This window comes from Sporocytophaga myxococcoides, assembly GCF_000775915.1.
GTDB classification, from domain to species: domain Bacteria; phylum Bacteroidota; class Bacteroidia; order Cytophagales; family Cytophagaceae; genus Sporocytophaga; species Sporocytophaga myxococcoides_A.
This window is the reverse complement of sequence record NZ_BBLT01000016.1, coordinates 1-57,671: the sequence shown is the minus strand read 5'-3', so window position 1 is coordinate 57,671 and position 57,671 is coordinate 1. Positions and strand designations below refer to the sequence as shown.

At 37.0% G+C, this 57,671-nt stretch carries 46 protein-coding genes and 1 pseudogene (1 of these 47 running past the window's edge); 18 read left to right on the top strand and 29 right to left on the bottom strand.

Going from position 1 to position 57,671, the window contains the following annotated elements:
• The 3 genes in view from MYP_RS24185 to MYP_RS24175 are tightly spaced (at most 41 nt apart) and all read right to left on the bottom strand, a layout consistent with a single transcriptional unit that may run on beyond the window.
• Positions 1–361 carry the start of a TIGR01777 family oxidoreductase gene (locus MYP_RS24185; RefSeq protein WP_045469804.1) on the bottom strand. It extends 548 nt beyond the left edge of the window, so 361 of the gene's 909 nt are visible here — the first part of the coding sequence; it begins with the start codon at positions 359–361; the stop codon falls past the left edge of the window.
• 10 nt (positions 362–371) lie between these two features.
• Positions 372–1,187: a DCC1-like thiol-disulfide oxidoreductase family protein gene (locus tag MYP_RS24180; protein WP_045469802.1), complete on the bottom strand. Its 816-nt coding sequence runs from the start codon at positions 1,185–1,187 to the stop codon at positions 372–374.
• A gap of 41 nt (positions 1,188–1,228) precedes the next feature.
• Positions 1,229–1,735, bottom strand: a complete 507-nt coding sequence (locus tag MYP_RS24175) for a GbsR/MarR family transcriptional regulator (RefSeq protein ID WP_045469799.1) — start codon at positions 1,733–1,735, stop codon at positions 1,229–1,231.
• A 237-nt stretch (positions 1,736–1,972) separates the two neighbouring features.
• On the opposite strand from MYP_RS24175, the gene MYP_RS24170 reads away from it, so the two are divergent.
• Together MYP_RS24170 and MYP_RS24165 are read left to right on the top strand one after the other, a co-directional pair.
• Complete coding sequence (locus tag MYP_RS24170) at positions 1,973–2,602, top strand: hypothetical protein (RefSeq protein WP_045469798.1); 630 nt, start codon at positions 1,973–1,975, stop codon at positions 2,600–2,602.
• Between the two features lie 69 nt (positions 2,603–2,671).
• On the top strand, positions 2,672–3,187 hold the full coding sequence (locus tag MYP_RS24165; RefSeq protein WP_045469795.1) for a GrpB family protein: 516 nt from the start codon (positions 2,672–2,674) through the stop codon (positions 3,185–3,187).
• A 255-nt stretch (positions 3,188–3,442) separates the two neighbouring features.
• On the opposite strand, the gene MYP_RS24160 is transcribed toward MYP_RS24165, so the two are convergent.
• Genes MYP_RS24160 through MYP_RS24145 form a run of 4 tightly spaced genes read right to left on the bottom strand, consistent with a single transcriptional unit; the run spans position 3,443 to position 9,709 of the window.
• Positions 3,443–6,598 carry an efflux RND transporter permease subunit gene (locus tag MYP_RS24160; RefSeq protein WP_045469792.1) on the bottom strand — a complete coding sequence of 1,052 codons (3,156 nt, stop codon included), beginning with the start codon at positions 6,596–6,598 and terminating at the stop codon, positions 3,443–3,445.
• A 22-nt stretch (positions 6,599–6,620) separates the two neighbouring features.
• The gene (locus tag MYP_RS24155) at positions 6,621–7,679 is read right to left on the bottom strand and encodes an efflux RND transporter periplasmic adaptor subunit (RefSeq protein WP_045469789.1); all 1,059 of its coding nucleotides are present in this window, start codon (positions 7,677–7,679) and stop codon (positions 6,621–6,623) included.
• A 20-nt stretch (positions 7,680–7,699) separates the two neighbouring features.
• On the bottom strand, positions 7,700–9,028 hold the full coding sequence (locus MYP_RS24150) for a TolC family protein (RefSeq protein ID WP_045469786.1): 1,329 nt from the start codon (positions 9,026–9,028) through the stop codon (positions 7,700–7,702).
• A 60-nt stretch (positions 9,029–9,088) separates the two neighbouring features.
• Entirely contained in the window at positions 9,089–9,709 is a 621-nt protein-coding gene (locus MYP_RS24145; protein ID WP_045469784.1) for a TetR/AcrR family transcriptional regulator, read from the bottom strand.
• Between the two features lie 212 nt (positions 9,710–9,921).
• Between MYP_RS24145 and MYP_RS24140 the strand changes: the two genes are divergently transcribed.
• Both MYP_RS24140 and MYP_RS24135 read left to right on the top strand, forming a co-directional pair.
• A complete protein-coding gene (locus MYP_RS24140) occupies positions 9,922–10,431 on the top strand; it encodes a GNAT family N-acetyltransferase (protein ID WP_045469781.1) in 510 nt (169 codons plus the stop codon).
• Positions 10,432–10,447: 16 nt separating this feature from the next.
• A complete protein-coding gene (locus tag MYP_RS24135) occupies positions 10,448–10,927 on the top strand; it encodes a CYTH domain-containing protein (protein WP_045469778.1) in 480 nt (159 codons plus the stop codon).
• Between the two features lie 28 nt (positions 10,928–10,955).
• Here the strand turns inward: MYP_RS24135 and MYP_RS24130 are convergent, their stop codons facing one another.
• Positions 10,956–12,257: a flavin monoamine oxidase family protein gene (locus tag MYP_RS24130; RefSeq protein WP_045469776.1), complete on the bottom strand. Its 1,302-nt coding sequence runs from the start codon at positions 12,255–12,257 to the stop codon at positions 10,956–10,958.
• Between the two features lie 306 nt (positions 12,258–12,563).
• Between MYP_RS24130 and MYP_RS24125 the strand changes: the two genes are divergently transcribed.
• Both MYP_RS24125 and MYP_RS24120 read left to right on the top strand, forming a co-directional pair.
• Positions 12,564–14,369, top strand: a complete 1,806-nt coding sequence (locus MYP_RS24125; protein ID WP_052430484.1) for a glycoside hydrolase family 9 protein — start codon at positions 12,564–12,566, stop codon at positions 14,367–14,369.
• Between the two features lie 270 nt (positions 14,370–14,639).
• A complete protein-coding gene (locus MYP_RS24120; protein ID WP_045469773.1) occupies positions 14,640–17,123 on the top strand; it encodes a glycoside hydrolase family 9 protein in 2,484 nt (827 codons plus the stop codon).
• A gap of 183 nt (positions 17,124–17,306) precedes the next feature.
• Here MYP_RS24120 and MYP_RS24115 read toward each other — a convergent pair whose 3' ends face one another.
• The gene (locus MYP_RS24115; protein ID WP_045469770.1) at positions 17,307–17,696 is read right to left on the bottom strand and encodes a VOC family protein; all 390 of its coding nucleotides are present in this window, start codon (positions 17,694–17,696) and stop codon (positions 17,307–17,309) included.
• A 239-nt stretch (positions 17,697–17,935) separates the two neighbouring features.
• On the opposite strand from MYP_RS24115, the gene MYP_RS24110 reads away from it, so the two are divergent.
• Entirely contained in the window at positions 17,936–18,634 is a 699-nt protein-coding gene (locus tag MYP_RS24110; protein WP_045469767.1) for a DUF5995 family protein, read from the top strand.
• 50 nt (positions 18,635–18,684) lie between these two features.
• On the opposite strand, the gene hxpB is transcribed toward MYP_RS24110, so the two are convergent.
• The gene (hxpB, locus tag MYP_RS24105; RefSeq protein WP_045469764.1) at positions 18,685–19,341 is read right to left on the bottom strand and encodes a hexitol phosphatase HxpB; all 657 of its coding nucleotides are present in this window, start codon (positions 19,339–19,341) and stop codon (positions 18,685–18,687) included.
• Between the two features lie 132 nt (positions 19,342–19,473).
• Between hxpB and MYP_RS24100 the strand changes: the two genes are divergently transcribed.
• The gene (locus tag MYP_RS24100) at positions 19,474–20,625 is read left to right on the top strand and encodes a glycoside hydrolase family 3 protein (protein ID WP_231570093.1); all 1,152 of its coding nucleotides are present in this window, start codon (positions 19,474–19,476) and stop codon (positions 20,623–20,625) included.
• A complete protein-coding gene (locus tag MYP_RS24095) occupies positions 20,626–21,402 on the top strand; it encodes an SDR family NAD(P)-dependent oxidoreductase (RefSeq protein WP_045469758.1) in 777 nt (258 codons plus the stop codon).
• Between the two features lie 29 nt (positions 21,403–21,431).
• Here MYP_RS24095 and MYP_RS24090 read toward each other — a convergent pair whose 3' ends face one another.
• The 4 genes from MYP_RS24090 to MYP_RS24075 all read right to left on the bottom strand — a co-directional run bounded on the left by MYP_RS24090 (position 21,432) and on the right by MYP_RS24075 (position 24,258).
• Positions 21,432–22,043, bottom strand: coding sequence for a hypothetical protein (locus MYP_RS24090; protein WP_156140820.1), 612 nt, complete (start codon positions 22,041–22,043; stop codon positions 21,432–21,434).
• 225 nt (positions 22,044–22,268) lie between these two features.
• Positions 22,269–22,940, bottom strand: coding sequence for a DUF4136 domain-containing protein (locus tag MYP_RS24085; RefSeq protein ID WP_045469753.1), 672 nt, complete (start codon positions 22,938–22,940; stop codon positions 22,269–22,271).
• Positions 22,941–22,997: 57 nt separating this feature from the next.
• Positions 22,998–23,798: a bestrophin-like domain gene (locus tag MYP_RS24080; protein WP_045469750.1), complete on the bottom strand. Its 801-nt coding sequence runs from the start codon at positions 23,796–23,798 to the stop codon at positions 22,998–23,000.
• A 55-nt stretch (positions 23,799–23,853) separates the two neighbouring features.
• Entirely contained in the window at positions 23,854–24,258 is a 405-nt protein-coding gene (locus MYP_RS24075) for a ubiquinol-cytochrome c reductase iron-sulfur subunit (RefSeq protein WP_045469747.1), read from the bottom strand.
• A gap of 552 nt (positions 24,259–24,810) precedes the next feature.
• Between MYP_RS24075 and MYP_RS24070 the strand changes: the two genes are divergently transcribed.
• Both MYP_RS24070 and MYP_RS26290 read left to right on the top strand, forming a co-directional pair.
• Entirely contained in the window at positions 24,811–26,217 is a 1,407-nt protein-coding gene (locus MYP_RS24070; protein WP_045469744.1) for an aspartate kinase, read from the top strand.
• A gap of 394 nt (positions 26,218–26,611) precedes the next feature.
• A complete protein-coding gene (locus MYP_RS26290; RefSeq protein ID WP_156140819.1) occupies positions 26,612–26,908 on the top strand; it encodes a hypothetical protein in 297 nt (98 codons plus the stop codon).
• 14 nt (positions 26,909–26,922) lie between these two features.
• On the opposite strand, the gene MYP_RS24060 is transcribed toward MYP_RS26290, so the two are convergent.
• The 6 genes from MYP_RS24060 to MYP_RS24035 all read right to left on the bottom strand — a co-directional run bounded on the left by MYP_RS24060 (position 26,923) and on the right by MYP_RS24035 (position 33,867).
• Positions 26,923–27,594 carry a trimeric intracellular cation channel family protein gene (locus tag MYP_RS24060; RefSeq protein ID WP_052430483.1) on the bottom strand — a complete coding sequence of 224 codons (672 nt, stop codon included), beginning with the start codon at positions 27,592–27,594 and terminating at the stop codon, positions 26,923–26,925.
• Between the two features lie 205 nt (positions 27,595–27,799).
• A complete protein-coding gene (locus MYP_RS24055; RefSeq protein WP_045469739.1) occupies positions 27,800–28,165 on the bottom strand; it encodes a hypothetical protein in 366 nt (121 codons plus the stop codon).
• A 103-nt stretch (positions 28,166–28,268) separates the two neighbouring features.
• Positions 28,269–30,521, bottom strand: coding sequence for a TonB-dependent receptor (locus MYP_RS24050; RefSeq protein ID WP_045469737.1), 2,253 nt, complete (start codon positions 30,519–30,521; stop codon positions 28,269–28,271).
• Between the two features lie 159 nt (positions 30,522–30,680).
• A complete protein-coding gene (locus MYP_RS24045) occupies positions 30,681–31,184 on the bottom strand; it encodes a hypothetical protein (protein WP_156140818.1) in 504 nt (167 codons plus the stop codon).
• A 237-nt stretch (positions 31,185–31,421) separates the two neighbouring features.
• Positions 31,422–32,474, bottom strand: coding sequence for a glutaminase A (gene glsA / locus MYP_RS24040; RefSeq protein WP_231570092.1), 1,053 nt, complete (start codon positions 32,472–32,474; stop codon positions 31,422–31,424).
• A gap of 103 nt (positions 32,475–32,577) precedes the next feature.
• Positions 32,578–33,867 (bottom strand): DcaP family trimeric outer membrane transporter, encoded by a 1,290-nt coding sequence (locus MYP_RS24035; protein WP_156140817.1) that lies wholly within the window; start codon positions 33,865–33,867, stop codon positions 32,578–32,580.
• A 297-nt stretch (positions 33,868–34,164) separates the two neighbouring features.
• Here MYP_RS24035 and MYP_RS24030 point away from each other — a divergent pair, with 297 nt between their 5' ends.
• Positions 34,165–34,656: a DUF2721 domain-containing protein gene (locus MYP_RS24030; RefSeq protein ID WP_045469727.1), complete on the top strand. Its 492-nt coding sequence runs from the start codon at positions 34,165–34,167 to the stop codon at positions 34,654–34,656.
• 59 nt (positions 34,657–34,715) lie between these two features.
• Here the strand turns inward: MYP_RS24030 and MYP_RS24025 are convergent, their stop codons facing one another.
• From MYP_RS24025 to MYP_RS24010, 4 genes are all read right to left on the bottom strand, one after another.
• Positions 34,716–36,224, bottom strand: coding sequence for an APC family permease (locus tag MYP_RS24025; protein ID WP_081990657.1), 1,509 nt, complete (start codon positions 36,222–36,224; stop codon positions 34,716–34,718).
• A 173-nt stretch (positions 36,225–36,397) separates the two neighbouring features.
• Positions 36,398–37,792, bottom strand: a complete 1,395-nt coding sequence (locus MYP_RS24020; RefSeq protein ID WP_045469856.1) for a glutamate decarboxylase — start codon at positions 37,790–37,792, stop codon at positions 36,398–36,400.
• A 134-nt stretch (positions 37,793–37,926) separates the two neighbouring features.
• Positions 37,927–38,490 carry a DUF4136 domain-containing protein gene (locus MYP_RS24015; protein ID WP_045469724.1) on the bottom strand — a complete coding sequence of 188 codons (564 nt, stop codon included), beginning with the start codon at positions 38,488–38,490 and terminating at the stop codon, positions 37,927–37,929.
• 142 nt (positions 38,491–38,632) lie between these two features.
• Entirely contained in the window at positions 38,633–39,529 is an 897-nt protein-coding gene (locus MYP_RS24010) for a hypothetical protein (RefSeq protein WP_045469721.1), read from the bottom strand.
• A 330-nt stretch (positions 39,530–39,859) separates the two neighbouring features.
• Here MYP_RS24010 and MYP_RS24000 point away from each other — a divergent pair.
• Positions 39,860–40,090, top strand: a pseudogene (locus tag MYP_RS24000) (OmpA family protein); the annotation flags it as partial.
• Positions 40,091–40,121: 31 nt separating this feature from the next.
• Here the strand turns inward: MYP_RS24000 and MYP_RS23995 are convergent.
• From MYP_RS23995 to MYP_RS23985, 3 genes are all read right to left on the bottom strand, one after another.
• Complete coding sequence (locus MYP_RS23995) at positions 40,122–42,362, bottom strand: helix-turn-helix domain-containing protein (RefSeq protein ID WP_045469713.1); 2,241 nt, start codon at positions 42,360–42,362, stop codon at positions 40,122–40,124.
• A 154-nt stretch (positions 42,363–42,516) separates the two neighbouring features.
• Positions 42,517–42,804: a hypothetical protein gene (locus tag MYP_RS23990; RefSeq protein WP_156140816.1), complete on the bottom strand. Its 288-nt coding sequence runs from the start codon at positions 42,802–42,804 to the stop codon at positions 42,517–42,519.
• Between the two features lie 4 nt (positions 42,805–42,808).
• Positions 42,809–50,779 (bottom strand): gliding motility-associated C-terminal domain-containing protein, encoded by a 7,971-nt coding sequence (locus MYP_RS23985; protein ID WP_197060181.1) that lies wholly within the window; start codon positions 50,777–50,779, stop codon positions 42,809–42,811.
• Between the two features lie 270 nt (positions 50,780–51,049).
• Between MYP_RS23985 and MYP_RS23980 the strand changes: the two genes are divergently transcribed.
• Both MYP_RS23980 and MYP_RS23975 read left to right on the top strand, forming a co-directional pair.
• On the top strand, positions 51,050–52,090 hold the full coding sequence (locus MYP_RS23980) for a PorP/SprF family type IX secretion system membrane protein (protein ID WP_156140815.1): 1,041 nt from the start codon (positions 51,050–51,052) through the stop codon (positions 52,088–52,090).
• A gap of 567 nt (positions 52,091–52,657) precedes the next feature.
• A complete protein-coding gene (locus MYP_RS23975; RefSeq protein ID WP_052430482.1) occupies positions 52,658–53,398 on the top strand; it encodes a hypothetical protein in 741 nt (246 codons plus the stop codon).
• 292 nt (positions 53,399–53,690) lie between these two features.
• Here MYP_RS23975 and MYP_RS26850 read toward each other — a convergent pair whose 3' ends face one another.
• Complete coding sequence (locus tag MYP_RS26850) at positions 53,691–53,816, bottom strand: hypothetical protein (protein WP_262506817.1); 126 nt, start codon at positions 53,814–53,816, stop codon at positions 53,691–53,693.
• 658 nt (positions 53,817–54,474) lie between these two features.
• Here MYP_RS26850 and MYP_RS23970 point away from each other — a divergent pair.
• Positions 54,475–54,732 (top strand): hypothetical protein, encoded by a 258-nt coding sequence (locus MYP_RS23970; protein WP_045469704.1) that lies wholly within the window; start codon positions 54,475–54,477, stop codon positions 54,730–54,732.
• Positions 54,733–55,069: 337 nt separating this feature from the next.
• Here MYP_RS23970 and MYP_RS23965 read toward each other — a convergent pair whose 3' ends face one another.
• Complete coding sequence (locus MYP_RS23965) at positions 55,070–55,585, bottom strand: mechanosensitive ion channel domain-containing protein (RefSeq protein WP_045469702.1); 516 nt, start codon at positions 55,583–55,585, stop codon at positions 55,070–55,072.
• Between the two features lie 416 nt (positions 55,586–56,001).
• On the opposite strand from MYP_RS23965, the gene cas1 reads away from it, so the two are divergent.
• Positions 56,002–56,952, top strand: coding sequence for a type II CRISPR-associated endonuclease Cas1 (cas1, locus tag MYP_RS23960; protein ID WP_045469700.1), 951 nt, complete (start codon positions 56,002–56,004; stop codon positions 56,950–56,952).
• Positions 56,949–57,278 (top strand): CRISPR-associated endonuclease Cas2, encoded by a 330-nt coding sequence (gene cas2 / locus MYP_RS23955; protein WP_045469697.1) that lies wholly within the window; start codon positions 56,949–56,951, stop codon positions 57,276–57,278. The genes cas1 and cas2 overlap by 4 nt, the downstream gene beginning before the upstream one ends.
• The last annotated feature ends 393 nt before the right edge of the window (positions 57,279–57,671 follow it).

Sequence of the window (57,671 nt, the reverse complement as noted above, 5' to 3'; positions counted from 1 at the left end):
CCCTGTAAATAGTGGATGAAACACATTGTATCCACACTTTTGGTGGATTTTCTAATTTCATCAAAGCCTCTCCCAGGACTTTGGTTGCATTGACCCTGGAGCTTATGATTTCATTTTTATTTTTATCTGTATAGCGACAATTAACATTTTTACCAGTAAGATTGATAAGTAAATCAGATCCTTCCAACCATTCAATCCAATCTGATATTTGTTGACCATCCCAGTGAACACATCTGATATTATCTTTCATTTCATTCTTTCCTCTTGTTAAAATGATGATCTCTTTTACTTTATTTTTATAAAAATCTGCAAGCACCATTCCGAGGTAGCCTGAACCACCTGCTAATATTATTCTATTCATAGCAATATGTTTATAGTATTATTAATAAAACGATGAGACGATAAATCAACCAACCTAAAGTCAATGCAGAAGGAAGATTCAGAAGCTTCACTCTCCTTTTATGCTCCAGTAATAAAAAGCCAACAACAAGGAGAAAATAGCCGAGATATCCGACATTGGAAAGCATAGCTCCTGAATAAGGAAAACACAGGGCAGGCAGCAACAGTAAAGATCCTATCAATGAAACAGCAATGACATTACCAAGGTAATCCCACAACTTTCTTTTGTTTAAGAAAAAAATCAAAACACCTTGAAATATTAACTGACCACCGCAAATCAACAATTCTCTCAATAGATTTGAAGCAGGAACCAGAGGAACCAGACGAGCAGAAAAAGCATTTACCGTCAATGCTGAAACAATCCATGCAAAAAGGATAAAAGCCAATCTATATTTTTTATTGATATCAGGAATGCAGGCATTGAAGCCTGATACTGATGATGGCACAATTACCTTTCGATTATAAGAGACAAAGAAATACAATTTCTTCATGATGAAATTAAATGGCCTTAATCTGAACAATGACCAAAAAAGCGGGATATTATGACCGATAACCTTATACAAACTTTCCAATCCGTAGGAAACAGAGCCACCTTCTGTATCAACTAAGGCTATCTCATTCCTTGCACGATCTTTATCAATTTTACACTTAATATCCTCTCCTATTTTATTGTATGCAACACGACCATTTTTATCCAGCATTCCCGATTTCAAAAAAGCAGATGTATAAAGATTGCACATAGGACATTCTTCATCATAAATGATCACATGACTTTTTAAAGTTTTCATACTTTCAGAATTTATTGAAAATTAAACTCAAATAAAAAAGCTTATTTGATAAGCTTTAATAACATTCCGAAGAACCAGCTCTGATCTGAACTAAGCATGATATCAACCGATTTATCCATTTTATCTACAAATCCGCCCAGCTGATTCATCATATCTGTAAATGCTTTAACTTCCTCTTTTGATCTGTCGCCTTCCACTTCCTGTAATTGATGCAGGACATTTTTTACTGGTTCTATCTCTCTCCTTTTTCTTTCTCTGGAAATTCTTTTGGCTATTTCCCAGATATCCTTTTCTGCGACAAAATATTCTTTACGATCGCCCGGAACCAGCTCTTTGTGAATAAGATTCCAGCCTAGCAAATCCCTTATGTTCATATTGGCATTTCCCCGGGAAATACTCAGCTCTTCCATGATTTCTTCTGTACTGAGCGGTTTTGGAGCGATAAGCAAAAGCGCATGGACCTGAGCCATAGTTCTATTAATCCCCCATTCCGACCCCAGTTTTCCCCAAGTTTGAATAAACTGCTTTTTACCTTCTTCAAATTTCATAGCACAAATATAGAAACATTTTCTAAACTTTCAATAATTACTGAAAATTCAGTAAAAAGTTTTAAAAATTACTAATAAACTAATCGTGTAAAGATGAGCCCGTGTATATGGATTCAAAGATGTTTTAAGTAATTTTAAACTGGGATAAAAATAAAGCAAAGCAAAAATCGAGTATCTACTTAAAAGAATTTTAATAATTCATTATTATTTTTTTTTATCAAAAAAAAACTGAATACCATGGGCTCCAAAAAAGATTCTGAAAAAATAACCCTCAATTCCTTTAGAAAAGAATACATCTGGGGATTTACTCAGGGGAACCCTAAGCGTATGTCGGATGACAAAAACGGTTTCTATAAATTAATTCAGCCTCTAACAGGTAATAATGGAACTATCACCATCGGTGCATCTTTTCATCCTTATCAAATTATTAATCAATCCGGAGATGACATATGGGAAACTTTATATAAAGTAATAGAGGCTAATAAGTTTTGCGATTACAACCATCTGATTGAAGAAAAGTATTTCTTTCATATGAATACCCCAGGCCCACAAGCCTTTCCAATTGGTAATTGGGAGGACCAAAGACTTTATACCGAAATAAACCCGGAGTTTTCAAGGTTTGTCCCTTTTCTTATCCCTTACCTGACGTACAATACATTGGAAGATCCTCTTTGGTTGGAAAAACTGCATATGGGTATTGCTACTGTTGGAAATGCTCAGGAATTTATAGAATCTGTCAATATTGCTTCCAGGTTTTTAATGCCTGAACCAACCTTTTTCATAGGTTTTGGTGTATTTGAAAAAAATAATCCGAGCGAATTAATCGATCATTATGTTGATTTTCTGGAGAGACATTTAAAGAAATAACTAGGTCAGAAAAATGGAAGGAGAAAGACTAGACTAATGACCTGGGCTGAAATTTTATATAGAAAAAAGATGAAAGTAGAATTACATCCTTTTAATAAAGACTGGAAGAACCTATTTGATATTGAAAAAGATCTTCTTTCATCTACAATACAAAATTCAGATATTCAGATTGAACATATAGGAAGTACTGCCATAGAAGGTCTAAGCGCTAAGCCAATCATAGATATTCTGATAGGAGTACCTGATTTTTCAAAAGCTAATGACTTTATAGCTCCTATCAAAACATGCAACTATACTTATATTTCTGTATATGAAGACACTATGCCATACCGGAGATTTTTCACCAAATCAACTGAGAATAAAAGAACTCACCAGATTCACATGGTAGAATTAAATTATCCTTTCTGGATAAGGCATCTGGCATTTAGGAATTACTTAAGAGAACATCAGGAAGAAAAAGAAGCCTACAATCTTATAAAATCTGAATTATCGGAAAAGGATTGGGATGATATCAACGATTATGCAGAGGCTAAAACAGAGTTTATAAGGGCTATAGAGTATAAGGCTGGAATTAGGGAATGGTAAGTAAATATTGTCTGAACTGGGATCCATGGCATTAAGGGATAGACAGGATTATCTACGATTTAGTTTCTTATTGAAAAAGAGAAACGGTGAGATAAAAAACGAAAAAGGCGATCAAAACTGATCACCTTTTTTTATAAAACTTAATTAGAATCGGGATTTATCGAATTCACAGATTAAGGGGATTCTTTTCGTTGCTTTAAACTAGCGAAGATAAACCTGTCTATCTTTTAATCCCACGAAGCCCAGTTCAGACTCCTAATTCTGCATTATCGGTATGTTGATAGCAATCTTCTCCTCTGTTCCTGTCTGGGCCTCTTCCTTTTTCTTTGGTTTGAATTTATTAATAATTGTCTCAACAATCATATAAACCGCCGGTACAACAACAAGTGTCAATAACAATGAACTTGTAAGACCACCAATAATCACCCATGCCATACCGTTCTTTACTTCTGCTCCTGATGCAGTGGATAATGCTATTGGCAACATTCCAACGATCATTGCAATCGTTGTCATCAGGATCGGACGAAGACGTTCTTTACCTGCTTCAATCAAGGCTTCTTTTACCGTATACCCTTCTTCTTTTAATTGATTTGTGAAATCAACGATAAGAATCGCATTCTTGGTAACAAGTCCAATCAACATGATCATACCAACGATGGAGAAGATGCTTAAACTTTCCATTGTCAAAGCAAGAGCAAGGAAGGCGCCGACAGTTGCCACCGGGATAGCAAATAATACCACAAACGGATAAACAACACTTTCGTAAAGAGCCACCATGATAAGATAAACAAGGACCAAGGCCAGAATCAGGGCTAAACCAAGACTTCCGAATGCATCTTTTTGTCTCTGCATATCTCCAAGGTACTCTATTGTGATGCCTTCCGGAAGATTTAACTTATTTACATTAGCCTGAATTTCCTGTCCGACAGTTCCAACCGGCCTTCCAACAACTGATGAGTTTACTTTTATTGTAGATAACCTGTCGATTCTTTCAAGGACACTTTCTCCCATAGTCTCCTTCACCTCAGAGAATTGATCGAGCTGGAAATTCTGACCTTTATTATTCACAAATGTTAGTTTTTTAACATCCTCAATATTAGATCTGTCAAACTTATCCAGGGAAATGAAGATATCATATTCATTACCACCCACTTTAAACTTAGATGTCTCGTCTCCCCTGAAAGCATTCTGAAGTGTCATCCCCACATCACTTGCGCTGAGTCCAAGCTGAGCCATCTTTTCTCTGTCAAGCGTCACCTCAATTTCAGGCTTAGGATCTTTAGCGCTATATTGAACATATTGGGTACCCGGTACACTTTTAATGGCTTCTTTAACCATCGCAGCTGCTTCACGGATGACTTTCATATCAGTACCTTTTACCGCAACCTGTATAGGAGACTCGCCACTGCTTCCCGTTATATTCACAGGATTCACCGTTACTTTTACACCCGGAATTTTAGAGATTTCACTTTTCAGTTTCACTCCAAAGTCCTCTGCAGAAATATTACGTTCCTCTTTATCAACCATCACTACTGTCATGTCTGCTATATTACTGTTCGAGCCACCTCCTGAGGAAGGACTGGAACTGCTATATCCGATAGTTGTTACGACCTTCACAACTTCTGGCTTTTCCATGATCATCTTTTCTACTTTCTGTGCCATCATGTTTGTCTGGTAAAGAGAGCTTTGTGATGCCAGCTCAAGTTTTACGCTCATTTCGCCACGATCTCCTGAGCTGATAAATGTAGCTCCGATAAATCCTAACGGAAGCAATGCAAAAGAGGCTATAAGCAAAATGATAGTTCCCAACAACACCCAACGCTTGCTACTCAATGACCATCTTAATACTTTTCCATATTCTTCTTTTAATGAGTCAAGGAAATTTTCAAATCCAATATTAATTTTTCCCCATAATGAATTAGGGTTCAACACCTCCAACCTGCCAAATCTTGAAGCCAGCAAAGGAGTGATAGTAAAAGATACCATTAAACTCATAAGAGTAGAGAACACCACAACAAGAGAGAACTCTCTGAGAATATTACCAATCAAACCCGATGTCATCGCTAAAGGCACGAATACCACCACGTCAACAAGTGTAATTGCAAGCGCTGTAAATCCTATCTCATTTCTACCATCCAGAGAAGCAGTTCTTTTATCTTTACCCATTTCCATGTGTCGGTAAATATTCTCCAACACAACGATACTGTCATCCACAAGAATACCCACTACAAGAGATAATGCCATCAGTGTCATCAGGTTCAATGAGAAGCCCAACAGGTACATTGCGATAAATGTTGGTATCATTGATGAAGGAAGAGCTACCAGAACGAACATTGAGCTTCTCACGCTGTGAAGGAACATGAGCATCACCACAGCAACAATAAACACGGCAAGATATAAATCGTGAATAACAGCATCTGCAGAAGCCAAAGTAAACTTAGACTGGTCAACAGAAATATCAAATTTCAGCCCATTTGAAGCATACTGTTTTTCAAGCACTTCAATCTTCTTCTTTACGAGATCACAAACCTCTACTGCATTGGCATCCGTTTGCTTAAGGATTATTATACCTAGGGAAGGAATACCATTAACATGGTTGATTGCAGTCGCATCAGATTGAGTGTCCACCACTTCTGCAATATCCTTCAGATAAATTTTACTGCCATCCGCATTTTGTTTTACAATAAGATTTCTAAGTATACCTACATCTCCAATCTTGGCATCAAACTTTATAGAAAACTGGTCTCTTGCTGTTTCAACTTTACCTGACGGGAAAGATTTATTAGCTGCATTAATAGCCTGAGATACCTGCGTAATAGAGAGCTTATAAGCCTGTATTTTGTTTTGATCAATATTTACCTTAATTTCTCTTGGATTACCACCCACTACAGTGACCTGACCAACACCGGAAACATTTGCCAGCTGTGGCTTTAACTTCTTATCCATCAGATCATATAGTAATGTTGGGCTTAGGTTTCCATTTACACCCAAACGCATTACAGGCATTTCATCGGTAGAAAATTTATTTACTACAGGTCTTGTTATTTCATCAGGCAATTGAGCCAGAACTCCATCCACCTTTCTCTGAACATCCTGCTGGGTTTTCGTAACATCTACCCCTGATTTAAGCTGAATCATTACAACTGATGCCCCTTCCATTGAGGAAGAGGTTAGCTTATCCAATCCTTCTACAGCAGAGACTGCTTCTTCAATTTTCTTTGTAACGGAGTTTTCTACTTCATCAGGAGAAGCACCACGATAGGTTGTCAGAATAGTGACAACGTTGGCCTCAAACTTTGGCAAGAGATTATAATTAAGCTCTTTATAGGAAATAACACCAAAGAGTATGAGAACGGTAAATATTACTGTAATCAGCAATGGCCTTTTGACAGCAACTTCGGTTATTGACATAATATTATTGGTTTATGTAACCTTATTTTACAATTTGAATTTTTGACTGATCATTAAGGTTGATCTGACCATTTGTAACTACCATGTCTCCCTCCTGAAGCCCTTCAAGCACTTCTATTGTTGAACCAAACTCTCTGCCCACCTTAATATTTCTTTTCTTCACAATATCACCTTCCACTACATATACGCATGGATTTTTGATGCTCTCTATAAGAGCATCTCTGGTAATTTGCAAAGCCGTCCCCGAAGACTTAGTGCCAAATTCAACTTTCACATAAGTTCCGGCTTTCAGGCTATTTGATGAAGCATTGTTTATAATAACTTCCACAGGATAGTTATGTGCCTCGTCTCCTGCAGGACTTATGTAAGAGATTTTTCCAGTGAAGACCTGATCAGGGAACACATCCGCTGTTACTTTTACTATTTGATTTTCTTTCAAAGTGTATACTTCTCTTTCACTAACCATTACCTTTACTTTAAGTCTGGTAATGTCTACAATACTTGCAATAGCAGCACCCGGATTTACAAACTCTCCTTCTTCATAGTTCTTCTTTGTTATTCTACCTGAGACAGGAGCTGCAATATGCGCATCAGCAATTTGTTTTTTGATCTGCTCTACTTTATTAGCAGAAGTCTGATATTTAAACTGAAGGTCAGTAACCTGCGTTTCTGTTGCTGCATTTCCCTGTAAAAGATCATTGTATTTTTCATAATCCTTTTTCATTTTATTCAGGTCAAGTTCAGAAGCCTCCAGAGAAAGCTGAAGAAGTCTGGTATCAAGTGCAGCAATGATCTGTCCTTTTTTTACATAAGACCCAAGATCAATATTAAGCTTGGATATTTTTCCTGAAGACAGAGCCATTACATCTGCTTCCTGATAAGCAGCTGCCGTACCAACCTTAATCATTTCTCCAGATACAGGACCAACTGATACAATCGCTGTACTTACAGGAATGGCAACATTGGTATTAATTGCAGGTTTATTTTTCTCATTCAGTTTCTTTTTGTTGGTTGCAAGTTTAAATCCGATAAAAAGAACAATAACCAATATTGAAGAGATTACTATAATTTTCTTTTTCATATATCTGATAATTAAAAATATTAAAGGTTTGAAGCAAAATTCTTAAGAGTACCGCTTGACTTTTCTATGTCCAACTGAGAAGTATAGTAGTTTAATAATGAATTGATATAATTGACCTGAGCATCCTTGTAGGAGTACTCTGCATTAAGCAAGTCTGATAAGCCAGCCACTCCTCTTTGATACTCCAATGTGGTAGTCTGATAAACTTCTTCTGCCAGCTTCAGATTGCTTTCGTTATTCTCCAGACTGCTTGCTGATTTGTTTAACTGCACCTTAGCATTGGAATATTCAACCTGATAAGATCTTTCATTTAACAACAGGTCTGCCTGAGCATTTTTCATATCAATGCGGGCTTGCTTGTATTGCGCATTTCTTTTCAGGCCATCAAAAAGAGGAACACTTAATTTTAAACCAATAGAGGAATAATCAAACTTTCTGTTAAATGACTCCTGAAAATCATTTCCCATTGCCTGCACTCCATAACGAGCATATGCAGTCAATCTAGGGAGCCCTGTACCTCTTATCCTTCTGGCATCTAGATCATGAAATATGATTTGAGTTTGCTGAAGTTTGAAATCAGTCCTGTTCCGTGCATCAAATTCGCTTTCTTTAGCAAGCCTTACATTCGACTTTAGTATTGCTGTATCTGCAAGTACAATCTCCTGATCGAGCGGAAGTCCCATCACATTCTTCAGGCGACTGTTGGCAAGCTCAAGATTTTGTTCCGCCAGACTTAATTGAGATAAAGTATTGTTAAGTGTTACAAGTATTTTATTGTAATCATTCTTCTTGATGACGCCCTTATCCAGTTGAAGCTTTGCAATTGCAAGCAACTGTTCTTGTTTCTTTTTGTTTTCGAGTTGAAGATTCAGATATTGCTTAAAAACAAATACCTGATAATAACTGTAAGATACATCATAAATAATGCTTTCTTCAGATTGCTGGTATTTCAGATCAGCCATTGCTTTGTTAGGTCTGGCAGCTTTTATTCCCAGCATTGCAGCCTGGTCAAAGATTGTCTGGTCAAGTTGAATTACTGCCCCGGTATTAAACTGGGTACCCATGCGCACCGTAGCACCTTCTGGCATAAGAGGATTTGCTGGAAATACCATGGCTTGCCTTTTAATGTTGTCATCCAGCGTCACTGTCCCGTTTACCTGAGGCAGATAACTAGAGAATGCTTCTTTTTCTCTTTGGTTTGCTCTATCCTTCTCATTAAAGGCTTTGCCCATTTTCAGATTATTCTGAAGCCCGTATTCTATTGCACTTTTTAATGTAAAAGATTCCTGAGCGAAACTCCCCGATGTGATCAAGAGTAAAAATCCGATTAAAAATCTATTCTTTTTCATAGCTATTATTAATTCAGTCTATCGATGTTATTTATTTTATTATATAATTGGAGAGAAAAATCAAAGCTTGATAGCAGTGATCACGAATTCGACTACCTCTTTTTTTCTTTTCTGCATTACCTTTAGATACTCGGTGTCAGTTTCAATACCCATAAGGTTCATAAAATAAGGCTTTGCAATAAAGGGATAAGTATCCATACACATAATATTCATCATCAACTGTTCCCCTTTAATATTTCTTATAGTACCCTTCTTTACCTCTGCACTTGTCTGTTTTACAAAGACCTCAAAGACTCTCTTAAATCCACTTTTCTCAATCATTTGATTCATCATCTCGGGTCTTTTGATGATCTCGTTCATGATGAAGTGCGGCAATTGAGGCGCATTGATCATGTTGTCAATTTGCTTCTCAACAATCTTTTCGATTTTCTCAAAAAAAGTATAATCCTGAGAAGTAATAATATCTTCCAGGTAGCGCATAAAATTTTGCTTCTCTTCATCCAGAATGATTTCGAAAAGCTTTTCCTTGGACCTGAAATAATAATGCAACAATGCTTTATTTATCCCAGCCTTATCAGCTATGTCCTGCATTCTGGCCCCATCAAGACCTTTCTCAAAAAAGACTTCTCGGGCGGTCTTTTTTATAATTTCCTGTGTATTAGAATCGTTAGAATTTGACATTTTGGTTTAACTAAAGGGTTTAACCATTTGGTTAAACCAAAAATAAAACAAATGATTTATCAGAACAAGCTTTCTTAAAATTTTATTTCCACAAGAAAATTTAGTCTTAAAAACTCTTAAAAATCAAATAAGTAATTACTGTGAGAAACAGAAACAGTGGGTTCAAATGAAAAACTAAAATGAATCCCTTACCTTTATTTTTTATATTAATAATGATAGTTCTGCAAACGGATAGATTAATAATTAAGGAATATAAACCTGAATATTTAAATCTTGCTTACAAAGTCTTCTCAGATCCTCAAACTATGGCATTCTGGCCTGCGCCGCTTTCAATTAATGAAACCCAAAGGTGGATTGATAGAAGCATGCAATCATACAAGGACAATGGATTTGGGCGCTATGCCATTTACTTAAAGAATACCAATCATCTTATCGGAGACTGCGGGATATTAAAGCTTGAAACAGACAATATTCTGGTGCATGACCTTGGATACATCATTTATGCGCCATTCTGGAGTACAGGTTTGGGATTTGAAGCTGCAAAAGCTGCAATGGACTTTGGTTTTAATGAATTAAACATTGACCGACTTTATGCAAACATGCCTTTTAATCATGCTGCATCAATAAAGGTCGCGGAAAAATTAGGGATGAAGAGAATCAAAGAATTTCATAATAAAAAAAACAGATCTATTTTAACTTATCTTTACTGTTCAGTTAAATAGAAGGTTTAATATATAAATGGGACAAGAAATAGAAAGAAAATTTTTAATAAAAAAAGACATCTGGAAAAATGCTGCCAAGGGAAAAGCTTCTTATCTTAAACAGGGATATATCTCTACAGACCCTGGAAAGACAATAAGAGTAAGGGTTGCAGAAGGTAAAAGTTTTTTGACTATCAAAGGAAAAACAGAAGGAATAGCCAGAGCTGAATTTGAATATGAAATTCCTATAGAAGATGCCAATGAACTCCTAAACCTGTTTGCCTCCAATTGCATTGAAAAGGTAAGGCATGAAATCGTTTATGATGGAAAGCTATGGGAAGTGGATGTGTTCAGCGGAGACAATGAAGGCCTTATTATTGCTGAAATTGAACTGAACTCCATTGACGAAAAATTCACACTTCCTGCCTGGATTGACAAAGAGGTAAGTGGAGATGAAAGATATTTTAATTCGAATCTTTCTAAGAATCCGTTTAGAAAGTGGGAAGTTGAAAGTTAAAAGTTGAAAGACTTTTAACTTTCAACTTTTAACTTTCAACTTTTAACTCAGAAGCTGTTTTCAATCCGCTTCTGAACGCTGCTTCCACCGTTCCCCCTTCTGGCCCTTCATACAATCCTTCTCCTGCAAAATAGATAACATCTTTAACTGGTAGGATCAATTGTTTGCGCGCTTGAGGAGCTTCTACAGTAGGATAAGTATATGCTCCTTTTGAATAAACATCTTCTGTCCAGTTGATAATTCTCCAGGCTTTTATTTTACTTCTAATTTGATCCTCACTAAAACCGAATATATATGCTAAAGCCTTCACTGCTTCAGTTAATCTCGCTTCTTCTCTTTTATGTTTATTTGCTTCGGCACTAGGACCTGCAAGCCAGCCCGTTAAAAGAGTGCTATCTGTGGGATATTGGGTCCACCAGGTAGGAATGGAAGCATCAGAAAAAAAGAATCCCATTTTTTTCAAGCCTATACCATCATTAAGAGGATCTAAAGTTTCCCAGAACTTTTCTTTGAATTCTATTAAAAACTTTACTACAGATCCATAACCTAATTTGTGAATAGCTTCAAACCGGTCTTTTATTTCAGGTTTAAAAAGAATTGTATTTTCAGATTGCAATACCCCTATCGGAATGGTTATGATTACTTTTTCAGATTCATAAAATTTACCTGCTTTTGTCCGGACAAGCACTTTATTGACATCCCATTGAATATTCGTTACTTCTTCTGAAAAAGAAAATCTGACACCATTCTTATCGCATTCAGTTTTAATGTAATTCATTAATTTTGAATATCCTCCTTCTATTCTGTATTGGGCATCAAAATCTTCATTCAACCATTCTTCTCTGAGTGCAAAAGCGCTTGCATTTGAAACCGAAGCTGCATCATAACCTTCCACAAATGAAACTACTGACCTTCGAAGAGCATCAAATCGGGAATCTGAAAATTCTTTTTTTAGAAATTCGCCAATTGAAATATCTTGCTCAAGGGCCTGCAACTTTTCCATCAGCAGGTCCCATTCTTCTATAAAATATTGAGAAGTTGATAATTTGCCATTATACCTGTGCCAGGATTGTCCCTCTACTTTTATAATGGACAGTCCGGCTTCCCTGACAAGACTTTTTGTAATCGGAAGATCTCCATGGATAAATTCTGCCCCTGTTTCAATTGGATGGGAAAAAGACTCCGGATGAATGGAATGTGCCCTACCTCCAACATAATCTTTTGCTTCCAGGACTGTTACTAAAAACCCCCTATTGGATAATTCTCTGGCACAAATAATTCCAGTAGCTCCTGCTCCAATAACAATAACCCTCGTTTTGCCTATCGCCATTATACAATAACCTTATTAAATCTTGAAATTTTAACCGACAAACCTGTTTGTTGAAAACTTTAATATAAAAAACTGAAGTTTTTAAAGGTGATTTAACCGCCTCAGTGAAATCATTTTCTTCACATAAATATCATCTTTTTACAAACATAGATTCATGATTTTGGTTACTATGTGCCCAATCATTTACGACTAATTCTTGTATACCAATGCCTTGTGTATCTTTAGTGCTTGACAAGGCACCATAATATTAGGTAATTTGAATAAAATAGAGAATAATAATCTCATTGATCACATAAAACCACTCAAATGAAAAGAAAAACGTTAAGAGGAAAGCAATTTTCAACCACTGCAGTTGGCTTACTCGCAATCCTGTCTTTAGGAAACACAACTGCATTTTCGCAAAAAAGTACTGACGACATTCGTTTAAATCAGGTTGGATTTTATCCAGGAGCATCCAAAGTAGCAATTGTTGTCAATTCCGATGCGACAAAATTTTTCGTCATCGATGAAGCGAAAAAAGATACTGCATTTAAAGGAAACCTGAAAAAAGGAAGCAAATGGGAATTTTCTGAGGAAACAGCCAGTAAAGCAGATTTTTCAGGTCTTAAAAAAGAAGGGAAGTATCATTTGTATATTCCAGGCCTCGGAAACTCTCATTCATTTGAAGTAAACAAAAAAGTACATCAGGATCTTGGTAAAGCTTCTGTAAAAGCATTTTATTATCAAAGAGCCTCCACTCCTATTCAAAAAAAATATGCAGGCAAATTTGCGAGAAAAGAAGGGCATCCTGATACTGTTGTATACATTCACCCTTCCGCCCAAACAGACAAAAGGCCTGCAGGATCTGTAATATCTTCTCCTGGAGGGTGGTATGATGCTGGTGATTATAATAAATATATAGTCAATTCTGGTATTTCAACTTATACCTTATTGGCTGCCTACGAACATAATCCTGAATATTTCGATACTTTAAAGCTTAATATTCCGGAAAGCAGTAATAAAATTCCTGATATTCTTGATGAAGCTTTATATAACATCAAATGGATGCTTACCATGCAGGACGCCGACGGGGGAGTTTATCACAAACTGACCAATCCGAACTTTGATGGTTTTATAATGCCACACGAAGCAGATCAGAAAAGATATGTTGTTGAAAAAACAACTGCTGCTACACTCGACTTTGCTGCTGTGATGGCGCAGGCTGCAAGAGTTTTCAACAAGTATAAAAAAGAACTTCCTAAATTCTCTGAGAAATGCCTGTATGCCAGCAAAAAAGCTATGGAATGGGCAACTAAAAATCCTTCCGTATTATATGATCAGGCTAAAATCAGTGAGAAAAGCCCTGCTATTGTTACAGGAGCTTATGACGACAAAAACGTAGCAGACGAATTTCAGTGGGCTAATATAGAATTGTTTGTATCTACTGGTGATCCGGTGTATTACCAAAATGCCAAAGTAAAAGAAAACCTGACATCCTTTAACCTTCCGGATTGGCAATCTGTAAATACACTTGGACTGATATCCCTTTGCCGCTATTCTAAAACTCCGGACCTTGAAGCTGTTAAAAATGTACTCCTTAAACTAGCTGACAGCTACAAGAATCATGCACTGAATGAATCTGCATTTGGCGTTCCGATGGGGCAAAACAAAGGACACTTTACCTGGGGTAGTAATTCATTTGCGGCCAATCAAGGGGTGATATTGCTACAGGCATATAGTCTTACTAAAAATCATGCGTATTTAAATGCTGCAATTTCTTCTCTTGATTATCTGCTTGGAAGAAACGGGACAGGTTATTCATATGTAACAGGATTTGGAAAGAAATCTACTATGTATCCTCACCATCGTCCATCACAAGCTGATGGTATTGAAGAGCCTATTCCTGGATTCCTTGCAGGCGGCCCAAATCCTCAGATGCAGGACCAAGGTGATTGCCCTGGATCCAACTATTCCTCTTCACTTCCGGCTAAAGCATATATGGATCATGTATGCAGCTATGCTTCAAATGAAATTGCCATTAACTGGAACGCACCTCTTGCATATCTGACACTTTCTATTGAGGCATTTATGAACGAGAAAAGTAGCATTATACTTAATAATGAAAATGAGTAATAGTATAGAATCAGATATTTAATCTCATATCAAATTAATACACCTCATCCCTGGCCCCTCTCCTGAAATAGAAGGGTAATAGTCGACGAATAGATTCCGAGATTTTAAATAGATGTTGCTAATAACATATACATTAATGTCTCTCTCCTTCAGGGTAGGGATTTAGGGCGAGGTCTTAATACATTTACAAACCAATTAAAGTAAAGTTCTACAAGACCTATAAGGGATAAGCCTTATAGGTCTTTTAACATAATCAACAATTAAATACGAATGAATAAATTAGTTTACCGTCTTTTCTTTTTTTCATTTATTATCATTTCCAATTCTTCCAAAGCCCAACAGGAAACTTTAAAAATAAATGACCTTGAATATCTTGAAATGACAGGCCTCAATGTAATGCTGGCTCATGACTTCTATCCTGAAAGTCATCAGGGAGGAGTTGGCATTATTCAAAATGGCCTTAGAATAGGCACCAACGGCGATTTAAGACTTGAGCCTACTCCCGGCCAGTGGCAGCCCGTTCCCAAAGTTGGCAAACGCATAGTGGACAGAAATAAAAACGAAATCAGTGTCCGTATGGAATACCCGGATCAGGAAAAGAATAAAAAAGGTTTTAATCCTATCATCTATCCGGACCTTAATTTTTCCTATACATTAAAAATCAAACCGGAAGGCAAAGCTGTCAGAGTGATTGTGGACTTAGATAATCCATTACCAAAAGAATGGATAGGCAAAGTAGGGTTTAATTTTGAATTGTTTCCAGGTATACTTTTTGGCAAATCATATTACATGGATCAAAGCTTTGGCATATTTCCAAGGCAGCTCAATGGACCGGGTTTTATAGACCAGGATAAGCAATACCAGACCACTCCTATGGCAGAAGGTTCCAAACTTGTAGTTGCTCCGGAATCTGACCGCCAGAGGTTGGTTATTGAAAATCTTAAAGGCAATAAACTTCAGCTTATAGATGGAAGAGCCCAGCATAACAATGGCTGGTTTGTAGTAAGGTCTCTGGTTCCCGAAGGAGCTTCAAGTAATGCCATTGAATGGCTTATCACTCCGCATGCTATAGCAGGATGGAAATATGAACCTGTAGTCCAGGTCTCACAAGTAGGTTACCATCCAGCTCAACAAAAAGTAGCGGTAGTAGAGCTTGATGCTTCAGAAACCCAAAGATTCCCTGTAACACTTTATCGTATCGGAGAAAACGGAGCAATGCTAAAAGTCATGGAAACAACTCCTAATGACTGGGGAAAATTCATCCGTTACAAATACCTGAAATTTGATTTTACTTCAGTTCAGCAGCCAGGCATGTATGTAGTAAAATACAATAACTATACTACAGAACCATTTCAGATCAGTAAAAATGTATTCAAGAGAAATGTATGGCAGCCAACACTGGAGACATTTCTGCCTGCTCAGATGTGTCATATGAAGGTTAATGACAGGTACAAAGTATGGCATGGCTTCTGTCACCTTGATGATGCTCGTATGGCGCCAACGGATTCAAATCACTTCGATGGCTATTTACAGGGAAACTCTACATTATGCAAACATGCTTCAGGAGACAGAGTGAACGGACTTAACAGAGGAGGCTGGCATGATGCCGGAGACTTTGACCTAAGAATAGAATCTCAGGCTGAAACAGTTCATGGCCTTTCGCTTGCATACGAACTCTTCAAAACAAACTATGACAATACAAGCATAGATCAGGTGAATAAAATAATTGAAATCCATCAGCCAGATGGAAAAGCGGATATGCTTCAGCAGATAGAGCATGGACTATTATCCATCGTAGGAGGATATGAATCTTTAGGAAGATTATACAGAGGCATTATATGCCCGACACTAAGACAGTATGTTTTGCTCGGTGATCCGGCAAACATGACAGATAACAGGAATTATGTGAACAATATTTCAACAACAGAACCTAAAGTGGGGTATCCCGGATCTGCAGACGACCGATGGGTATTTACGGAAAACAATCCGGAAAGAGAGCTTAATACTGCCGCCGCCTTGGCTTCTGCCTCAAGAGTTATGAAAGGATTTAACGACACCCTTGCAGCAAAAAGTCTTGCTATAGCCCTGGAATTATGGAACAGGACCAAAGAAAGCGATCCCTTACATCGAGTTAAACTGGCAAATGAATTATTGATTACAACGAAAGATAAAAAGTATGCTGACTTTCTTATTGCCCACACACATCTTATCAGCAAGAATATTGAGCAGACAGGTTATGTCATTGGGAGAAGTTTTTCTCTTATAAACAATAAAAAATATAAAGAGAATATACTTAAAGCTGTGAAAGCATTCCGCGCGAAGGTCGATGAGCAGGAAAAGAAAAATCCTTATGGCATACCATATGAGCCATATATCTGGGGAGCAGGTTGGGGTATACAGAACTTTGGTGTTCAGCAATATTTCCTGCACACATCATATCCTGATATATTTCCTGATACTTATATGCTTCATGCTATGAACTTTATTCTTGGTTGTCATCCGGGATCTAACACTTCCTCCTTTGCCTCAGGTATAGGATCAAAATCATTGACGGTAGCATATGGATTTAACAGAGATGACTGGTCATATATACCAGGAGGAATTGCTTCCGGAACTGCATTAATCAGACCAGATTACCCAGAACTTCTGGAATGGCCTTATTTATGGCAACAAACGGAATATGTACTAGGAGGCGGCACAACAGATTATCTGTTTCTGATATTAGCAGCAGATGCACTTCTGGATAAGAAGTAAGAAATAATTTCATCATAAATCCTTCTTTTTTTTAATAGAGAGAAGAATTAAACCTTTTAAGTTTTAAATAAAGAGATCTACTTTCAACTTTCAGCTTAAAAAAATTGAACAGGTAGTTCATGCGTGTCAATGAACTACCTGTATTTATTAGTATGAAACTAAAACAGCACCCTTCAATCGAAATTATTTCACAAGCGTCTCATGTAGACAAAGGATATTGCCTTCAGAATCCTTAAACCAGGCAGCTTTGTCATTTTCCATGACAGCCACATGATTTTTATTGGTTTTCAGATTTAAGTCAGGCATATCGTAATCTTCAAAGACTATACCTTTGTTTTTGAGATCATTGATCTCATTTTCGATATCCTTCACCTCAAACGTCATCACAGTGTGATCCGCTTTAGTCGGCTTTGGCCTTTCATAAACTGTAATTTTAACACCATTGGCGTCCAACACCATCATGTCCTCATAAAATTCCTCGATCGTTAATCCAAGTTTATCTTCGTAAAACTCCTTAGCCCTGTTTATGTCAGTGGCCGGTAACGTTGTTAATACCGGAACATTATTTAACATATCTTCTACCCTCCAATAGTTCAATCTCTATTATTTTAACACTCCCCTGATCCGACTGTTCACATCCTTTCCATAACCACTCAATTTCAAACAGATACAAGTGATAAATTTTGCATTCATTACAAAAATTTATACTTTCAATCAAAATTCATTATAGCCTATGTTTTTAGAAAGTAGTCCTATAAAAGATCAACCTATTGAATCTGCCTTAACAAAACTGGATAAAATAATAGCTTCTTGTGAGAAAAGCAGGAATAGAAATGCCGTACTTTGCAGCATTTTACAAAAGTATTTCCATCAGGATAAGAAGTGCAATAGAGAATAAAGAGTTTGAAGATAATGTGCGTATGACTGAGTTCATAAGGGTTTTTGCCAACTTTTACCTTGATGCTTATGAAAAATATCATAATAATACCCTTGAGTCTGACAGTCCCTGGTTTAATGCCTTTGAAACTGGAAAAAAGAAACATACCATCCTTCAGCACCTGCTGCTAGGAGTAAATGCACACGTTAATTATGACCTTTCTAATACCTGTGTAGTTATATCACCAGGTAAAGAGATTATCAATCTTAGTAAAGATTATTTCAAAATAAATCAAATTCTTTCTGTTGCTATTGTCCAGCTAGAGAAGGATATTTTCTATTTATCTCCTGTCCTGGGGACATTAGCTAAAATGATTCCCAAGCTTGAAAGAAAATTATTAAACTTCAGCGTATCAGTAGCAAGAGCTAAAAGCTGTGAATGCGCCTGCATTCAGGCTATGTCAGACGAAAAGGGAAAAGCAGAAGCAAGGGAAGGTAGTAAGGCAATGGCACAAGAAATAGGTAACCGAATTATGAACCCGGGTTTACTTGCCAACTTTGCAGTATTTATTATTGGGATTACGGAGGTAAGAGGAATGAAGAAAAATATTGAGGTGCTTGAAATGCAAGAATAGCAACTCTACGTCTACTGATGCCTTCGCATTAAGCGAAGGCATCAGCCTTATTAAGAAAAGCTCTCGATCAAATCCAAAGTTAAATGATCGAGATCCTTCAAGATTGAATCCGCTATGATAAATCTTTTGTCTCCCGAAAGGCTTTCATCAGGTATGGCCACGACTTTCATTCTGGCTGCTTTGCCTGCTATCACCCCATTTACGGAATCTTCTATGACAAGACACTGATGGGGGGCAATCCTAAGTTTTTCGGCAGCAGTGATAAATACAGCCGGATGAGGTTTACCAAAAGGTTCCGTTTCTGCCGAGCAAATTGCATCAAAATACTCCCTTATCTCGAGTTTATCTACCACTATATTAATGATCCTCATTGCAGAAGATGAGGCAAGTGCCATTTTATAGTTTTGTTCCTTTAACAGTTTCAAGGAACGCTTTACCCCTTTAAGCTCATTTCCCTTAGCCTTAATTTCATCAATTACAGTTTGAATGATGTCTTCAGTCACTTCATCTTTGGTTTTTCCCTCCCAGGGTCTTCTTTCATACCAATAGTCAGTGACCTCATTAATTCTGTATCCCATTGTAAGATTGCACATTTCTGTGGTCATAATAATGCCGACTTTGGCAAATGCTTTCTTTTCTGCAATTTTCCACAGAGGCTCTGAATCAATAAGGATTCCATCCATATCAAAGATCACAGCTTTAATCATATTCTTTTCCGCTTATTTTTTCCTGCCCAATTTACAACTTATTTAATAGCTAAAGATTCTTATCTTTGACAAACAGCAGGTAGTTCTATTGGTTTTAGAAGAATGATACTTGCTATAATCACTATTATCACAATGAAAATCAGAATTTTATTTTTACTATTTACAATTCTCATTTCCTGTAAAACAAAGGAAAAATCTTTACAAACGCAGAGCACACCTGTCGAAACAGTCAAAACGAGATCCAAACAATTAAGAGACGACAGTCTTAATATTATGATCGGACAAATGATCCTTGTCGGATTAAATGACAGGACGGTCTTACCTACAAATGACTCTATAAGAAAAGAATTAAACGCTGGTAAAATTGGTTCCGTTATTATTTTTGAAAAAAATATAAGTAAAACAAAGTCTGCAGAGACTCTAAAAAAATTGATTGCAGATCTTCAGACTGAAACTCCTATTCCTCTTTTCGTCACCATTGATGAAGAAGGTGGGAAAGTACACAGACTAAAAGAAAAGTATGGGTTTGTAAAAATGCCTTCCGCCCAATACCTTGGAAATCTTAACAATCCGGATTCAACATTATTTTATACCAGAAACCTCGCAAAAGAGCTTAAAGAACTGGGCATAAATCTCAATTTCGCACCTGATGTGGATCTCGGCCTTAATAAAGAAAATCCCGTAATCTATAAAGTCGGAAGAAGTTACTCTGCAAATCCTCAAATTGTGACTGAACAAGCCTTATTAAGCATTGAAGGGCACCATGAGTTTGGGGTAAAAACCATTTTAAAGCACTTTCCTGGCCATGGAAGTTCTTCTCTGGATTCTCACCTGGGAATAGTAGACATCACCAATCAGTGGAAAATTATGGAGCTCTGGCCATACAGAGATATTATCAGATCAGGGAATTGTGATGCCGTGATGACTGCACATATTATTAATTGCCACCTGGACACTTCATGCCTTCCTGCAACTCTATCCAAACCTATTATCAATGATATCCTGAGAGATTTACTTCAGTTTGACGGAGTTGTATTCTCAGATGACATGCAAATGAATGCCATTAGTAAAAACTATGGACTTGAAAACGCTATAAAACTTTCCATAAATGCAGGAGTCGATATCTTACTTTTTGGTAACAATGTTCACCTTGATGACAGGATTACTGCAACTCAAATCCATAACATCATCAAAAAGCTTGTCAAGTCAGGAGAAATCAAAGAGAGCAGAATTGAAGAGTCTTTCAGAAGAATTATGGCGCTTAAAAACAAAAAGGTAAACTAAATGACGAAGAAAATAATTTTTGTTACGGGTGCCACATCAGGATTTGGAAAAGCAATAGCTGAGAAATTTGCATCCGAAGGATGGAATTGTATCATTACCGGAAGACGCAAAGAAAGACTAAAAGCACTTAAATCAGAACTTGAAGACAGATACAATACCTCTGTTCTGGCTTATGATTTTGATGTAACAGATAAAGATCAGGTATCTTATGTTGTTACTGGCATACCAGAGGAATGGAAGTTTATTGATCTGCTTGTGAACAATGCAGGTGGCGCGATGGGCAGAGACAACTTTGCTGATGCAGATTTAGTTGATTTTGACTTCATGATTGACACTAACGTAAAGGGATTGCTGTATGTATCTAAAGCCATTGTTCCCTATATGATCAGAAAAAACAAAGGACATATTATAAATATAGGCTCTATTGCCGGGAAGGAAGTTTATGAAAACGGAAATGTGTACTGCGCAGCTAAACATGCCACGGATGCCCTTAGCAAAGGTATGCGAATAGATTTACTAAAGCACAATATAAAAGTTACAGCAATACACCCCGGGGCAGCCGAGACAGAATTTTCCCTTGTTCGTTTCAAAGGAGATGAAGATAAAGCTAAAAAAGTTTATGAAGGATATGTGCCTTTACACGCAGAAGACATTGCTGATATTGTTTACTATTGCGCTTCATTACCAGACCATGTATGCATTAATGATCTTGTCGTAACACCGACTGCGCAGGCGAATTCTTACCATCTTGTGAAAAGCGGAAAGCACAAAGCGTAAAGCCGAAGTTTCGCTTTGAGCTTAAATCTTCATTCACACTTAACTTCCTCCTTCCCAATCTTATCCCCAAAGAAGATACTTAACCCCAGCTCCAGATAGATCATATTTTTCACCTCTTCATGAGAATACACGACATAATTGAACCGGGCGAAGGCTCCTACGCCTATCTCTGATTTTTTTATAGGTGCTAAAAAGCCAATTTCCGGACTTATTCCAGGTCTGAATGATTTATTTTTGAAGGCAACAGAGCCAAACCATTTTTGATAGTCCATAACATATAGACCAAGACTTCCACCTGCATATGGTATAAGCAGTTTCCCCTTTACAGGATAATAAAAAGCATTCAGCACTACAGGCAAACTACTCATATACCTGGTCTGGATAGCAGAAACAGTTCCCTTTTCAGTCTGAAAACTCTGACGATCAAGAACAGCTTTTACATTATTCCATCCAATCCGAAATCCCAAGGAATATTCATCTTTAAAAAAATGTCTTAAATCAATATGAAACCCATCGTAATACTTTTTATCTATAAAATCATTGAGTGTCCCAACTGCTTTTCCTGCTGAATAATTGTATAAGAACAAATTTCTGTATTGAGCCATTGTCTCTACATTTACAAGAGTAATACAACAGACCATACAAATCGATTTTAATATACTAGTCCACATTTTATGAAAGTATAAAGTTGAAAGTGTAAAGTTTTAAAATATTGAAAGACAATTTGTAAATCATAAACAAAGTATCAATGATCCATCACTTAGTTAATTCACATTAAACATTGCTTTGAGTTATATCCATTGGCTTTAGGCTAGGCTTTAAGTTTTTAACTTTATACTATCAACTTTATACTTTTAACTTAAAACTTACTTTCCATCCTTTAAATATGGTGATTGCTCAAACAAAACATTAATACCTGTTAACACCCTTTGCGGATTAGCGACAAGAGAATCATTGGCAGAACCGGCAATAATACCATTCCAGATTACATTCAACTTTCCTGCTGATGGCGCATTTTTCAGATCTAGCATATCAATGGTCAGGCTTCCTATATCAAAAGAATAAAATCCAAAATTATCAGGTGCTGAAAATTGATACCCTGGAAAACCAAACTCGCTGGAAGAAGCATATCCAAATACTCCCGGACCAAACAAAGTTGGCGAATAAGAAAGAGGAACGGATTCCTTGAACCTTAAAACAGAAGCAACCACAGCCACATCAGGGTGCTGATCTTTGTTGACTTTTACAAATCCATAATTCAGAAGATTGGAATCAATAGCCTGAATAATCAAATGCTCTGTCAGATAATTTTTCTTAATGCTCATAGTATCTTTTCCAATCTTTTGAAGAGTATCAAGGAGAAAGTATGTTTTATAATCAGAAAAATTAACCGAAGCGTCTCTGTTTGATATATATAGATCCTTTTGAAAAGGCTCCAGATCATTTACAGGGTCAGGATCTTTGCAGGCATTAACCATTAAAAGGATGATGCTTGATAAAAAAAATATTTTCCAACCTGAAAATTTTAAAATCTGCATGAATTGACCTTGCTAAGAATAAATACAACAGGTATAGGGTAAAAGATGTTTATTCTGTTATCCTTTTGCTTTCAATGGGGAATACTTTTCTATAGATTGGTCCAGATCCAGCAGACTTTTATCCCCAACTCTGATTATTCCCCTTAGGGGTCGGTCAAGATCGATAATCACCATCAATACCAGAATCATCAGAACTACCAGGCTGTATGAAAATATAAACTTCCTGTTCTTTTCCAGTCCGCAGCCGAACCCCAGGGTAAATGTACTGATAGTGGCAAGTAAAATCATAAGATAAAGGATGATCTCCGGCACATGATTAAGCTGAACTGCATATCTTTCTGCAGACAAATCAATCATTTCATTTAATGTGCTCAGGAATAATGAGGAGTTCCAGTCATTATTTAATACTGCATTTTTTGAAGCCATTCTCCAGATTTTTAACTGAACAATTTCAGAACTGTCAATAATAGCATTCATCTTATTACGATCGGTAGTGCGATCGTACTTGAGTCTGTATTCCACATACTTTTCAAGGAGAGCGTAAATTTCCGGCTTTATGGAATCCGGCAATACTGAAACCCTGAGATAAGTGGTTCCTATGGCATTAGACTCTTTAAGGACAGCTATTTTTCTGGAATCAAACCTTGAAGCTGCCATTGAAAATGTAAAAGCAAACATAATTCCCAGCAAACCTAAAATACCTCCCTGTATGGCTCCGATATCCTCGTCTTTCCCCCCTTTCCTAACAAATCTTTTGAACCCCAGAAAATAACCTAACTCAAAAAAAATCGTCAGTATAATTACCAACACCAGAGCGATGATCCACTCATCCACATAGTACAAATACTCATGTTGCATATTAAGCCTATTAGCTAATATGCAACATGGTTAATAATCTTTTGTTTGAGCAGAACTACTGACTGATAATAGTCAGTAAACTGCCATTCTGAGTTACATTGAATTTAGGGATATTAGGGCTTGGTGAACCATATAAAAATCTTCCATTAATATCAAATTCACTACCGTCGCACGAACAGATAAAATGATTGGAAATGGATGAATAACTTAATCCGCACCCATCATAAGTACATGAATTTGAAAATGCAATGAAAGAGTTGGAGTAACTCACAATGATTGCACCATTGCTAACTACAGAGCCGCCGGGCATTCTTAATGCTGAATTTGAATTCTCATTCAGATCAAGGGTAAAATTGACATAAGGATTGGGATTGTCTTTCTTGCAGGAAGACAAAATATTTCCGATGAATAAAAATGAAAATGTCAGTATTGTAACTTTAAAAAAATTTAGTCTCTGCATTTTGAATCATATTTGGCTGTAAAGATAACATTAAAACTAAATTTTTATTTCATCCGAACTTCAACGAAATGCAACCAACACCTAACTATTTGATATTTAACAACAACCTTTTTAATCAATAACAGAACAGGACGTTTTTTAATCAGCCTATTATTTTATTCAACCTTATTGCATATTCCTTCTAAAAATCAGAGAATCCATAAGATCTAATCTATTTAACCTTAAAATAGACTTATAACACACCGACCAGAAACAACCAACTGATTAACAATAAGATAAATAAAACATCCTTATTAAAACCCTCCACATCCCATTTTTACTATTCCAATTAAGAAAAATTCTTTATTATCAATCTTAAAATCACCGTGCCTAAAACACTAAAAATTCTTTAATTTGCGATAAATTTGTATAAGTAAAGAGTGCCATAAAATGGGCTAGGAAATCTATTTAATATTCCTGCCTTAAACCTCAGAACAATTTCTTAAAGGAATTTTAGCTGAGTGCCTCTTTCTGTGAAGACACATAAAGTGAATATATAACATAAATCTCAAAATGCTTACGGTAGAAAAAATAGGTGGAACATGTATGACTGCCTTACATGATGTAATGAAAAACATCGTATTATATGGCAGAGAAAAGGAAAACCTTTATAACAGAATTTTTGTGGTTTCCGCTTTTTCAGGAGTAACCAACTGGCTGCTGGAAAATAAGAAAACAGGAGAACCAGGAGTTTACCATCATATTACCCAACAAAAGGACTTCCACAAACCATTGAAGGAAACTACTGAAAAGCTCCAGGAGATCAATAAAAAATACGTTGACCTAGGCCTTGACATTAAACTGGCAGATGAATACATCGCCAATAAAATATCTCAGGCAGAAAAATTCCTTGAGAACCTGGCAAACGTGCTCGCTTCTGGATATGTAAGCAGCGAAAACATTCTTCAGGCTTCAAGAGAGATTCTTGCATCTCTTGGTGAATCTCATTCAGCATTTGTATTTGCAAACATTCTTCAGAAAAACGGAATCAATGCAACTCTTATAGATCTAGGGGGATTTGATGATCACTATCCTTTTACAATAGATCAACGCATTGAGCACTCATTCAAAGATATAGATTTCTCTAAGACCATCTGCGTTGTTACCGGCTATACAAAAGGCACAGAAGGTATTATGAGAGAATTCGACAGGGGATATTCTGAAGTCACTTTCTGTAAAATTGCAGTTGCTGTAAAACCTCAGGAAGCTATTATTCATAAAGAATACCACTTATCTTCTGCTGATCCTAATATCGTCGGAGTAGAGAACTGTATCCCAGTTTGCAATACCAATTATGATGTAGCAGACCAGCTTGCAGATGTAGGAATGGAAGCTATTCACCCGAAAGCATCCAAGCCACTTGAGATGATGGGCATTGACCTTAGAATCAAAAATGCTTTTGAACCTGAACACCCAGGTACTTTAATTACCAGAGAATATATCTCTCCAAAGAAAAAAGTAGATGTAATCACTGGAACTCCTAAAGCTGTAATTATTGAGATCTTTGATCCTCTTATGGTAGGCGCAGTTGGTTCTGACCTTAAGATCATGCAGAAGTTCGAAGCTTATAAAGTCAGCTACATATTCAAAGCTACAAGTGCCAACAGCATTTCTATGGTAATCTGGGAGAAAGATTTCAAACAGAAATTAGTCGATGAATTAGAGAAAGAATATCAGAAAGTAGCTGTTGAAAAAGTAGCAATTGTTTGTATGATCGGTTCCAACATGGATCAGCCGGGAGTACTTGGCAAAGCAGCCCTTGCATTGGCTGAGGCAAATGTAAATATCAAGAGTGCAGGTTTCTCCCTAAGAAAGGTCAACCTTCAATTCATTGTGAACCGTGAAGACTTTAATAAGGCTATCATTGCATTGAATAAAACAATGTTCTTTGAGCCTGCCATTGCTGAGAGCATTAAATAATGCTAAAAGCTTAATGCTAAAAGTTAAAAGTTAAAAAGCACGACCAGTTCAGGTCGTGCTTTTTCATTAGAAAATTTAAAATTTTTTAGAAATTAAATCTTCCATGAAGCTATTCTTCATAAAATATAAGAGGCTTATTCCTGTACTTATTTTAACTGTATTTTCCGTATTATCAGTCGTTACTGCCCTCATCAATATGGTAGAATGGAATGATCATTTTCAACTCACAATAAAGCAATATGCTGCATTCGTCCTTTTGACAATTAATTATATTGCTTTTTTCAAGTACAGAACTTATTACAAATACATTTTGCTCCTTTCCCTATTCTTGGGGTTTTGTAATTTTGTAAATTTTACATCTTATGAAATTACAGGATTTATCAAATTGAATTCAATGAAATTACAATATCAACCCTTTATTTTTTTAGTTTGTCTTATAACTTATCTAATCAATTTTAAAAGAATTAACGAATCTTTAATACAAGCTTTCAAATCTCCTCCTGAAACTGCTGCAAAAAAAGAGATAGTAGAATATGCAGAACAAATTGAAAAATTCAAAAAGCTTTATTCCGGTTTTTCAGATGAACAACTACAATCGATTATTAGGGAAGGGAGACACATCAAAGAAGCAATAAATGCGGCAAGGCAAGTTCTAAATGAAAGGAAAAGTCTGCATGATAAGTTAAGCTGAATTCCTTTTTTAATTTACTCTTTCCCTTTACTCTTTCGCTTAATCAAAAATCTTTGAATATAATGCATAACATCCGGAGGAGTTGGAACAATCAGATCATATTTTAATGCAACAAGCTTTAAAATATATGTTGAAATGACTCCTATCGTTTCACTTATGATTATTTCAAAACCAAATAGTTTAATAAATATCATATAAATTATTCCCCCAAAAAGTGATGCAAGGGTATGCGGATGGCCTGGCAATAGAATTATCGGAGTTTCCCTTGACAATACATCTCTCAACAATCCGCCACCGGTAGCCGTAATTACTCCAAGAAATAGTGCAGGTAATACGGACAGATCATTAAGAAATGCACGCTGCATTCCTGCTATTGTAAAAAAACCAAGGGAAAAAGCATCTACATGCCAGATTACCTTTTGTAACCGGTCTATTAACGTTCCAAAAAACATCCCTATAAATGTCGCTGACAGAATAGTTATGAGATAACTTTCATACTTAATTACCAAAGGAGGGCCATCACTTATCAGAACATCTCTTAGGATACCTCCACCTACCCCGGATGCTATCCCGATAATCATCACTCCAACAATATCAAAATTTCTCCTGAGGGCATGCAACACACCGGAAAGGCAGCCCGATGCAATTGCGAGAAACTCTATTACAATAAAGCTTTCTTTCCACATCCTCTTATGAGGTTTTAAAATAATATCCCAAAAAATAAATCTTCAATCAGCGAAATGGAATCAGGACCCTCCTGATATTTTTCATTAACCTTATAATCGAATCTTGGTTAGATATTCATTCAAAATCTTCCATTAATACAAAATTTACCCTTATTAAATGAAACGAAGCAATCAGATTTATACATTTGCTTTAATCCAAAACATATTATAACCATTCAATTAATTGCCCTTCAAAAGGGAACTTATATTTCTCCTTAAAATATTTAATCCATAAATCTACACTACTGAACCCTACCTTTCTGGCTATCCCTTCTACTCTTTCATGGGATAACCTTCTGCCATCCAGTTTAAACAAAAAACTTCCTTCATGTTCTTCAATTCTAAGGTCCCAAACATTTTTACAAATGGCATCTCTTAATTTGATCGCATGTCTTGTCCTGAGACCGGTATACAGTTGTAATTTCTCTCCCTTGTTAAAAGGATGTTTCCTCATCTTTCTTATTGTAAAGTTTTTTGAACCGTCTTTCACAGACTTTACAAATTCGGATCTGGCGAAATTAATGAGTGTCATAAGCCTGGGCTTTTGAGGTTATATAAATTATAACTAAACACCATAATCTATCGTTCAGCAAAAACAGGAAAGGGAATTTTGCAATTTCCCTTTCCATCATTTTTTAGAATAAATAAGTTATTCCTGCCTTTACAAATAAGGGCGTTCCAGGAGTAAAGTGAATTTCTGTAACAGGCTCATTCTCGCCTCTCAATCTGGATTCAGTGGCAAACTGGGCCTCTTTCCATTTTTGATTAAACAGGTTCTCTGCAGATAAGTAAATTTGAAACCTGTCTGTAGTATAGTTCACAACCGCATCCATAATAAAATATCCCTTAGCTATAATAGAGTTATCCTCTGCTGCGGGCCTTTCTCCAAGATAGCGATATCGAAGGCTGGCACTAAAGCCTTTAAAGCTTCGAATACTAAGTCCTGCAATACTTGAGAATTTGGGAGCTAAAGGCAGATAACCTGTTTCATCCGAATTATCAGTAAGTCTTGACTTGCAATAATTAAAATCAAAATCAAAAAACAGCCATTTATTCAATTGTCCTCTTGCACTGAGATCAAGACCATACCTACGGCTTCTTCCTTCTGAACCTATTGTGCCATCGTCACCCGTATAGGTATACTCGGTATCCATGATGAGAAACCACCATGCAGCATTGATAAGGATCCTGTTTCCAACTTTCAGATTGGTACCAAAATCAAGTCCATAAGCAGCCGGAATTTTATTATGAACGGAATCCATTATAGCGACTCTTGTATCATTGGAGTGAAATCCTTTGCCTGCACTCAGATATAACTGAGCTCCTTGTGAAAGATTATAATACAGGTTTACCTTTGGACTGAAGACATTCAAATTCCTCGATTTTCCAAGAGTATCTGAGAGCCTGTCATTATATCGAAAAGTAAAAGCATCATATCTTAGACCAAAATTCAGCGTAATTCTGGAAGAAAGGTAAAATGACTGATCAATAAATACATTGGCATTTGTTTCATCAATGTCTCCTTTTTTAATATCACTAAGGACTCTTCTTTTTACGCTATGAGCTAAACCAATGTCCCTGATATTATCATCTCTAAGGCCAACACCTGCAATGGTGGAAGCTTTCAGTCCAAGTATCTCATAGCTCTTTGAATAGGCACCATTGTATCCGAATATATTTCTTTCTTCATACTGAAAGATTTCATCTCCATTTAGTGAATCATCTTTAAAGAACGTAAAATTCGAATACAGATTGAACTTATAATTTATTCCGTATAACTGATTTCTGATAACTGCGCCATCATTCAGCGTTTTTACCAAGGTAAGATTGGCATTGCTTCTTGATGTATTACCTCCTTCTGTGGGATCAATAGCACCATACCAGGATATGAGTCCGCTTCTGACAGCCCTCTCAGGAATTTGACCCGAAGCATCCCAGCGACTTGAAAATGTGGACAAAGAAAGACTAAGACTTGTAGAACTATTCAGATCCGTTGTGTACTTACCCATAATATTCAGACGATCAAAGTTCTGAGGAAAATCAAAATAACCCTTTGCAGTCACAAACTCAGATGCCAGATAGGCGTTCTGTCTGAGAGAGTTTGTCGAATCTGCCTTATCAAGCAACTTAAGCATCGCCAGCCCTCTGTATGTATTAAAGCTGCCTGCCTCAAACTTGACAACATTTTTTTTCAGATAATTTAAAGTCTGAAACCGGACAGCCCCTGCCGTATTGAAATTACCGATCTTTGTATCATAAGGGCCTTTGGAAAAATCCATTCCTTCTACAGTTTCTGGAATTACAAAATGAAGGTCTGCATACCCCTGACCGTGAGCCTGTGAGACCATATTAACAGGCATGCCATCAACAGAGATGGCTATATCTGTACCGTGGTCCACATCGAAGCCCCTTATGAATATCTGTTCTGCTTTTCCTCCTCCGGCATGCTGAGCAATGAACAAGCCCGGAACAAGTCTTAAAAGGTCCTGAGTGGTTTGGGTAGGTCTTAAACGAAAGTCTATTGCATTGAAATAATTTACTTCTTTTCTTGGAGATACAGTAATCTGATCTATCTGAAGAAACCCTTCTTCCATTTTAATAGTTACAAATCTTGTTTCATTCTCATTCATCACTATTTCCTGAGTTTTCGATCTGAAGCCAAGCATGGAACATTCAAGATTGTAAATGCCGGTTTCAAGTCTTCTGAATTCAAAAGCTCCCTTTTCATCGCTTAATAGCATAGTATTATTTTCTCTCAGTATAATTATTGCTTTACTAAGAGGCTCTCCGCTATTAGAATTAATTACCCGACCTCTGATGATACCATGAGCAAAAGCAGAAAACGTCAGCAAAATGAATATTGCTGTAAGACATATAAACTGTTTCATTGTAATTTAATTAATGATAAGAATATAATTCTCCCTATCTCCATTAGAAGAATGGATAGAGCTTGATGATCCACATGGACCATTATTAAGTTCCGGACAAATCAACACCAGAGTTTTAAAAACACCACAACAGTTTAGTATTTGTCCCGAATTGACAGGCTATAGAAGGATAAATTCAGGGGGAGGCGAAGGTGGAATCTGAAGATATGTTAAAAAGAAATTATTGTTTCCTGACAAATAGTTTCCATTAACATTTCCAATGATATCAAAATCATATTGATAGCAGACACCCGGATACCATTGAATCTTGAATATTTTTTTGTCTCCTCGTTTTCGATTTGGAGGAGATGTTTCATCTTTCTGATCTTCCAATCCAAAATGTTCCAGGACATCATGGTCTTTTGTATCATCACAAGCTTTCTTTAACTCATTATAATTATCTATAGAATCAGTATGATGGTGATGTCCCTCTATCGAGTATTGATAATCATAACCTTTTGAACTTTGATCAGATCCATGATGAAGATGAATGTGGGTGTGACTGTGAGAGTGAAACGGATTAGGAATTTGATGCAAAAGACTATGCATGCTCCTAAGCGTATCCTTGCACGATATTACAGCTATACAACTGATGATCAGAAATATGGAAATATAACTTTTCAAAAACCCATTATACTTAAGTAGTAAATATACACTACCTAAGTAATAGTAAAAAAAATAAATTCAATTAATTTTTCACTGAATGAGAAAAAAAATTTATTACATTAAAAATCAACCGAAAATAACTAAATCAAAAAGAAACCAACATTTAAATTCATAAAATAAATCACTTAAGTAAACAATAAAAAAGGTATGTTAAACTCCTCAACATACCTTATAAATTTATCAATATTAATAATATTATCTTTTCGCCTTAGCCGAGAATACATTTAATCCAAGGTTGTCAGAAATCATTTCAATAGCTTTTTGAGCTCTTACACTATTTCCGGCTTCATCCAATGGAGGCGAAAATACCGCGATACCCATTACCCCTGGCACCACAGCTATAATTCCTCCACCTACACCACTCTTACCCGGAAGCCCCACAGAGAAAAGCCATTCTCCAGTTGTTTCATATAGTCCTGCGGTACTCATTACAGAAAGTACTTTAGGGACATACTTAGGTTCTAATACTTTTTCCTTTGTAATAGGATTAACCCCATTATTAGCAAAAGTTGCCGCCATAATAGCCAGATCTTTAGCATTGACGCCGATAGAACATTGCTTAGTATACAACTCAACTGTTGTCATCGGATTATCATACATACGACCATAAGATTCCAAAAGAAGCGCTATAGCCTGATTATGTTGATTGGTCGCCATTTCAGATTTAAACAGCTCGTCTATCACTTTAAGATCTCGACCAGCAAATTTATTAAAGTTATCCATGATAAATTTCCATTTATCTTCTTTGCTTTTAGCATCGATAATACTGTTTGTCGCCATCGCTCCTGCATTCACAAATGGATTAGATGGCTTCTGCCCTTCAAGTTCAATTGCAGTAACCGAATTAAAAGGCATTCCTGTAGCATCCACCCCGATACTATCTTCAATTTTATCGCTTCCCTTCTGTTGCATAGCCATGGCAAGGACAAAAGCTTTTGAAATAGACTCAATTCCAAACTCAAACTTTGTATCTCCTACTTCATAGACTTTTCCGTCTGCTGTCACAATCGCAATACCATATAAATCAGAATTCACATTTTTCAGATAAGGAATGTAGTCAGCATTCTTTCCTCCTTTCTCTCCCTTAAATTCTTTATGAGCCTGATTGATCACCTTTTCAATCTCTTTAGGAGACTGAGCAAATACATTAGGCAGCATAAATGCTGAAACCAGCAGCAATCCAGTAAACTTCTTTACAAGGCCTGATTTGGCCTTATTTTTTCCCTTTTGGGTATTCATCTTTTCCATATACAGAGATTTAATGAAATAATCTTTTTACAAAAACATAACTTATAAAGATTGGCATTATCAAAGTTATTACCTAGTTAACCTTGATCTATTAAGATGGTTTTCAGAACTTATAGTTACCCGAAAACTGAATCCTTGAATTTTCCCCCTTTCTATTATCGATATCTTCTCTCATTCCATACTGGTACTCAATACCTATCTTAACATAGTCAACTGGATAATATGTAAAATTGGCTATACCATAAGCCCCGTTTTTATAGTTAGTTCCTGGCTGAGAAGAAAAGGTATTTGAATGCAGATAAGAATAACCAATAGCAGAACTAAATTTATCACTCCACCACCAGTCATAGAAAAGAAATCCTCCATAGGCAGGCAACAGTTTATAATTACCATTTGGTGCTACAACAGCATCCAGCGTCTGTACTCCAAGATCATCAAAATACTTCCCTATTCCTTTGCCATATGTAGCTTCAAATACTATAGCATTTCTTTTGAATATCTCCCAATAACAGGAAAAATTGAAACCATACCCCCATAATGTCTTTGATTTGTCATTATCCTTAAGACTTACTGGATGTAATAAACCTGTAAGTTGAATATGACTAACATGCCAGGTGTAACGAAAATTAATAACTCCATCAGGGAATAGACTGCGTGAGGAAAATCTTATTGAATCAGCTATTGAAATCTGACTACCGGGAGATTCAGCAGAAACTGCAAGTGTTGCATTTCTGCCAAGAGGAGCTGTATATTTAATTTGCGGCTGACGTAAAAAAGGCATGGAATTAGGTCCCCAATATTCAAAGACATTAGGGAACACATCTATGTCCATAAAGTTTGTCCAATATTGTCCTATAGAAACACGACCAAGTGTACCAAGAGCATGACGTATGTGAAAAGTCGTTGCTCCATTAGGTGCAAAAAGGTCAAATTCAAAATGGGTTTTAAGATCCCCCATTTCGGTTTTGGTCGTGGTTTTTGAAGTAAACCTTGTTTGTCTGATTCCAAAATATGTTTCCCCTACACTTGAATTCGGAACAGGAATTGTAGAAGGTACCATCGCATCTTTGTACGGACCAGACTGCCTGAAACTATGGATAAAATCGCCCTGGATATAACCACTGATTTCCATTACTGTTTTTTCAGTATTCAATTTTAAACGGCTTCCATATGTACCACCCTCCAGGTTTCTTCTGGATAGTCCATTTGGGATACCCAAAACAGAAGTTAGTCGTGCAGCCGCTGTATCAAACCTCACTTCAAGTCTTTTAACACGCCTTTCTAATGTATCAATTTTTACATCAGTATCCTGAGCAAATGCTCCATAGAAATGGGTATACATGAATACTAACACAAACAGAATTTTGGTCCTGCATATATATATTCTTCTCATAGAAACATTGGTCAGTTTCGAGGCTAACAGTCATCACAAAAAAATGTTACCGCAAACTACATAGCATTATTCCTCTTTTTCCTTAGACATCAAACGCAGTATAACATGTATTTAAATTTTCAGTTTGTACAGGAATAGTTAAGGTTTATAAAATCTGAAATTGGAAATCGAATTCCTATCACCAATCATATGCCCATATGTTATTCATCTCAGATTTTTCAAGTCTTGATTCCATCAAAAAAAGTTTGAAAGAACTAATGACAAAAAATAAAACCATTGTATTCAATCAAATAGTATATGGATAAAGCAAGATTCCAGGAAACTGTAGCTATCCTTTCTGCCATGATTATACCGGTTGTATTAATCATGGCAACACTAAGTCTGATATTATCTACAAGCACAAGATCAGGAAAAGTAATTGACAGAGTTAGGGAGTTATTAAAGATGATAAATCCTGACTATAATAATCAATCAGGAAAAAAGGATTTAGATGAAGAAATGCACCATACTTTAGACGTCTTACGCATGATGGCAATCCGTTCAAAATTTCTTCAGCAAAGCTTGTGGTTTCAGTACTTAGCACTTTGTGATTTCTTTGCTACAAGTATTTTTCTTGCAATAATCAAACTCACTCCTTTAAATTTTTACGCAGTTCCTCTGGTATTAGGATTGATAGGAATTGTTCTTTTGTTTGGAGCAAGCATTATGCTTGTATTTGAATCCAGATATGCGGTCAGAGCTCTAAACAAAGAATTAAAGATTGCATTCAAAAAATTTGATGCACTTTGATTTAACATCTGAAATGTAACTTATGCATATCTAATATTCTCAATTAGCGCACTATTACTTCATACATTAGGCTTGCCACTCAGATCAATGCCTCTTCTTCTTTTCACATAAAAAATCAAAAAGGGAAGACCGGTAAAAAATACAGTTCCTGAAATCACCATCCCAACATATGTTGAAGGACTTCCTATTGGAAGCTGAGACGGAGGCACAAATGCAAGCACAAAAGAAAATAATACTGCTAGAAAACCAACACCTGCAACTACAAACATCCCTGTATTCCCACCAGGAATTTTATATGAACGCGGAAGATTTGGTTGTGTATATTTTAATCTTATAGCGGCTGCATACATCAACATATACATGATCAGATAAAGGCCAACAGTAAGCACTGTCAAAAGGAAGAAAGCTACATTCACATCTTTCATAATAATATATAAAGAAGCTAGTATAGTGACAAATATTCCCTGAAGATATAGTATCCCCGTTTGAATCCCCTTATTATTAATCCTGCTCATCATATCTGGCAGTATTCTGTCTTTAGCGGTAACAAGAAGGCCCTTACTTGGACCGGAAAGCCAGGAAAGAACACTTGCTATTGCGCCAAAGGTTACTAACAATCCGGAAATATAAGTCAGCCATCCCAGTTGAAATTGATTAAAGATTTTATAAAAAGCCTGCATCAATCCAGACTGTACGTTAATTTCTTTTCCGGGAATTACTGCGCCAACGGATAATGCGCCTAAAGTAAAAATGGTGAATATGATCAATGCAGCAAGCAACATAGCCTGCGGAAATTGCTTTGCAGGATTTTTCAATTCGTTTGCATGCACTGCCTGCGACTCTACTCCTGAAAATAGCAATACTATTCCTGCAAGAAATGCGACGTCAGTAATACCTCTAAAATAAGGTAAGATACGAGGTTCTGCTTTTCCGTTAACCACCTTGGCAATATTTGCATCATTAGGATCTGGATGCATAAATGCAATGTCTTGGCCCATTAATATCCAGGTAACTCCAAATCCAATAATCAATAATCCAGGAATAACTGTACCTAAAATAAATCCATAACTTGTTACTTTTTGAATTACAGATGAACCTCTGAAAACAATGAAAGTTGCCACCCAGTATATAAAAATTGAAAACAGCCCTACGAACGTTCCATCAGTTGCTAAATCCGGTCTACCTATAGCATAGGCGAATGCTCCTGATGCAAAGCCAAGTACTGTAGGATACAACACTATTGTCTGTGCCCATTCCAGCCATATGGCAATAAAACCTGTTTTCTTATTAAATGCTTCTCCAATCCATGTATAAACACCACCTGGTCTGTTTCCAAAGGCCCCTCCCAATTCTGCAGAAACCAGAGATACAGGAATCAAAAACAAAAGTGTTGAAAAACCTATGTAAAAAAACATTGTTAATTCTTCCTTAGCCATCACTGGTAATCCCCTTAGACTTAATACGCATGCACAAGTCATCATTGAAATTCCAAAAGTAGTAATAGTACCCTGCTTAACAGGAATCTCATGTTTTTTTACATCTGAACCCTCATCCTTAAATTTAAACATATGATATTTTATTAGTGAAGGAAAATCCGACTGGCGATTCTTATAAAGTCGAAATTATCAGATATTCAACAAGGCAGGTAAAAAAATGTTTTAAGCTTAAATTTTACATCAAAAATAAAGTATTCGTTCTCCAAAACTGCAGAACGAATACAATAAATAATAAATATTCAACCTTAGGAATGGTTAAACCCACCGGCTTCTTCTCTTGTCATTTGTTTTAAAACAGGATGTGCTTTAAAGAAATCAACTGAACGATACATATCGTCCAGCAAAAGATTAGCAAGATCATGAGTAAATCCATGCCTCACCAATATTCTTTGAATCACTATATCCTGAGCATTTGCAGGCAAGGAATAGGAAGCAATCTGCCATCCTCTTGCTCTAAGCTTCTCAGATAGATCATATAGGTTATAACTTGTATTCAAACCATCCTTGAGCTTATAGCAACATCCTGGCAGCCCTCCTCTTCCATCATAAATCATTTCTACAAGATTAGATTTTGCTATCTCTTCAGCAAGGTAGATTCCAGTATCTAAGCATGATTGATGGATTCTTCTATACCCCTCTCTCCCTAACCTGAGAAAATTATAATATTGGGCAATGACCTGCCCTCCCGGTCTACTAAAGTTCAAAGCAAATGTAGGCATGTTACCACCAAGATAGTTAACGTTAAATATCAACTCTTCAGGCAAATCCTGTTTCTCTCTCCAAACTACCCATCCTACCCCCAATGGAGATAAGCCATGTTTATGACCGGAGGCATTGATCGATTTAACCCTCGGTAATCTGAAATCCCAAAGCAATTCCTTATAAAGAAATGGAGCCACGAAGCCTCCACTTGCCGCATCGACATGTATTGGTATATCCAATCCCGTATCTTTTTGCAACTTATCAAGAGCTTCACATACTGCTTTAACATCTTCAAACTGAAGCGTAAAGGTTACACCCAATGTTGGCACCACACCTATCGTATTTTCATCGCACCTTTTTAATACTTCTTCAGGAGTCATTAGTAATCTTCCATGCTCCATAGGTATTTCCCTTAATTCAACCTCGAAATACCTGGCAAATTTATGCCAGCAAATCTGGACTGGTCCACAAATAAGATTAGGCTTATCAGTGGGTTTACCCTGAGCCTGTCTTTTGGCTTTCCACTTCCATTTCATAGCCAATCCCCCTAACATGGCAGCCTCACTAGATCCAGTAGTTGAACACCCAATTGTATTGGCCGCATCAGGAGAGTTCCATAAATCAGCTATCATAGCCACACAACGTGACTCTATTTCTGCAGTCTGAGGATATTCATCTTTATCAATCATATTCTTATCCGCTGCTTCATCCATCAACTTATGAATTTCAGGGTCCAGATAAGTCTGACAGAAAGTTGCCAGATTTTGCCTTGAATTACCATCAAGCATTAATTCATCATGTACCGCAGCATATGCAACCCTTGGATCATGTTCTTCCTCGGGTATCCTGTATTTCGGCATTGATACACCAAGATCAGGAGACGCATAAATATCATCTAACAAGCTACTGCGATGATCATCTTTTTGATATAAAGCCATATTTTTTTTAAAATTCTTCCCTTTAAAAATAAGGCGGTTAAATATTAAATTGTTCTTCACAAGGGAGTTCCTCCATAAACAAAAACAGGCTGCATCTCTGCAACCTGTTTTCATTTAATCAACATCAATAAAGATCATTGCTGAGGGAAGTCTTTGAACCCTTTCTTAACAACCTTATTTATTTCTTTATCCTGCTTTTTGGATTTATTCTTAACTTCTCCGGCGCCATATACTCTATAAACAAGTTCATTTGTCTGAGCATCTTTTACGTCAATCATCAGGGTTCCTTCGTTATAAGTGTTCTGCCAGAATTCATCATAAGAATCTGCCCACCAGCCATCGGCTACATATATACCAGGACCGGCAAAACCAGGGCCCGCATCTTCCAGCTCAGTTTTCTCCTGAGCTCCGGCTGTATAAGAAATTACCAAATCAGGATTATTATCATCTCTTTTTAAACCTTTTGCTGTTAACTCTGATGTTACTGCATCATCAACCTTGTTATCCATGATGGTATTATTGGTTTCTGTCTTTCCCTGATCTATAACAGTTCCGGGTTTAAAACCAAAGGTTTTAAACTGACTAAAATCAGCGTTAGGATCTTTATCGGACGATATTTGAGCGAATACACTTGCTACGCAAACAACCAGCATTCCAAACGTTAAATAAACTTTATTGAATATACTTCCCTTCTTCATAATTATCATTTTTAGAGCTACTGCTCGCTTTGAAAACTGGTAATAATTTAAATTCGTTTAGTAAACAATTTTAACAAAACAAATCTTAATATAACCACTTCAATTTATCAATTCAAAATCAGACAATATCATTAAAATCAGACTAGAATCTCAAAGCAAGCTGTCCGGAAACAGCACTTATTTTGTATTTAAAAAAACCATTTACATTTTCTTCAGGAACCTTATTTACATCTGCCACCAGGTAATGATAGTAGAATGAAAGACCTAAATTTTCTATCGGATAAATCTCTATTCCTGGTCTTACTTCCCAAACTTTAAAATCCCAATCATCTAAACTAAGTTGAAAATAGTCTCCAACTCCTCTCAGAACAACATGTTTTCCAAGGTTAACCAAAGCATGTACACCTGGCAGAGGAACAGGAGCCCAATACTGTTTCGTAACGCCGTAACTAAAACCATTTAAATGTGCTTCAGCCTTACCATATACTCTGAATGCTTTAGCACCAAGTAAAACACCTGCTTCCCATAGAGGAGTTTTAACAATAGAAAATCTATATTCCAATCCATAAGAGGTAAGCCTGAATTTCGCATCAAGGCCTGAGTTTACATAAAATGTAGTATCTCCATAAGATATGTTCCTGTCAAGCACTAAGGATTTTTTTCTTGAAAGATCAAAAAACGAAGCAGCGATCTGATGTCGCTTTCCTATTCTGAAGATCACGTCAGCTCTTGGGAAAAACTTATTTTTACTTAAATCAAAATCCCTTTCAAGGTCAATTTCAGTCCCTTCAAGTTCAGGTGAATTCAGTTTTACAGTAGCATTATTGTAAGCCCAGAATCCACCTAATTGTACATTAAGAAAGTAATCATGAAATCCATCGTCCTTCCCTTTAGATGCAGACTTATATGTTAAACCAACAGGGGCATTATCCTTCTTCTTTTTTTTATTTCCAGGTAATTCATCTCCTGCAAAAGAAACAGACACACTTGGCAAAAATATAATTAATATAAGCAATAATGTATTGTTATTAGTTTTCATAGTATTTTGATAAAAGACAGGATTTACAGGCTTTTCAAAAGGATAACATTACCCAATTTATGTTTGTTTAAAGCCGATAATTTCTCCATCTTATAGTTTTTCATAATGCGGTTAGCTTCCTTGTATTAGTAAAAACTTTCTTGGTAGCCTCAGTGTAGTTTTTTAACTAGCCCTTTATACTTTTTAAGCCTAAGAATAAAATATTTGATTATCAGAGCATCATCAACAATATTAGCCCTCTGAATTATGAGAAACTGGTAAGGCAGAATTAAAACCTGAATCATTTCCTGAATTAAACGGTGTTGTTGACTTTTATCCAAAAACAATGCAGTTGAAATATTGATTTCAGGACATACTGATAGCATAGGTAAAGATGAAGCGAACCTCGTTCTTTCTGAAAACAGGGCTAAAGCAGTAGTAGATTATCTTATATCAAAAGGAATCCCTAAGCAACGTCTTGCAAATAACGGCTTTGGTGAGCCTGTATCGTTTACTTCCAATGATACTGATGAAGGAAGGGCACAAAACAGGAGAGTTGAGTTTACTATAGTTAAGCAATAATCTTTTACTAACAGTGAATAAATTCTACCTGCTAAATTGGTTTCTGTTCTCTGTTTTTATCCCTCCAGTTCAAGACGGCCTTTATTTCGCTATAACTATAATTTTCTCCCAGCCTGTCTTTATATAAAGCAGTCCTCATATCTCCCATTTCCTCAATTACAGCAACTATATCTTTTATCTTATCTTCCTTTACAATTTCACCGACAGCTACCTCGCCAGTAAGAATAAATGAAGCAAGGTGACCTTCAATAGTGCTAATATTAAGACCTCTTTCTTCTGCTATTAGCTCTATTGACTTGCCCTGTCTGAACAATTCAAGACTTAATCTGTGTGTATCTCCTTTTTTTGCCTTCACCCCGGGCAATTGTATCATTGACTTTTCCTTCTCGACCTCATGTCTATTTTTCCCAGATAGCTGCACTTCCTTTAACAGAACACCAGGATCAGATCCGGTGGCTAAACCTGTCGTCAGCTGCATGGCTTGCTCAAGCTGGTAATTCTTTCTTTTTATCAAATCAGATACTTCATTAAGATCCTGTAGGTATTGCTTTACCTTCTTCAGGTTTTTCACATTTTCATAATGTTGTTCAAGAGGTATAACAAGCTCATTTTTTATAGTATCTAAAAAATATTTTCCTGCAGCATCTACTCTTTCCTTCAAACATGTATATTTATCATCAGATGCTGTCTTCAAGAGTTGCTCCATTTGTCTTACAAATTTTTCGGAGACAACTTCCATAGCTTTTGCCTTCTCTAAAAGACGTTTTGCTAATTCAGTAGCTTCATCCAGAAAAGTCAATCTTCTGTCAAACATACTTGTATGAAACTGCTCCATGACATCGGAAAGTGAAGCAAAATTGAATACCTCAAAAAGTTTGGCATGTACATATTGCTTCTCCCCATCTTTTAGATCCTGGTGCAGACTCTGTTCATCCCGCTCCAACAAAGAAAAGTTGAGCGCATGCTGGTCTGTATTGATAGAATCTATCCTTATTTTTGAATAAAGGACTAATCCTTCCAATGAGGTCAGACGGCTCAATGCTACATAAACCTGTCCGGGAGCAAATGATTCTCCCGCATCTACTATTGCTTTTGAAAAGGTTAATCCCTGACTCTTATGAATTGTAATGGCCCAGGCAAGCCTTAACGGATATTGAGTAAAAGAACCTAAAACCTCCTCTTCTATCGCATCTGTCTCTTTATTGTAGTTATAGCGAACATTATTCCATGTCTCTTTCTCTATTTTGATTTCATCACCAGTAGCAGAAAAGCTGACATAAATGGTATCTTGTTCCAGCTTGCTTATTATACCTAATTTGCCATTGTAAAATTTTTTATTTTCTCCTTTATCATTCCTGATGAACATTATCTGAGCTCCTTCTTTAAGTAAAAGCTCCACTTCTGCAGTCACCGTTTTTTCATTAAAGTCTCCTTTGATTTCAGCTTTATAGATATGCTTTTCAACATCAAGTTTATTCAATTCTCTCTGGTTGATCTCTTCTGCTTTCCTGTTATGAGTTGTAAGCGTAATATACTCGTCCTGTTTTTGTGGCTTGAATTCGGGGCGGTAATAACTGTTTAGCAAATCAAGATCTTGCTGAAGCACCTGATCATTTCGAAGTCTGTTCAACAGGTCAATAAAAACTTCATTTGTCTGGCGATATATTTTCTTTAACTCAAGATATTGAGGAGGTGCTGTTCTCAAAACATGTGAATCGAAAAAGAAAGGACTAGTGTAAAACTTTTTAAGTATTGCCCAATCTTCTTCTTTGATAACCGGAGGCAACTGTAAGAGATCACCGATAAAAACTAATTGTACACCTCCGAATGGCGCATTGGTCTTTCGCACTTGCTTTAATATTAAATCTATAGCATCCAGCAAATCACTTCTAAGCATGGAAACTTCATCAATGATAAGCAATTCTAGCTCAAGCAATAACCGTCTTTTCATTCCACCGAACCTAAGTTGTTTTAACAGCATTTGGTGATTAAAAAAATTACCTTCAGGCATTTCTCTGTTACTTCCAAGCGGTAAAAAGCTACCAAAAGGAAGCTGGAAAAATGAATGAACCGTAACCCCTCCTGCATTGATGGCCGCAATGCCTGTTGGTGCTACTACTGCCAGTTTCTTATGAGAATGCTGCTTTATATGTTTGAGAAAAGTAGTTTTCCCTGTTCCGGCTTTTCCGGTAAGGAAAATATTCTGAGAGGTATTATTGACAAATTGTACAGCCAATTCAAACTGAGGATTAGTTGAATTTGCATCTTTCATAGCTGATGTTTATTTAAAATGAATATGCTAAGGTCTTAAATGTAATGTAAAAAGCAAAAAAATGATGAGAAGAAATGAAGGAGATCAAATACTTGGAAATAAAAAATTGGGATAAACTATTAAAGTCCTTTTAATAATAATTAAAAATTACCCATCAATAATAATCAAATTCTAAGGACCTTCTCTTTCTATACTTCGTTCCACTTTTAGAATTCATTTTTGCAAGAGCAATTCTTCTTTTTTCAGCAAGCTTCTGTCTCTTTTCTTTTTCGCTTTCATTTTTATTCAACACTCTGGTTGTTTCTTTTACATGGTAATTATTCTGCAGATCCGACAACTCCCTTTGCCTCCTATAACTCAGAGAATTACCTTTATACTGCTCTTTAATACAAGAACAAAAACACATTGCTATCAGGCATAAATAGAATGAAAAGCTTTTCATAAATCTATCTGTCAACAGTAACACTTCCTTGCTCTTTAAAAGGTCCTTTATACCGCTCTGACAATCCTTCATAGTATAAAATCCATGGATAAACCCCATTAGGCATAGGTTCTCCTAAATACGTACCATCCCAGGCTTCCGTTGGATCTTCAGTATAAAAAATTATCTCTCCCCATCTGTTAAAAACAGTAAATTTATAGGCAGTAAAATACTTACCAAAAGTCTTAAAAACATCATTTATATCATCATGATCAGGAGTAAATATACCTGGAACAAAAACCCTTGGAGGACAAATATCTACAACTTTTATACTGTCCAGATTTGAACAGTTGAATTCATTAAAGACTTGCACATAATACATTCCTGGCTGATTTACAACCTCTTGCTTTTCAGTATTTCCGGACTTCGTCCAAAGATAACGATCAGCAGGACCACCATCAAGTACAACCTCCTTCTGAGTCTCCATACAAAATTCAACCATATCCTTTACCTGAGGTGTCGGTTTGGAATGAAAAGATAAATTGACCTCATCATATCTAAAGCACGCCCCCAACTGATATCTCACTTTGTAAAGACCTGGTTCGGTTACTGTTATAGAAGAGGTAGTGTATTGCAAACTGGTATTTTCCTTTTCCCAACTAAAGCTTGCTTCGCCTAAAACCGGAATATTGGAAGGCTGAGCATTCAGCGTTATCTGATCGCCTATACAGGCATTTCCATTACCTAATGTTATATCAGGAACAGGGTAAATAGTAACATTCACAGAGTCTGTATTAGAACAACCTGAATTCCCACTTGTTGTAAGAATAAGTCTCACAAATCCTGCACTTCTATCTTGTGCAGAAATTATATAAGAAGCATTCAGGTCAGAGGTATCCGGAAGAAAAACTCCTGATCCTGACGTCGTCCAGCCTCCTCCGGTTGCATTAGTAATATTTCCGGAGAGATTAATCTGATCAGTATCAACACATACCATTTGATCTTCAATTGTTTGTGCTAAAGGAATAGGAGTTATATATAAATTTGCCGTATCTATTACTTGTCTGCAGGTATTAGCTAAAATTGTCTTGTAGTAGATTTTAACCAAACCATTGTCCTTATCCTGATCAGAAGGATAATATACCGTTATTGTTGTATTAGGGTTAGAAAAAACACCTGTACCTGTAGAATACCAGGTAGCCCCGGAAGCTATGGTATACCCTCCGGAGAATGCAATTGCATCCACATCACGACAAACTGCCTGATCAGCACCTGCGAATACATCCGGCAATGGGAACACTGATACTAGTAAAGTATCTTCTACAGGCTGACATAAACCGTTTCCTGTAGAAGTCACAATAAACCTTATAGGACCTGCTGAATAATCGGCAGCAGAAAAAGTATAAGTATTATTTAAAGAAGATGCTGCAGAATGAGTGCCCGTTCCAATTGTAGACCACAGCCCTCCACCAGCATTGTTTACAGTAGCATTAAGCATAACACTTGTCTGATTAGGACATATAAGTTGATCTTCCCCTGCATATATAACAGGTTTGGGAGTAATAGTAACTAACATGCTGTCGACTCTTGGGAAACAATCTCCATTACCAGTTGTAGTAAAATATAGCTGAACCTTTCCTGATGCAATATCAGTATCGGATGGATAGTAAGTCACATTCAACAGTGTAGGATCCGGTGAAATACTTCCGGTTCCGGAACTTGACCATATACCTCCTGCAGCATTCGCTACAGTTCCATTTATATTAACAGAAGGATTATCAGCACATACGACTTTGTCTGTTCCTGCATCTATTACAGGAGCAGGTTTTACTGTAACGGCAATATCTGCGGTTGCAGGAGGACAAACCCCATTACCTGTTGTAGATAACTGAATCTGAATATTTCCTGATGAAAAATCTGCTGGTGAAGGATAATAAGTAATATTTAAATCAACATCAGAAGGAAGAAAATTTCCTGTTCCTGTTGTCGTCCATTTTAATCCTTGTGCTTTGGAATACTGCCCGCTTAGTGGTGCACCTGAATTATCTGCACATATAGTTGCAGCACTTGAACTAATTTCAGGCAGTTGCTGAAACGCAACAAATAAAGTGTCTTTTACAGGTTTACATGTCCCGTTACCGGTAGAGGTTAAAACAAAATAAACTCCAGCTGAAGTATCAGCAGGGGCTATAGTATAACTGGTGTTAAGAGTTAAACTGCCAGGGTTAAATGCTCCAGCTCCGGAACTCTCCCACATTCCTCCTGTGGCGACACCGACTACTCCGGATAAGTTTATTGAATTTTGATTTACACAAATCAACTGATCTGTACCTGCATTAATGACAGGTGCAGGTGTTAATGTTATAATCAGGCTATCCGTCACAGGATTGCAACCCATATTATCAAAGGTTGTAAGATATATCTTCACGCTTCCTGCAGATGTATCTGCTGCAGAAGGTTTGTAGTATACAATCATTGAAGTATCAGAAGGTGTAAATAACCCTGAACCTGCAGAACTCCATTTTGCTCCCCCTGCAAGAAAATATTCACCACTTAATAAAATTGAATCTGCATCAGCACATATAATCTGATCGACACCTGCATTGACCAAAGGGCCTGGGTTAATATCCAAAACAAGAGAATCCACAACGGGATTACAAGTGCCGTTTCCGGTAGAAGTAAGGTATAATGTGACCACTGTATTGGCTTTATCTGTAGAGGAAAGCAAATAGTCTGTCATCAGATTATTGGCATTAGAAAAAGTTCCTGAACCTGAAGTGCTCCACACTCCGCCTCCTGCATTGTATACCATTCCATTAAGTGAACTGGTCATAATATCAATACAGATAGGTCCTGCCACACCTGCTTCCACTATAGGAGCCGGAGTAAGGTTTATAATCATCTGATCTGATACTGCTTTACATGTTCCATTACCAGTACTGGTAATGGTTAGTACAACAGAACCATTTGCAGTGTCTGTAGCAGATGGAATATATGCGGTATTAAACTGAGCTGCATCAGGAGAGAATATACCAGTTCCGGAAGAAGTCCATATTCCTCCGGTAGCAACTGTAGTTAGTCCAAAAATATTTACAGCATGAACATCTGAACAATGTGTTACATCAGGTCCTGCATATATTGTTGGAGCAGGTGTAATGGTTAATACCACTTCATCTGTTACCGGATTACAGGTTCCATTACCTGTTGTTGTCAGGATGATTGACACCTTTCCGGCAGCACTGTCTTCTGCAGAAACTAAGTAAGCTGTAACAAGACTTGATGGAGATGTAAATGTTCCGGAACCATTGGTTGACCAGGCCCCACCTGAGGCAACAGTAACAGCACCTTGCAAGCTTATCATTGATGAGTCGGCACAGATCGTTTGATCAGGTCCTGCATCAGCTGTCGGGGCCGGAGTAAAACTTAACGTGACACTATGTGTTCTGGCATTGCAAACACCTGTAGCATTTGCCATAAGAGTAAGAGTGGCCGTGCCAGAAGTGCGATCCGAAACCGATGGATAATATTCAACAGCATTTGTAACCGGAGAGGGTGTAAAATATCCTGATCCTGTGGAAGACCAAAGCATTCCGGAGGTATTGGCAACCAATCCTGAAAGCGGTATCACCGTTACATCCATACACACCTGTATATCAGAACCAGCCGAAACGAACGGTACAGGTGTCAGATTTACAACCACTTGATCTGATACCGGCTTACATAAACCATTTCCTGTTGAAGTTAAAGTGAAAGTTACCTGATGAGCTGCAGTATCGGCATTAGTAAAAAAATAACTTGCATTGAGACTGGCATTACCAGGAGCAAATGATCCTAAACCAGTGGTGGTCCATACTCCACCTCCTGCATTTGTAACGGATCCATTCAGTTGAACGGAACTTGTATCTGCGCAAACTGTATTATCAAATCCGGCATTCACTATAGGAGCGGGAGTAATTCTTAAAATAAGATAATCAGAAACAGGATCACATATCGTAGCACCAGTCGTGCTTAAGGTAAGTATTACATTGCCAGCTATTACATCAGCCGCAGAAGGAATGTAAGTTGGATTTACGGCAATATCATTCGGAGAAAATACTCCTGTTCCTGTACTAGTCCATTTTACACCAGAACTATTGGAAACACTGGCGATTAAAGGAACACCTGCTGTATCAGCACAGACAGTTATATCTGGCCCGACATTCACAACAGGTCCTTTAATAAAACTGATCGCAACATTATCTGTGACCTGAGGACAAACAGAGTTAGCTATGGTTGTAAGGGTTAATGCTACTGATCCTGCGGTCAATTCAGCAGCAGAAGGAGTATAACTTGCATTAAGTGTACTGTCATTAGGATAAAATGTTCCATCTCCTCCTGACCATCTTGCTTTAGCTCCCGAAGCCTGAAGCTGGACTGGAATATCATTTTCACAAACAGTCTGATCAGAGCCTGCATCAATAACAGGAATTTGAGTAAAATTGATAGTCACTACGTCTGATGCAGGACTACATCCAGTCAACGGAGTAACAGAAAGTTCAAATGTAATACTGTGACTGGCAGTGTCAGCAGTAGTTGGAAAATAATCAGTATTTAAAGCGTTTGCGTTAGTGAAGACTCCTGTTCCTCCCGTTGTCCAATTGTAGGAAGTTACATTTAATACTGTACCATTTATCTGGATAGAATTAACATTACCACATAAGTTCTGATCAGGCCCTGCATCCACTATGGGGGCTGGAGAAATATTGATAACCACATTATCAGAAACAGGAATGCATGTACCGTTTCCAGTAGATGTTAATGTAAGGACCACCGATCCCATTAATATTTCTGAGACTGTTGGTGTATAAGTTACAGACATAGAATTCCTTCCTGGCGAAAATACTCCTGCCCCACCTGTCCATGTTCCTCCTGTTGCAACAGTAACAGAACCAGTCAAAACAGCTGCAGGATTATCAGAACAAACCACAACATCTGGTCCGGCATCTATAATAGGTGAAGGAGTAAAATTAATTTGCATCTGATCAGTTACAGGGAAACAAGTCCCATTGCCTGTAGAGACTATGGATATGATAACTGACCCTGCGGCTTTATCTGCAGGAGAAGGAATATACCTGGCATTAAGCGCCATAGGTGAAGGACTGAAACTTCCGGAACCGGAAGTACTCCATATCCCTCCGGTGGCAATCGATACAGATCCGTTCAGTTGAACATCAGAGACATCAGAACAGGCAGTAATATCCGTTCCCGCATTAATTGCAGGTGCAGGCGTTACAGTAACCTGCGTCTGAGATGAAACAGGACTACAAACTCCGTTTCCTGTGCTAGTAAGAGTAAAGTTTATTACTCCAGGAGTTCTGTCACCGGGTGATAAATTATAGTTTGTATTGAGACTGGAATTAGCCGGTGAAAAGGCCCCTGTTCCTGTACTAGTCCAGATTCCACCGGATGCATTAGATACTGTACCGGACAATTCAACATAACCTGCATCAGCACATATTACTTTTGGCGGTCCCGCATTGACTACAGGAACCGGAGATATGGTAACATTCATGTTATCTGTTACAGGAATGCAAGTGCCATTACCTATACTTGTTAAAGTTAAGGTAACATTGCCTGAGCTTTTATCAGATGCAGAAGGGACATAAGAAGCATTAAGCACATTGGCATTTGGGGTAAAAGAGCCAGTCCCTGAAGTCCTCCAGGTACCACCAGACGCTACAGTAACACTTCCATTTAATGCAACATTATTTACCGTGGCACATATTGCTAAGTCAGGACCAGCATTGACAGTGGGTGCCGGAGTGATATTAATTCTCAAATTATCACTTACCTGCAAACAAGATCCGTTTCCTGTACTTGTTAACGTCAGTATAACTGAACCTGCGGCAATCTCTGATGCTGAAGGATTGTACTGAGTAGCTAAGGAACCTGAGTTGGGAGAAAAAGTCCCAGTTCCTCCGGACCATTGTCCTCCTGTTGCAATTGTTACAATGCCTGATAATGATACAGATGAGTTGTTAGCACAAACAGTTATATCTGTTCCAGCATCGACTATAGGTGCCGGTGTAATTGTAATTACCATATTATCTGATACAGGACTACACAAACCATTTCCTGTTGAAGTTAAAGTAAGTGTAACCTTTCCTGCGGCAATTTCAGAATTGGATGGCGTATAGCTCGCATTCAGAGTATTTGCAGATGGAGTAAATGTTCCCGTTCCTCCCGACCAGACACCACCTGCAGCAACTGTAACAGATCCGCTTAATGCCAGTGTCGGGTTATTCGCACAGACTGTTCTGTCTGCTCCGGCATTGACTACAGGTGCCGGAGTGATATTAATTCTCACATCATCCGAAACGGGAAGGCAATTACCGTTTCCTGTTGATGTTACAGTAAGCAATGCAAATCCTGCTGCAATCTCCGCTGCAGATGGGATATATGAAGGCTGCAATACATTTCTATTGGGACTAAAAGATCCTGTACCTCCTGTCCAGCTTAAACCTGAAGCTACTGAAACAGTAGCAGAAAGATTTACGGTAGAATTATTGGCACATATTGTAAGATCAGGGCCGGCATTAATAACCGGTGATGGAGTAATTGTGATGATCACATTATCAGAAACAGGAAGACATGTTCCGTTCCCAGTTGATGTAAGCATAAGAGTTACTGAGCCTGAAGTGATTTCAGCAGCAGAAGGATAATAAGTAGCAATGAGAGAATTGGAATTGGGACTGAATGTTCCTGATCCACCTGTCCATGTTCCTCCTCCTGCATTTGTTACAGTTCCATTTAACAAAGCAAATGCATTGTTTCCACAGATGGTTCTGTCTGCTCCGGCATTCACAACAGGAGCTGGAACTATATTAATGATAACATCATCTTCAGCAGGCGGACAGCTACCATTCCCTGTTGTTGTTAAGGTAAGTCTTGCATTGCCTGATGCTACCTCTGCAGAAGAAGGAGTGTAAGTAGCATTAAGTGAGTTATTTGAAGGACTGAAAGTTCCTGTTCCCCCCGACCATACGCCTCCTGTAGCAACAGCAACAGTTCCTGACAGGCCCACCGATGGATTATTGGCACAGCTTGTAAGATCAGGACCTGCATCAGCAGTAATCGGCATTTTATAGGAGGTAACTATCACAGTATCAGTCGCAGCAGGGCAACTGGTAGCATCAGAAATGCGAACCCAGTACTTCCCTTCTCCTACATCTATAGATTGTGTAGTTTCTCCCGTGCTCCACAAATAGGTGTAAGGAGGAGCGCCACCCGTTCCATACGCTGTAATGGTTGCATCCGAATTTCCAAAGCAAACTGTCGGATTCTTAGGCATGATCTGTGCAGCCTTATCGTTAACAAAATATACCCTTGTTGTCCTTGTTACGCGGGTTGAATTACACCCTCCTATTGGTACACCACTTACCTGATAATCTATATATGGCGGAGCGCCTGGCTGATAGGTTGCAGTTACCGTTGAACATGCAGAAGTACAATTCAGATAACTGTTGTATATTGAATTATAAGGTACCGAAGTCCATTGAATAGTAGAAGGATCAAACCCTTCAGCAGTAAGTGTCGCACTACAATTATCACTTACTGTAACCGGAGGAGTTACATTGGGCTTAGGAATAGAAACAATAGTATATATATTTCTATTGGCTCCTGGTTTACAAAATGTAAGTCTGTGAGGCCCTGCACCATCAAGACAAATATTTTCACCCACCATTTTATAAGGTCCACAATTGATCTGATATCCTAAAGAACCGGAAGGAACAGCACCGGATGCAATATCAAACCGAATACCTTGTGCGCCAGTATCAAGCGTAAGTACAAATTCAATACAACGAAGCGGTGGACTGGCATTAGGATCCAAACCACAACATAATCCCTGTCTTACTACACTTGGACTAAACCATGCACTATCAGAATTACCAGATAGATCCACTACAAAAGAAGGCGTTGCAGGATCACAAGTACTTGAAGAGGCTTGGGAATACAAAAGGTTACTTGAAGACAGTATTATTAAGCCTACAAGTATGCAAAAAAAACAGAGCTTTATTTTATGGAAATACATTTACTCTTAAACGTAAGTTATACTATTTATTACAAAGACTTTTTATCAATCCAGATATGCTGCTTATATAATAAATGTCGTTACCTGTCTAAATCATTTTCCAGATTAATACGTAAAAAACTTCTTGACAGATAAGATATCTATCTTCATTATAAAATTTTTCAAAAAAGCATTCATTATAACAGAGTAAAGCAATTGAATATTAAAAGCTTGGGAAATAAATTCACTTTAATATTATGTTTCATTTTATCAACATTTACTATTAAAGTAAAATGTCAGGATATTCAATTTTCTCAATTCTATGCAGCTTCATTATATTTAAATCCTGCTTTTGCAGGAAGCGCTCATTATGACAGGATCACATTTCATCAGCGTTTGCAATGGCCTGCTTTGGATGCCAAATACATCACTTCGTATTTGTCTTATGACCGATATTTTGAAAAATATAAAAGCGGAATTGGTGCATATATTTTAAAAGACTGGCAGGGAAAAAATTATATCAATTCAACGGAGGCTGCTCTTCAATATTCTTTTGAAATTGGAATTTCAGACAACCTTGCCTTACGACCTGCAATACAATTGGGATTAATCAACAGATCAACTGATTATACACATCTGAAATATCCGGATCAGTTTGATGACCAAGGATTAACAGGTCAAGCCACAAATGATCCACATTATAATTCTAACAGAAAAACTTTTGCTGATTTGGGATCCGGTATGGTTCTATATTCCAATAAATTCTGGTTTTCATATGCAGGACATCACCTGAATCGACCAGATCAATCTTACTGGAATGAAAAAAGTGTATTACCCATAAAACATTCGTTTACTGCTGGATACAGAATAGAAGCCATTAAGGGAAATTCTAAAAATCATATGGGGTATGTATCACAATCACTTTATCTGATACCTACTGTTCATTATAAACTTCAGGGAAAATCAGATCAATTGGATATGGGAATATATTTATTTCACAATGAATATGTTCTTGGAGTCTGGTATAGAGGGATTCCTGTAAAAAAATATAATTCCAGACTCCAGAATAATGAATCTGTGGTTATCCTGGCAGGATGGCGAATAAAGGAATTAAGGCTCACTTACAGTTATGATTTTGTAGTTTCCAAATTAAGACCTGCTCGTACTGCAGGTGCTCACGAATTGAATATTACTTACTTGTTTAATAAGAAGAAGACTGTGAAAAAACTTAAAGTACTGCCCTGCCCTGAATTTTAACACTTTTCAACTTTATTCATTCATACTCAAAAACGTCTTTCTTTTACAGTTAATTTCCTGACCATTCAAAGATCAGGGTCTTTCACTTCAAACTCTTTTTAAGCTACAAGTAATTATAGAAAAGCATTCATTGAGAGGGTGGTTTTATCTTTTAATATTTAACAGGGTTAATGCTTTAATCCACCCATAAAGATAAAGCTGGATCTCTTTATATAAGGCTCACTGTTTTAGTTTTGTTATTTCTCTCCTTGATGAATAAAAAGGACTGAATGGAAACTTATATTTAAATTTTTGAACTAAAATAGATATGTCATTTAGTTCAAAAACTATATGATATTCTTACTTCAGGTTATTGCTATCTTTATTCAAAGCTCTCCCTTATTTTTTGTTAATTCAAAGTGATTTAAACTAATCTCACAGGGAAGTCCAAAATGAGGGCCCTCTATTTATTAAGATTCTACTCTTAAATCAGGGATCTCTTAATCAATTATGACAAACAATATTAAAGGTTTAATGACTTTAGAAAATTATAACTATATGAAATTTGTTTGAAATTAGTAGGGTAAGATGAAAAAGGAAAATGATATGGAATTAGGAATAAAAGAAAAATGGAATAAACTGAAGGATAAATTGAGTGAGAAGGCCAATGATTTCGGTGAAAAGATCGGAAAGCATGGTCCATTCAAAGCCCTAGAAAAAGATGCTAAGCTTGGGAGGACTCTTCACTCAGAATGCATCGCTGCTATGAACATCTTGCAGGAGAAACAGCCATCTGTCAAGGAATTGCTCGAAAAATCATATGGCTTTGCAGTGATTCCGGCTATTGGCAGTGCTTCCCTTGCACTCGGAGGCGACTATGGTGTTGGCGAAGTTTTTGTAAAAGATCACGTGATCGGCTATGCTGGCATCGGTAAAGTCACCTTAGGTGTCCAGGTCGGAGGAACCACCTTTCATCAAATGATCGTGTTCAACAACGAGGAAACATGGAAACAATTTAAGGCTGGTAAGTATTCTTTTGCAGCTGATGCCGGTGTAGCTATTGTCAAAGCCGGAGCTCAGGCATCCAAAGGATTCGGAGCTGGCACTGTGGCCTTTGTTTTCAACGAAGGCGGTATGTTGCTTGACCTCGACATCGGAATACAGAAGTTTATATTCAAACCAACGGTACTCGGAAAGGTGCGTTCGACAGAAGGTGCAAAGGATGAAGGCGGAAAAGAAGAAGAAGGTGAAGGTGAAGGTGAAGGTGGTGAAGAAAATAGGGAGAATCAGTCCTCAAAACAACGCCCTCCGGAACCTCGCAAGCAGTAGTGCGGCAAAACAAAGGTAAGCTCTTCCTCAGAATTTATCATAAACAAAATAGCCAGTTCTATAAGACTGGCTATTTCCTTTTATAAAAATACAAGACACTAACAAAGGCTTGAAATTTCTCGTTGAATATACTTAGGAAAAATAATCTACTATATTCTATTTATAAATATATTTTTGAATGAAGACAAATGTAATGACACTCCTGTTTGATCTGTAACCCATCTATAAATAAATCGTTCTTTTAGTTTACCATAAATTAATAACCAATTTTTATAGCCTATGAAAAAAGTTTTTACACTACTTCTATTAATTTATCTATAACTAACAACATCACATAAGAGGCCGCCTGGATAACTACCTCCAGGCTTTTGTATATTATATAAACCTGCTCTGCCACATTATCAATAATAGCAGACATTTTGAACGACCTTGAGCCATGAAAGAGCTGTTGACTGAAGCTGACGCATACTCTTTATTTTCAATTTAAGTCCCGTTTACGATAAAGGACATATAAAGTAAAAGCATAAAAGACCTCACCCTAAATCCTTCTCCTGAATTAGAGGGACTTTAATGTGAATGTTATTAGTTTTAATTCAAGCATAATTATCGTCGGCTGTCCCCTTCTCCTTCAGGACATAGCCGTCAACTTAACTTTGTTTAGGAAACCACAATCAGTTGTTTTGTATCCTGGCCTGCGAAGGATGAGTCTTAAATATTGCCTCAAGCTCATTATTTAGTTTTTGTATCAAGCCACTAAGCTAAACTTTTGACTTTCAGCTTTCAACTTTTTTCCTATCTTTGCCTCGTTCAACCAAACACCGTAAAAATTATCGAATAGAGTCCTGACATAAAGACTTTTACATATAAAAAAATTGCATTAGCATATTCTTGCATATAGAAAACCGCGAATTTTCAGAGATACAAGAATAGCTGGTGTTCCGCTTTTGCGTGGGCTTAGCTATTGTATCTCGGGTTCGTCGCGGTACCTCTATATTGGTAGCTACTGTTCCACGCAATTTTTTTGTCTTAATTTTTTAACCGCTTGCGGAACGAAGCACAAAAACCAACAAACATTTATGGAAACAAATCCGGGAAAAAGAGTAGCTGTAATCTTACAGGAAGACACTGTGCTCAATCAGCAGATCATTGATGAGCTGGACATCCTGCTCAAACTGATTACACCTCAGGACATGAACAAGGTGCTGATCTATGTCTTCTTTATGTACATCTACTATGCAGAAAACAATGTCTACTGCTCCGATCTGAAGACTACCTCAGAAACCTTTTACCTGCTTATTGATTTCTTTACAAAGGCAGGCGAACTAAAGAAGTAAAAATTTTAAACCAGCTAAGTTATGACTATCAGGATATCTATGCGATGACTATTGCAGTGAGTATTGGTGTAAACCCACTATGTCAATCCAATTCACTCTGAGCAATATCAGAGCCCCTTATCTCCTACTATGACTTTTTCATGAATGCGGGAAATCATTATAAATTGTGAAACTTTTAAAACCAGCTAAACTATGATTAGACCAACAAACCGTAGACTACCTGTATGATGCTTATAGAACACTATTGGCATCACGGAAAGTTATCAATAGTGTTTTAAATCCAGAGTGAATTCCTGATAAACGTGTATTAAAATACAACCTTCCGCATAAGACACTTTTATTCAATCACTTTCTCTTCCTGAGCTTCAATAATGGATACCGACTTTTGGAAGATCAGAGAGTTTGGAACTGTTATAATCTCTCCATTCTTCGTCTTTATATAAACAAAGAAATAAGTCAACTCAGCAATTTCTCCTTCTATTGGATATTCCTTATCTAATATTTTGATAGTATCTCCCATTTTCAAAGGATGATTAAAGAACAGTATTAGACTAGATGTGACATTGGATAGCAATGACCACTGAGCAAAAAAAGCTATACCTAAAACGGTCATAATAGTACTTGCAAATACCGCGATTTCTTTTTGCTCTAACCCCCAGATACCGGCAAGCAAAACTACAAGCGCAATCGAAAGGAACAAATGAATTGCTTTGATAATAAGTTTTCTCCGGGCTCTTTGGAGCTGTGCCTTCTTCAGCGTATTATTTACAATGTTCTTTATAACAAAAAAAACTACTGTGTATAGAACCAGAATTAGCAGTGTTTCCAGTATCTGAATATTTTGCTCACTCATATCTTTCCTTTCTTGTCATTTAATGTTATGTGGCAACGAACCTTCCTTAAGTTCGCACCTGACTGATTTGCCCTGCGGTAAAACCAGTGCTGCTTATAAAAATAAATAAAAAAGTGCGGGGTTTAAAGTTTCACACTTAAATTATCTGCATCAACAAACAACATCAGCAGCATGTGTTATTGGTTCTTTTACTTTTAACTGTTCTATTTCAGGGATATACTTTGCTTCTCTTTCAAGATAGGTGACAGAATTTTATGAAGTGTAAAACTTTTTACCCTATCATAAATTGCTCTTAAAAAATTATATGCAGACCAGGTGATACTTCAATTCGTTCTTTCAAAATGCAGATAAAATTTTCAATTACCTCATAAACATAAAATTCCCAGGCTTGTTTATTTTCCTCTCAAGGAAAGAACATGATCAAAAAGACTCTATACTTTGGTAATCCTGCCTATTTGAATACAAGGGATGAACAATTGGTTATAAATTTCCCTGGTGCCAAGGGAATCGATGATCTTACCAAAATGAATACTGTACCTATCGAGGATATTGGTGTAGTTATACTTGATCATCAGCAAATCACAATTAGTCATTCATTGGTGGCAAAATTGCTGGCTAATAATGCTGCTCTTATTACCTGTGATCATACTCATCACCCAACAGGATTGATGTTGAACCTTGACGGCAATCAACTCCAGTCTGCACGTTTTAAAACTCAAGCCGATGCCACCCTTCCCTTAAAGAAACAACTTTGGCAACAAACTGTAAAACAAAAAATATTAAACCAAGCCCTTTTTCTGCAAAAGAATGGCATTAACCATGAGAATCTTTTAAAATGGTCTGATGATGTAAAATCTGGAGATCCGGATAACCTGGAAGCAAGAGCAGCTGTTTATTACTGGAAAAATGTCTTCTGCAACCTCCGATTGACTGAAAACTCCAGCCTTGCATTTCATTTGACAGATTTTAAAAGGGAACGAGAAGGACATCCCCCTAACAATCTCCTGAATTATGGATACGCCATTTTAAGAGCAATAGTAGCAAGAAGCCTTACGGGATCAGGTTTGTTACCTACCATGGGAATATACCATCGGAATCAATACAATGCCTATTGCCTTGCTGATGATATTATGGAGCCATATAGACCCTATGTTGACAGCCTGGTGTACAACATTGTAAAAAACGGAGAAGATTTCACTGAACTGACCAATTCCATAAAAAAACAACTTTTATCCATTCCGACGATGGATGTAGTGATAGATGAAGAAAAAAGTCCCTTAATGATAGGTGTACAACGCACTACATCTTCTCTTGCAAAATGTTTTGAAGGAAAGCTCAGAAAAATAGCTTACCCCCGGTTTCTATGAGATTAAATGAATACAGAATTATGTGGGTACTGGTATTATTTGATTTACCGACAGAATCTAAAAAGGAACGCAAAGTTGCCTCTGAATTTCGAAAAAAAATGCTAAAGGATGGTTTTACCATGTTCCAGTTTTCTATTTATCTAAGGCACAGTTCGAGTAAGGAAAATGCTGAAGTGCACATCAAAAGGGTAAAAAGCTTTTTGCCGGAAAAAGGTCATGTAGGCATTATGTGCATCACAGACAAACAATTTGGGATGATGGAGATCTTTTACAATCAGGAACGAAAAACGAAAGCTACTAATCCTGAACAACTTGAATTGTTTTAAACTAAAAATCCTCCCGATTTTAGTCAGGAGGATTTAAGAAACAACATTTTTTTTAAACAAACTACCAGAAAACCGATCGAATTTTTATTTGTATTTTAACGGATAACAACCTAATAGACAATAGATTTAACTACATCCAGTTGTTTCCAATAATTCAAAGATCGTTGTTTGAAAGCAAATCACAACAGTCAGGAAGCAAGGCATTTATAGACGCCTGTTGTTTCCAATAATTCAAAGATCGTTGTTTGAAAGCAAATCACAACAATAAGTGGCAAGCATAGGAATCCTAACGCGTTGTTTCCAATAATTCAAAGATCGTTGTTTGAAAGCAAATCACAACGGGAGATTTGATAGAACAAAAATATAATTGTTGTTTCCAATAATTCAAAGATC

What these genes read in the sequence shown, in the direction of transcription:
- MYP_RS24080 (WP_045469750.1), bottom strand. Translation starts at nt 23,798, where the DNA reads ATGCAACATGAGTATTTGTACTATGTGGATGAGTGGATCATCGCTCTG.
- MYP_RS23995 (WP_045469713.1), bottom strand. Translation starts at nt 42,362, where the DNA reads ATGAAAGATGCAAATTCAACTAATCCTCAGTTTGAATTGGCTGTACAA.
- MYP_RS23970 (WP_045469704.1), top strand. Translation starts at nt 54,475, where the DNA reads ATGGAAACAAATCCGGGAAAAAGAGTAGCTGTAATCTTACAGGAAGAC.
- MYP_RS24150 (WP_045469786.1), bottom strand. Translation starts at nt 9,028, where the DNA reads ATGAAAAAGAATAGATTTTTAATCGGATTTTTACTCTTGATCACATCG.
- MYP_RS24120 (WP_045469773.1), top strand. Translation starts at nt 14,640, where the DNA reads ATGAATAAATTAGTTTACCGTCTTTTCTTTTTTTCATTTATTATCATT.
- MYP_RS24075 (WP_045469747.1), bottom strand. Translation starts at nt 24,258, where the DNA reads ATGCAGAGACTAAATTTTTTTAAAGTTACAATACTGACATTTTCATTT.
- MYP_RS24030 (WP_045469727.1), top strand. Translation starts at nt 34,165, where the DNA reads ATGGATAAAGCAAGATTCCAGGAAACTGTAGCTATCCTTTCTGCCATG.
- MYP_RS24010 (WP_045469721.1), bottom strand. Translation starts at nt 39,529, where the DNA reads ATGAAAACTAATAACAATACATTATTGCTTATATTAATTATATTTTTG.
- MYP_RS26290 (WP_156140819.1), top strand. Translation starts at nt 26,612, where the DNA reads ATGAAATTACAATATCAACCCTTTATTTTTTTAGTTTGTCTTATAACT.
- MYP_RS24055 (WP_045469739.1), bottom strand. Translation starts at nt 28,165, where the DNA reads ATGACACTCATTAATTTCGCCAGATCCGAATTTGTAAAGTCTGTGAAA.
- MYP_RS24060 (WP_052430483.1), bottom strand. Translation starts at nt 27,594, where the DNA reads ATGTGGAAAGAAAGCTTTATTGTAATAGAGTTTCTCGCAATTGCATCG.
- MYP_RS24135 (WP_045469778.1), top strand. Translation starts at nt 10,448, where the DNA reads ATGGGACAAGAAATAGAAAGAAAATTTTTAATAAAAAAAGACATCTGG.
- glsA (WP_231570092.1), bottom strand. Translation starts at nt 32,474, where the DNA reads ATGGAAAAGATGAATACCCAAAAGGGAAAAAATAAGGCCAAATCAGGC.
- MYP_RS24180 (WP_045469802.1), bottom strand. Translation starts at nt 1,187, where the DNA reads ATGAAAACTTTAAAAAGTCATGTGATCATTTATGATGAAGAATGTCCT.
- MYP_RS24165 (WP_045469795.1), top strand. Translation starts at nt 2,672, where the DNA reads ATGAAAGTAGAATTACATCCTTTTAATAAAGACTGGAAGAACCTATTT.
- MYP_RS24100 (WP_231570093.1), top strand. Translation starts at nt 19,474, where the DNA reads ATGAAAATCAGAATTTTATTTTTACTATTTACAATTCTCATTTCCTGT.
- MYP_RS24160 (WP_045469792.1), bottom strand. Translation starts at nt 6,598, where the DNA reads ATGTCAATAACCGAAGTTGCTGTCAAAAGGCCATTGCTGATTACAGTA.
- MYP_RS24115 (WP_045469770.1), bottom strand. Translation starts at nt 17,696, where the DNA reads ATGTTAAATAATGTTCCGGTATTAACAACGTTACCGGCCACTGACATA.
- MYP_RS24175 (WP_045469799.1), bottom strand. Translation starts at nt 1,735, where the DNA reads ATGAAATTTGAAGAAGGTAAAAAGCAGTTTATTCAAACTTGGGGAAAA.
- MYP_RS23990 (WP_156140816.1), bottom strand. Translation starts at nt 42,804, where the DNA reads ATGAAAAGCTTTTCATTCTATTTATGCCTGATAGCAATGTGTTTTTGT.
- MYP_RS24070 (WP_045469744.1), top strand. Translation starts at nt 24,811, where the DNA reads ATGCTTACGGTAGAAAAAATAGGTGGAACATGTATGACTGCCTTACAT.
- MYP_RS24050 (WP_045469737.1), bottom strand. Translation starts at nt 30,521, where the DNA reads ATGAAACAGTTTATATGTCTTACAGCAATATTCATTTTGCTGACGTTT.
- MYP_RS24035 (WP_156140817.1), bottom strand. Translation starts at nt 33,867, where the DNA reads ATGAGAAGAATATATATATGCAGGACCAAAATTCTGTTTGTGTTAGTA.
- hxpB (WP_045469764.1), bottom strand. Translation starts at nt 19,341, where the DNA reads ATGATTAAAGCTGTGATCTTTGATATGGATGGAATCCTTATTGATTCA.
- MYP_RS24125 (WP_052430484.1), top strand. Translation starts at nt 12,564, where the DNA reads ATGAAAAGAAAAACGTTAAGAGGAAAGCAATTTTCAACCACTGCAGTT.
- MYP_RS24155 (WP_045469789.1), bottom strand. Translation starts at nt 7,679, where the DNA reads ATGAAAAAGAAAATTATAGTAATCTCTTCAATATTGGTTATTGTTCTT.
- MYP_RS24020 (WP_045469856.1), bottom strand. Translation starts at nt 37,792, where the DNA reads ATGGCTTTATATCAAAAAGATGATCATCGCAGTAGCTTGTTAGATGAT.
- MYP_RS24145 (WP_045469784.1), bottom strand. Translation starts at nt 9,709, where the DNA reads ATGTCAAATTCTAACGATTCTAATACACAGGAAATTATAAAAAAGACC.
- MYP_RS24130 (WP_045469776.1), bottom strand. Translation starts at nt 12,257, where the DNA reads ATGGCGATAGGCAAAACGAGGGTTATTGTTATTGGAGCAGGAGCTACT.
- MYP_RS24025 (WP_081990657.1), bottom strand. Translation starts at nt 36,224, where the DNA reads ATGTTTAAATTTAAGGATGAGGGTTCAGATGTAAAAAAACATGAGATT.
- MYP_RS23965 (WP_045469702.1), bottom strand. Translation starts at nt 55,585, where the DNA reads ATGAGTGAGCAAAATATTCAGATACTGGAAACACTGCTAATTCTGGTT.
- cas1 (WP_045469700.1), top strand. Translation starts at nt 56,002, where the DNA reads ATGATCAAAAAGACTCTATACTTTGGTAATCCTGCCTATTTGAATACA.
- cas2 (WP_045469697.1), top strand. Translation starts at nt 56,949, where the DNA reads ATGAGATTAAATGAATACAGAATTATGTGGGTACTGGTATTATTTGAT.
- MYP_RS24170 (WP_045469798.1), top strand. Translation starts at nt 1,973, where the DNA reads ATGGGCTCCAAAAAAGATTCTGAAAAAATAACCCTCAATTCCTTTAGA.
- MYP_RS23975 (WP_052430482.1), top strand. Translation starts at nt 52,658, where the DNA reads ATGAAAAAGGAAAATGATATGGAATTAGGAATAAAAGAAAAATGGAAT.
- MYP_RS24090 (WP_156140820.1), bottom strand. Translation starts at nt 22,043, where the DNA reads ATGGTCTGTTGTATTACTCTTGTAAATGTAGAGACAATGGCTCAATAC.
- MYP_RS26850 (WP_262506817.1), bottom strand. Translation starts at nt 53,816, where the DNA reads ATGTCTGCTATTATTGATAATGTGGCAGAGCAGGTTTATATAATATAC.
- MYP_RS24140 (WP_045469781.1), top strand. Translation starts at nt 9,922, where the DNA reads ATGATAGTTCTGCAAACGGATAGATTAATAATTAAGGAATATAAACCT.
- MYP_RS24015 (WP_045469724.1), bottom strand. Translation starts at nt 38,490, where the DNA reads ATGAAGAAGGGAAGTATATTCAATAAAGTTTATTTAACGTTTGGAATG.
- MYP_RS24095 (WP_045469758.1), top strand. Translation starts at nt 20,626, where the DNA reads ATGACGAAGAAAATAATTTTTGTTACGGGTGCCACATCAGGATTTGGA.
- MYP_RS24085 (WP_045469753.1), bottom strand. Translation starts at nt 22,940, where the DNA reads ATGCAGATTTTAAAATTTTCAGGTTGGAAAATATTTTTTTTATCAAGC.